At 70.7% G+C, this 57671-nt stretch carries 43 protein-coding genes, 1 tRNA gene and 2 pseudogenes (2 of these 46 cut by a window edge); 21 read left to right on the plus strand and 25 right to left on the minus strand.

The annotated features are described in order from the left end of the window. The 3 genes in view from brxD to ABZ464_RS07985 are tightly spaced (each overlapping or abutting the next) and all read right to left on the minus strand, a layout consistent with a single transcriptional unit that may run on beyond the window. Positions 1 to 514, minus strand: the beginning of a protein-coding gene (gene brxD / locus ABZ464_RS07975) for a BREX system ATP-binding protein BrxD (protein ID WP_359272538.1). The gene continues 824 nt to the left of window position 1, outside the view; the window shows 514 of its 1338 coding nt (coding positions 1-514); the start codon lies at positions 512 to 514; its stop codon lies off the left edge, out of view. Continuing rightward, positions 511 to 3249, minus strand: a complete 2739-nt coding sequence (gene pglZ, locus ABZ464_RS07980) for a BREX-2 system phosphatase PglZ (protein WP_359272541.1) — start codon at positions 3247 to 3249, stop codon at positions 511 to 513. The genes brxD and pglZ overlap by 4 nt, the downstream gene beginning before the upstream one ends. Next, the gene (locus ABZ464_RS07985) at positions 3246 to 7178 is read right to left on the minus strand and encodes a hypothetical protein (RefSeq protein WP_359272544.1); all 3933 of its coding nucleotides are present in this window, start codon (positions 7176 to 7178) and stop codon (positions 3246 to 3248) included. The genes pglZ and ABZ464_RS07985 overlap by 4 nt, the downstream gene beginning before the upstream one ends. Positions 7179 to 7882: 704 nt before the next feature. On the opposite strand from ABZ464_RS07985, the pseudogene ABZ464_RS07990 reads away from it, so the two are divergent. Beyond that, positions 7883 to 8005 (plus strand): annotated as a pseudogene (locus ABZ464_RS07990) (hypothetical protein); the annotation flags it as partial. Between the two features lie 178 nt (positions 8006 to 8183). Here the strand turns inward: ABZ464_RS07990 and pglX are convergent. From pglX to pglW, 5 genes are all read right to left on the minus strand, one after another. Beyond that, entirely contained in the window at positions 8184 to 11996 is a 3813-nt protein-coding gene (pglX, locus tag ABZ464_RS07995; RefSeq protein WP_359272547.1) for a BREX-2 system adenine-specific DNA-methyltransferase PglX, read from the minus strand. Positions 11997 to 12130: 134 nt separating this feature from the next. Next, positions 12131 to 13615: a hypothetical protein gene (locus ABZ464_RS08000; protein WP_359272550.1), complete on the minus strand. Its 1485-nt coding sequence runs from the start codon at positions 13613 to 13615 to the stop codon at positions 12131 to 12133. Beyond that, positions 13612 to 15027 carry an AAA family ATPase gene (locus ABZ464_RS08005; protein WP_359272553.1) on the minus strand — a complete coding sequence of 472 codons (1416 nt, stop codon included), beginning with the start codon at positions 15025 to 15027 and terminating at the stop codon, positions 13612 to 13614. Before ABZ464_RS08005 ends, ABZ464_RS08000 begins: the two co-directional genes overlap by 4 nt. After that, positions 15024 to 15488 carry a hypothetical protein gene (locus tag ABZ464_RS08010; protein WP_359272556.1) on the minus strand — a complete coding sequence of 155 codons (465 nt, stop codon included), beginning with the start codon at positions 15486 to 15488 and terminating at the stop codon, positions 15024 to 15026. The genes ABZ464_RS08005 and ABZ464_RS08010 overlap by 4 nt, the downstream gene beginning before the upstream one ends. Before the next feature lie 94 nt (positions 15489 to 15582). Next, positions 15583 to 19983 carry a BREX system serine/threonine kinase PglW gene (pglW, locus tag ABZ464_RS08015; RefSeq protein ID WP_359272559.1) on the minus strand — a complete coding sequence of 1467 codons (4401 nt, stop codon included), beginning with the start codon at positions 19981 to 19983 and terminating at the stop codon, positions 15583 to 15585. Positions 19984 to 20248: 265 nt separating this feature from the next. Between pglW and ABZ464_RS08020 the strand changes: the two genes are divergently transcribed. From ABZ464_RS08020 to ABZ464_RS08040, 5 genes are all read left to right on the plus strand, one after another. After that, positions 20249 to 21763, plus strand: a complete 1515-nt coding sequence (locus ABZ464_RS08020) for a gamma-glutamyltransferase (RefSeq protein ID WP_359272562.1) — start codon at positions 20249 to 20251, stop codon at positions 21761 to 21763. A 496-nt stretch (positions 21764 to 22259) separates the two neighbouring features. Continuing rightward, positions 22260 to 22337: transfer RNA gene (locus ABZ464_RS08025), tRNA-OTHER, on the plus strand. A gap of 213 nt (positions 22338 to 22550) precedes the next feature. Next, a complete protein-coding gene (locus ABZ464_RS08030; protein WP_359272565.1) occupies positions 22551 to 23009 on the plus strand; it encodes an IS5 family transposase in 459 nt (152 codons plus the stop codon). Positions 23010 to 23051: 42 nt separating this feature from the next. Continuing rightward, a complete protein-coding gene (locus ABZ464_RS08035; protein ID WP_359272993.1) occupies positions 23052 to 23588 on the plus strand; it encodes a transposase in 537 nt (178 codons plus the stop codon). A 221-nt stretch (positions 23589 to 23809) separates the two neighbouring features. Continuing rightward, complete coding sequence (locus ABZ464_RS08040) at positions 23810 to 24349, plus strand: hypothetical protein (RefSeq protein ID WP_359272568.1); 540 nt, start codon at positions 23810 to 23812, stop codon at positions 24347 to 24349. A gap of 35 nt (positions 24350 to 24384) precedes the next feature. On the opposite strand, the gene ABZ464_RS08045 is transcribed toward ABZ464_RS08040, so the two are convergent. Next, positions 24385 to 24669: a hypothetical protein gene (locus ABZ464_RS08045; RefSeq protein ID WP_359272571.1), complete on the minus strand. Its 285-nt coding sequence runs from the start codon at positions 24667 to 24669 to the stop codon at positions 24385 to 24387. A 334-nt stretch (positions 24670 to 25003) separates the two neighbouring features. On the opposite strand from ABZ464_RS08045, the gene ABZ464_RS08050 reads away from it, so the two are divergent. Continuing rightward, a complete protein-coding gene (locus ABZ464_RS08050) occupies positions 25004 to 25753 on the plus strand; it encodes a hypothetical protein (RefSeq protein ID WP_359272574.1) in 750 nt (249 codons plus the stop codon). Positions 25754 to 25760: 7 nt separating this feature from the next. Here ABZ464_RS08050 and ABZ464_RS08055 read toward each other — a convergent pair whose 3' ends face one another. Next, positions 25761 to 27431: a VCBS repeat-containing protein gene (locus tag ABZ464_RS08055; RefSeq protein ID WP_359272577.1), complete on the minus strand. Its 1671-nt coding sequence runs from the start codon at positions 27429 to 27431 to the stop codon at positions 25761 to 25763. 16 nt (positions 27432 to 27447) lie between these two features. Continuing rightward, positions 27448 to 29259 carry an alkaline phosphatase D family protein gene (locus ABZ464_RS08060; RefSeq protein ID WP_359272579.1) on the minus strand — a complete coding sequence of 604 codons (1812 nt, stop codon included), beginning with the start codon at positions 29257 to 29259 and terminating at the stop codon, positions 27448 to 27450. 174 nt (positions 29260 to 29433) lie between these two features. Here ABZ464_RS08060 and ABZ464_RS08065 point away from each other — a divergent pair, with 174 nt between their 5' ends. Continuing rightward, complete coding sequence (locus ABZ464_RS08065; protein WP_359272996.1) at positions 29434 to 30168, plus strand: DUF4232 domain-containing protein; 735 nt, start codon at positions 29434 to 29436, stop codon at positions 30166 to 30168. 16 nt (positions 30169 to 30184) lie between these two features. On the opposite strand, the gene ABZ464_RS08070 is transcribed toward ABZ464_RS08065, so the two are convergent. The 6 genes from ABZ464_RS08070 to ABZ464_RS08095 all read right to left on the minus strand — a co-directional run bounded on the left by ABZ464_RS08070 (position 30185) and on the right by ABZ464_RS08095 (position 38272). Beyond that, positions 30185 to 31255: a LacI family DNA-binding transcriptional regulator gene (locus tag ABZ464_RS08070; protein ID WP_359272582.1), complete on the minus strand. Its 1071-nt coding sequence runs from the start codon at positions 31253 to 31255 to the stop codon at positions 30185 to 30187. A 126-nt stretch (positions 31256 to 31381) separates the two neighbouring features. Beyond that, positions 31382 to 33973, minus strand: a complete 2592-nt coding sequence (locus ABZ464_RS08075; protein ID WP_359272585.1) for a beta-galactosidase — start codon at positions 33971 to 33973, stop codon at positions 31382 to 31384. Between the two features lie 28 nt (positions 33974 to 34001). Further along, positions 34002 to 35759, minus strand: a complete 1758-nt coding sequence (locus ABZ464_RS08080; protein WP_359272588.1) for a beta-galactosidase — start codon at positions 35757 to 35759, stop codon at positions 34002 to 34004. Positions 35760 to 35825: 66 nt separating this feature from the next. Next, positions 35826 to 36995, minus strand: a complete 1170-nt coding sequence (locus ABZ464_RS08085; RefSeq protein WP_359272999.1) for an MFS transporter — start codon at positions 36993 to 36995, stop codon at positions 35826 to 35828. Positions 36996 to 37226: 231 nt separating this feature from the next. Then, positions 37227 to 37421, minus strand: coding sequence for a DUF397 domain-containing protein (locus tag ABZ464_RS08090; protein ID WP_359272591.1), 195 nt, complete (start codon positions 37419 to 37421; stop codon positions 37227 to 37229). Then, positions 37418 to 38272, minus strand: a complete 855-nt coding sequence (locus tag ABZ464_RS08095) for a helix-turn-helix transcriptional regulator (protein WP_359272594.1) — start codon at positions 38270 to 38272, stop codon at positions 37418 to 37420. Before ABZ464_RS08095 ends, ABZ464_RS08090 begins: the two co-directional genes overlap by 4 nt. A 177-nt stretch (positions 38273 to 38449) precedes the next feature. On the opposite strand from ABZ464_RS08095, the gene ABZ464_RS08100 reads away from it, so the two are divergent. Beyond that, positions 38450 to 39790, plus strand: coding sequence for an acyltransferase (locus ABZ464_RS08100; RefSeq protein ID WP_359272596.1), 1341 nt, complete (start codon positions 38450 to 38452; stop codon positions 39788 to 39790). Between the two features lie 185 nt (positions 39791 to 39975). Here ABZ464_RS08100 and ABZ464_RS08105 read toward each other — a convergent pair whose 3' ends face one another. Both ABZ464_RS08105 and ABZ464_RS08110 read right to left on the minus strand, forming a co-directional pair. Next, positions 39976 to 41520 carry a hypothetical protein gene (locus tag ABZ464_RS08105; RefSeq protein WP_359272599.1) on the minus strand — a complete coding sequence of 515 codons (1545 nt, stop codon included), beginning with the start codon at positions 41518 to 41520 and terminating at the stop codon, positions 39976 to 39978. 108 nt (positions 41521 to 41628) lie between these two features. After that, the gene (locus tag ABZ464_RS08110; RefSeq protein ID WP_359272602.1) at positions 41629 to 42681 is read right to left on the minus strand and encodes a Ku protein; all 1053 of its coding nucleotides are present in this window, start codon (positions 42679 to 42681) and stop codon (positions 41629 to 41631) included. Between the two features lie 61 nt (positions 42682 to 42742). On the opposite strand from ABZ464_RS08110, the gene ligD reads away from it, so the two are divergent. Further along, positions 42743 to 43633, plus strand: coding sequence for a non-homologous end-joining DNA ligase (ligD, locus tag ABZ464_RS08115; protein WP_359272605.1), 891 nt, complete (start codon positions 42743 to 42745; stop codon positions 43631 to 43633). A 25-nt stretch (positions 43634 to 43658) separates the two neighbouring features. Here ligD and ABZ464_RS08120 read toward each other — a convergent pair. The 3 genes and pseudogenes from ABZ464_RS08120 to ABZ464_RS08130 form a co-directional block, all read right to left on the minus strand. Beyond that, positions 43659 to 43919: pseudogene (locus tag ABZ464_RS08120) on the minus strand (DNA-binding protein); the annotation flags it as partial. A 27-nt stretch (positions 43920 to 43946) separates the two neighbouring features. Further along, a complete protein-coding gene (locus tag ABZ464_RS08125) occupies positions 43947 to 44210 on the minus strand; it encodes a CopG family transcriptional regulator (protein ID WP_359272608.1) in 264 nt (87 codons plus the stop codon). 50 nt (positions 44211 to 44260) lie between these two features. Then, on the minus strand, positions 44261 to 45064 hold the full coding sequence (locus ABZ464_RS08130; protein ID WP_359272611.1) for a nuclease-related domain-containing protein: 804 nt from the start codon (positions 45062 to 45064) through the stop codon (positions 44261 to 44263). Between the two features lie 126 nt (positions 45065 to 45190). On the opposite strand from ABZ464_RS08130, the gene ABZ464_RS08135 reads away from it, so the two are divergent. The 11 genes from ABZ464_RS08135 (at position 45191) to ABZ464_RS08185 (ending at position 55369) form a co-directional block, all read left to right on the plus strand. Further along, positions 45191 to 45700, plus strand: a complete 510-nt coding sequence (locus tag ABZ464_RS08135; protein ID WP_359272613.1) for a dual specificity protein phosphatase family protein — start codon at positions 45191 to 45193, stop codon at positions 45698 to 45700. Between the two features lie 195 nt (positions 45701 to 45895). Beyond that, positions 45896 to 46624: a hypothetical protein gene (locus ABZ464_RS08140; protein WP_359273002.1), complete on the plus strand. Its 729-nt coding sequence runs from the start codon at positions 45896 to 45898 to the stop codon at positions 46622 to 46624. Continuing rightward, positions 46621 to 47886, plus strand: a complete 1266-nt coding sequence (locus ABZ464_RS08145) for an ATP-binding protein (protein ID WP_359272616.1) — start codon at positions 46621 to 46623, stop codon at positions 47884 to 47886. The genes ABZ464_RS08140 and ABZ464_RS08145 overlap by 4 nt, the downstream gene beginning before the upstream one ends. 82 nt (positions 47887 to 47968) lie before the next feature. Continuing rightward, complete coding sequence (locus ABZ464_RS08150; protein WP_359272618.1) at positions 47969 to 48583, plus strand: SH3 domain-containing protein; 615 nt, start codon at positions 47969 to 47971, stop codon at positions 48581 to 48583. A 62-nt stretch (positions 48584 to 48645) separates the two neighbouring features. Further along, the gene (locus ABZ464_RS08155) at positions 48646 to 50025 is read left to right on the plus strand and encodes an FtsW/RodA/SpoVE family cell cycle protein (protein WP_359272620.1); all 1380 of its coding nucleotides are present in this window, start codon (positions 48646 to 48648) and stop codon (positions 50023 to 50025) included. A gap of 16 nt (positions 50026 to 50041) precedes the next feature. Beyond that, positions 50042 to 51499: a penicillin-binding transpeptidase domain-containing protein gene (locus tag ABZ464_RS08160; RefSeq protein WP_359272623.1), complete on the plus strand. Its 1458-nt coding sequence runs from the start codon at positions 50042 to 50044 to the stop codon at positions 51497 to 51499. A 45-nt stretch (positions 51500 to 51544) separates the two neighbouring features. Then, a complete protein-coding gene (locus tag ABZ464_RS08165; protein ID WP_359272626.1) occupies positions 51545 to 52081 on the plus strand; it encodes a DUF3291 domain-containing protein in 537 nt (178 codons plus the stop codon). Between the two features lie 76 nt (positions 52082 to 52157). After that, positions 52158 to 53096: a diiron oxygenase gene (locus tag ABZ464_RS08170; protein WP_359272629.1), complete on the plus strand. Its 939-nt coding sequence runs from the start codon at positions 52158 to 52160 to the stop codon at positions 53094 to 53096. Positions 53097 to 53191: 95 nt separating this feature from the next. Beyond that, complete coding sequence (locus ABZ464_RS08175; protein ID WP_359272631.1) at positions 53192 to 53839, plus strand: helix-turn-helix domain-containing protein; 648 nt, start codon at positions 53192 to 53194, stop codon at positions 53837 to 53839. Positions 53840 to 53853: 14 nt separating this feature from the next. Continuing rightward, entirely contained in the window at positions 53854 to 54159 is a 306-nt protein-coding gene (locus tag ABZ464_RS08180) for a hypothetical protein (RefSeq protein ID WP_359272633.1), read from the plus strand. Between the two features lie 115 nt (positions 54160 to 54274). After that, positions 54275 to 55369, plus strand: a complete 1095-nt coding sequence (locus ABZ464_RS08185; protein ID WP_359272636.1) for a C40 family peptidase — start codon at positions 54275 to 54277, stop codon at positions 55367 to 55369. On the opposite strand, the gene ABZ464_RS08190 is transcribed toward ABZ464_RS08185, so the two are convergent. The 3 genes from ABZ464_RS08190 to ABZ464_RS08200 form a co-directional block, all read right to left on the minus strand. Beyond that, positions 55366 to 56619, minus strand: a complete 1254-nt coding sequence (locus ABZ464_RS08190; protein WP_359272639.1) for a styrene monooxygenase/indole monooxygenase family protein — start codon at positions 56617 to 56619, stop codon at positions 55366 to 55368. The two genes, ABZ464_RS08185 and ABZ464_RS08190, sit on opposite strands and share 4 nt — an antisense overlap. A 66-nt stretch (positions 56620 to 56685) precedes the next feature. Continuing rightward, positions 56686 to 57336 carry an ATP/GTP-binding protein gene (locus tag ABZ464_RS08195; protein WP_358997885.1) on the minus strand — a complete coding sequence of 217 codons (651 nt, stop codon included), beginning with the start codon at positions 57334 to 57336 and terminating at the stop codon, positions 56686 to 56688. Next, positions 57317 to 57671, minus strand: the 3' portion of a protein-coding gene (locus ABZ464_RS08200; protein WP_359272642.1) for a DUF742 domain-containing protein. The gene runs 65 nt beyond the window's last position; the window shows 355 of its 420 coding nt (coding positions 66-420); its start codon lies off the right edge, out of view; it ends in the stop codon at positions 57317 to 57319. Before ABZ464_RS08200 ends, ABZ464_RS08195 begins: the two co-directional genes overlap by 20 nt.

The following is a 57671-nucleotide window of genomic DNA, read 5'->3' on the forward strand; positions in this document are numbered from 1 at the left end:
GGGTGGTGCGGGCGACGTCTGCGAGGCGGCGCTCCAGCAGCTCGTCGACGGCCTTCGCGAGTGCGTCCTCGTTGTCGTCGGCGATGTCGCCGCCGTCGAGGACCTCCTCCTCCAGGGCGTAGAACCAGGAGTCAACGACGGCCCGGAGCGCGGAGGGCGGGTGGGTGGCGGTGGTGAGGCGTTCGACGAGTCTGCGGTAGACGGTCTCCAGGCGGTGCAGCGGGGTTTCGGTCTCGGAGATCTGCACCTCGCTCACAGCAAGCCCTTGCCGCTTGGCCCGTTCGGCGAGCCAGCGCGCGAAGAACGTCTTGCCGGATCCGTACTCGCCACGCAGCGCATGGAAGGCCGCGCCGCCACGGGCCACGGTGACGAGGTGGTCATCGAGGGCGGCTTCGAAGCGTTCGAGTCCGACGGCGAACAGGCCAAGTCCGGCCTGGGGTACGGTGCCGCGTCTTAGGGCGTCGATGACGTCCCGTCGGCGGGCGAGGCTGATATCTGGTCCGGGTGCGGTCATGCAGTGTCTCCGAGGAACTGCTGGATGAGCAGCGCCTTGTCGAGCTGGACGGTGCGCCCCGACTCGACGAGCTGGAGTACGGGATAGCCATCGATGTTGAGCAGGCGTTCCAGCACGGTGGCGAACCGCTCGGGATTGCGCTGCGACTTGCCGGTAGCCGTCTGGGCCGCTGCGGCCACCGCACCGGGCGACAGTTTTCCGCCCGCGGCGAGCAGGGCGTCGAGGACAGCGGCGACCGCCTTGTCGGCCGGGGCGAGCCGGACGAACTCGCGCTGCGCCTTGTACGGGGCCGACTGCACGGTCCGTTCACCGAGTCCGGCCGGGTCCGGCGCCGTGGCACGGTCCGCGGTCCGCGGTTCCGGCAGCGGCCGGGGTGTCCGGTCGGCGGCGGGAGCAGCCTCGGATCCGGAGGCGGCGGGCGTCCCTTCATCGTCCCCGTGCCACCAGCCGGGCGCGATGCGTTCGGTGGGAAGCAGGGTCCATCCGGCGGGGATCCGGTCGGCGGAGGGTACGAGGGTGATGACGGGCACGGTGATCTCGGCGAGGGAGGCCCCGCCGTGGTAGCCGGCCTGCCGCGGGGTGTAGCGCAGGTCCTCGCGCCACAGCAGGACGGCTCGCCCGCCGTCGGTCCGCACCCTCGGCCCGGCCACCGCGATCTCACCGTCACCGGGAGTTCCGGTGCGCCATCGGGCGCCCTGGACACCGTCAGCGGCGGGCGTCTGCTGCCCGCGCGGTGTGCGGTCGAGTACATGGCCGTGATCGGAGACGAGGACGACGGGCCGGCCGTAGTCGCGAGCGGCGTTCAGCAGGTCGGGTAGTTTGGCGATGTCGCCGAGCGACCACCGGCCGCGGGCGCCTTCCCGGCCGTCGGCCAGCGCGTCGTCAATAGTGTTGAGCACGACCGCGACGATGTCCTCGCCGGCCAGGACCTGGAGGAGCTCCGGAGCCAGTCGGTGGCCAGGTGGTCCTTCGTAGCCTCCCTTGTGGAAGAGGTGGGCGCCCCGGTGGCGCTTCTTCCAGAACGTGGTGAAGCCCGCGCGTTCCTTGTCCTGCCCGCCATCGGCGGGCTGTCCGCACAACAAGGAGACGCGGCTGGTGCGGGTGACGGACGGCAGCATCGACACCGCCGCCTGCCGGGCGGCCTCGGTGCCCGGCCGTGGTTTGGGGACGACCTCGGTCCACACCCGTCGGTCGAGTTCAGCGGCGAGCTGGACGGCGACGTCGGCGCTCATACCGTCCAGGACCAGGATGAGCGGCCTGCCGCCGTCACGGGCGAGGGGTGCGGCGGCCTCCGCGAGGACGTCCTCGATCAGTAGGGCGCCACCGGGCGCCTGCTGGGAGGCGGCCTCAGCCCACAGGGCGAGCCGTCGGGCGAACGCCTCGTCGAGCCGCGTGCGGCGGGCGCGCACGGCCTCTATGAGCCGCTGGTAGGCGTCCGCGACGGCGGGGTCCCGTGACGTCTCCCCTTCGGCGAGGACGCCCACGGCGAGGTCGACCCAGCCGGAGGAGGCCAGGTGGGAGCGAACGCCCTGGGCCACCGACTCGACCGGTGGCAGGGGGGACTGCGTCCAGCGCACCAGCCGGACGGCGGTGCGGGCCGTCTCGGTACGTTCGGGGTAGAGGCCGCTGAGGTGGTGTTCCGTCAGGTCGTGCAGGGCGGCTTCGGCGGGCGCGGCCGGTCCGTCGAGGAGGCTGGCCAGCCGGCGCAGCCGGGCCTGAAAGCCGGAGGGGAGCAGCCGGTCTGCTCCGAGCAGCGGGCTCAGTCGGGCCTCGGCGGCGAGCCGGTCGGCTCGGTGGAGGACGTCGAGGACCCTGTCGCGGGCCTCGGTGCGCTGGGGCCCGCTGCCCTCGGCCTGGGCGATCCAGCGGCTGAGGACGCCGGTCGCGGCGATGGCGAAGGGCCGCAGCGCGTCGAATGAGGGCAGGGCGGGGCCGAAGAGGGAGCCGAGGGCGAATCCGGCGGCTTCCGCCGATGGGGAGGACAGCGCCGCCGACGCAAGCGCCCCGAGCGGCAGGGCGTCCGTGCCGCGGCCGTCAGCGGCGAGAGCCAGCAGGGTGGGTGCGGCGAACCCGACGGTCTGGGCGAGCCATTCGCCGATCCCCTCGCGTTCTGCGGAGGGCAGGGCGGCGAAGCGTTCCGGTCCGGCCGGGGCGCGGGTCCAGGTGAACAGGGTGTCGGGGTCGAGGTCGAGGGTGTCGGCGGTGGTGTCGCCGAGGCCGAGCCGTGCGGCGATGAGGGCCCGTACCGCGCGGTCGCGGGTGAGGACGGTGCCGGCGCGGGGCCAGCCGTCGACTGGTTCGGCCTCCAGGAGGGCGTCGAGGAGCCAGCGTTCCCCGGCCATGCGGCTGTCAAGGTCAGTGGCACCGAAGAGCTGCTTGACGATGTCAGCGCGGTCGACGGCGAGAGGATGGCGGCGCACGGCGTGGGCGCGCAGGTCCCAGCCGAGTTGGTCGGCGGGGACGTTTCCGGTGACGACCAGCACGCCGGTGCCGTCCGGGTCGGTTTCGGCGCGATGGCGCCGCCAAGCATCCACGATGCCGAGCACGGAGTCCTGGTCGCTGATGCGGATCCGGCAGGTCCGGCCGTCGACGCGCAGGCTGAACTCGCTCTCCTGGCCACGGCCTTCATAGGCGGCGTCGACCAGGACGAGCCGCTGTCCTGCGGCGTTCGGGAGTTCGGCCTGCAGCAACACCTCGATGGCGCGCCGCCCGACGACGGGACGCGAAGGCGTCAACGCGTACCTCCGGTGTCCGTGCCGCCGGTCTCCCGGCCGGTGCCGTCGGCCGTCCGCCAGATGATCTCCACCTCGGTGTCCGGGTGCCCGGCGCGGAACTGCTCGATCTCGCTCCGTACGGCGGCCAGTTCGGTCAGCAGGCTCTCCAGACCGGTGGTCCCGGCGCCGATGACCCGGCGACCCCCCCGGCCGGAGGTGGTCGCTCCGGCCGCACCCCCAGGGACGGCCGTACCGGCCTCGGCTCCCGCGGGCGGCACGGCGAGCTCTCCGTCGGCGGGACGCGGCAGGACCGGCTGCGAGGGCACGGGCGGGTTTCCGTGCTCGGTCAGCGGCACCTGCTCCGGACCGGGCGCGGGCGGAGTGGGGGCGACCGGCGGCAGCGGCGCGGTCCGCTCCACCCTGAGGGCCGCGTCCACGATCGCCATCGCCGTGTCACGGACGCCGCCAAGCACCGGCACCAGGGGCCGCTCGTACTCCGGAGCGCGGGCGGCCTCGGTGATCTGGTCGAGGAGCCGTCCGGCCCGGTCGCCGACGCTGTCGTCCCGGCTGGCGAGGTCTCGGACGCTGGTCAGCAGCCGCCAGTCGGTGGCGTCCAGGGCGGCCAGGACGCCGGCGGCACTCTCCATGGCGTGCGCCAGATCGCGGGCGGGGGTCCCGTAGGAGACCGCGGCCAGCTCCTCGACCAGGGCGGTCGCGTCAGTCGTGTGCCGGCCGAGCCGGGCGAGCAGTCCGACGGCTTCGCGCAGCACGACCGCGCGCGGGGCGGGGTCGGCTCCGTCGAGTCTGAGCAGGGCCGCGTGCCGCTCCAGCGTGGCGCGTACGGCTACCACATCCTCCTCGAATTTCCCGGCCTTGGAGCGGACGTCCTCGGCGAGCTGGTTGACGTGGCGGGCGTACGGGTTGGGTTTGGAGGGGACGCCGAACAGGCGGGCGGCCTGGTCCCGGGCAGTCTCGTACGCCTCCTTGGAGGGCAGCGGCTGGGCACGCAGAGCCCAGCCGGGTCCGATGGACATCAGGTCCGGCGCGGCGGTCTCCGGGCCGGAGTGGTACACCCAGGCCCGGTCGTCAAGCAGCGCGTACACGGCGATGAGCAGATTCTCCACACCCCGGTCGAGGCCGGTGTGGCCGAGGTCGTCAGCGATCCAGCGGCGGATGTCCTCGGCCTTCAGCAGCTCGCGTTCCCCGTGCTTGGCGGCCACTTGGTTAATGCGGGTGCGCCACTCCGCACGCAGCACGAGTGGGCCGTCGTGAACGGTGCCGAGTTCCAGCGGCTCCACGATGCGCTTGACGGTGGCCAGTTCGCTGTTGTTGTGGATCTCGACGCGGCCCTCCTCGTCCATGGCCCTCGTGATCCATTCCAGGGTGGTGCGCAGCTCTCCCGCGGTGACGGCCTTGCGCTGCCCTCGGGCATCGGGGCCGAAGTCGGGGTGCTTGTCGTGGAGCGCGCCGAACAGGCCGTCCGCGAGGTGGAGCACGTTGTCGGCGAACGTCTTGCCGCCCTCGGGCTCCGGTCGCGGGAACTTCGGCCACAGCGACAGCACGTGCCGGCCGTCGACGACCTCGGCGCCCTTGGTGCCCTCCCTGGGCGCTGAGATGCCGTAGACCTCGCCGAGCGACTGCACCAGCGTGCCAGTGAGGTTGTCGCGGCCCATCTCCAGCTGGCGCCGGACCTTGACGCGGTCGTCCGGGGCGAGGGTACGGGTGTGCTCGTCGAGCCGGTTGCGCTCCAGCAGGAAGGAGATGCGCATCAGCCGGCCTAGCTGGGCCTTGCGCTGCTCGGAGAAGAAGTCCGGCAGCCACACCAGGGTGGGCTCCTCGACGCTGTTGTCCTTCAGCTCCATGACCCGCTGATAGTCGTAGGACGGGCGGCGACTGTCGTCCTCGTCCCACGGGTAGTCGACGACGATGCGGACGTGGCCCCTGGTGCCGGGGCCGAACTGCTCGTCGGGCATCCTGCGGGAGTCACAGACGTTGCCAAAGACGAACTCGACCGTGCGCTTGGTGCCGCGCCAGACGATGTCCTTGTGGTCGAAGATCTCGCCCTGCCGGACGCCGAGGAGCTCCCACAGCCGGTCGCGCACCCACACCCGGCGCACACCGTCCCGATCCTCGCCAGCGACGGCGTCAAGGATGGGTTCGACGTCCAGGTCGGACAGGTGCAGCGAGAAGACGGGGTCGTTCTCCCCCTCACTGCGGATCTCGGTGATGAACTTGCCCTGCAGCGAGGCCATCCGCTCGGCGACCTTGTCGCCCACGGGCACGGTCCGCGAGTGCACAGAGCCGTGGTTGAGGGCCGCGAGTCGGGCGCCGGTGAGCCGGCGCAGAGCGGGCACCTCAGGCGCGAGGGCGGCGAGCAGCAGCGTCTTGACGAAGCGGTCGTCGGCGAGGAACTCGGGATGGTCGGCGCTGCCATACTTGCCAAGCAGGTACTCCCGGGCCTTGCCGTGAAACTTCCGCGCCACGCCGACCTCGTGCGCGAGCCGGTCGGTGAAGGCGGCTCCGGTCTCGTCGTCGAGGACGTCCCACAGGTCGCCGAGCGGGATGAGCCGGCCGAGGGGGGCGTCGGCGTTCTTCTCCAGTAGCTGCTGGACGAGCTGCAGACCGCTGCGCTCGCGCTGGAGCGCGCCGGACAGCGCGACGAGCACGTTCAGCAGCGCGGGCGACAGCGGGTAGACGGCCCGGAAGTCCTCCCAGTTGGCGCGAGTGGTGCCCTCCTCGTCCAGCAGGACGTCCTTGACCTGCTGGTTGGACTTGTCGATGCCGCGGAAGGCGGCCTGCATAACCTCTTCCTGGCCCGGCCGGGGCTTGAGCACCCGCTCCTTGATGATCTCCGGCAGGTTGCGGTCCTCCAGGTCAATCACGGTGAAGCGCTTCCTGAGGTATTCGAGCGCGCTCTCCATGTTCTGCACGTCGGAGCCGAGGATGTCCTTGCCGACGAGCTGGGACAGGTCCCGCTGACGGGAGATGAAGGAAACGATCGGCACGGGCCGGTCCGGGTTGTCCGACTCGATCAGTTTGACGAGCTTCTGGATCTCCTCGTTGACCCAGGTCCGCTCCCGCATACGGGCCTGGAGCCACAGGATCAGCTCGTCCAGGAACAGCACCACGCCGTCGTAGCCGAGTGAGCGGGCGTGCTTGCTGATCTCGCTGAGGCCGTCGTCGAGCGAGACGAACATGTCGGCGCCGCCGGCCGCGCTGGCCGCGTACGACTTCATGGGCCCGTTGATCAAGGCCGACACCAGGCGCTTGCGGCCCGGGTCACCGGCCGGTGCGGCGAAGGCTGCGTCCAGCTCGGCGCCTGTCCATGGTGTGAGGGCGACGGCACCGATGGGGGCGAGGCCGTCCATGGCGACGGGAGCGGCGGCGCCCGCACTGGGCAGCAGCCGCACGAACGCTTCGTCGCCGAGCGAGTCCCGCAGGGTGCGGGCGTCCTCCAGCAACGCGTCAGACCGGTACACCGTGGGCACGGGCACCTCGGGGTGGAGAGACCTTACGGTCTTGACGTAGCCGCCCAGCAGGGCCGACTCCAGGTTGACGGCGCCGATCAGGTGGTACGGCACCATGAGGAACTTCCGGCCCGACAGCCAGTCGCCGTGCTCCGCGACCACCTCGCGCAGCCGGGGCTTGGTACGGGCGGACGGGTCGCCGTTGAGCACGGCGTGCAGCACGGTCAGGAAGTGGCTCTTACCGGAACCGAACGATCCATGCAGGTAGGCGGCGTACGAGGTGTTCCTCCGCACAGCGCCGCGCACCATCCGCAGCGCCTTGTCGAACTCCTTGGCCAACTGTTCAGTGACGACGTAATCCGCCACCGAACCGGCCGAGGAACCGCCGAATCCCTGGGAGAGCTCGACCTTGAAATCGCCCGCCTGGGCGTCTTCCCTGATGTCGAGGACGTCCTTCAGTACGACGTTTCCGCCCCTGGCCATCAACCGCCCCTGCTTCCCAAAACGTCTCCCCCGGCCGCCACCCGGCCGGGCTTTGTCCGGCGGGGCCCAGCGGTCCCCCGCACCCCGCACACACCCCTACATCCTGCCAGCTCGGCGGGACGGGGGTGGGTGGTGTGCGGGAGCGGGGTGGTGGGAGTGCCGGTCAGAGGGACTGCCGGGGCGGGGGCGGCCTCGGAGCGGACGGGCCGGGACGGTGTCTCGGGGTCGTCGCCGGGCGCGGTGTCGTGGTGGTCGTCGCCTTCGCCGTCGGGCTGAGGGGGCAGGCGTCGGCCGCGGTACTTCGCGGTACGCAGGGCATCGGCGAGGCACTCGGTGAGGCGGATGGCGCCGTACCACACGTCGACGTGCGGGGCCGGCGGGTCCTCCAGCACCCGCCGGGCGCGTTCAAGCACGTCCAGGCCGTCGGCGAGCTGCTGGGCCTCCATCTTGTCGGCCAGCCGCGAGACGTATCCGTCCCCCTGCCGTTGGCGAGGAAGCAGGGGGTCCATCCGGCAAGGACCAGGGCAGGAGCCTGAGCAAGGGGTACGACTCCATCACGCGGCCACCTTCCCCGCGCCGAGGGTGTGCTGGTCGAGGTCGATCCCGAAGTCGGTGGCGAGGAGAGGGTGACCCGTCGGCGGCACCGCTGACGTGCACGTTCCTCGTCGTGGGAGGTTAGGTAGGGGCGGACGAGCTGGGAGTCGGTGCCGTCGAGGGGGAGGTGTAGGCAGCAGGGGGAGCAGCGGAGGGAAGGCATTGCCAAGAAGATCGAGTCAGGTGAGCTGGCACCAGACAGGCCGATCCCGTCGGAGAATCACCTCGCCGATGAGTACGGGGTCGCACGGCTCACCGCACGGCGAGCAGCGCAAGAACTCCGTGAGCGGGGAACTCATCGTGACCGTACGGGGCAAAGGATCCTTCATCGCGGAGCAGCCACTGACCGATGCTCCGGAGAAGGCAGACGGGACCGCAGACTGACGGCCCCGTCCCACTGCCATATCGCTGCTACTCGGCGGCCTTCGCCCGCCCGCCCCGTCGCTTCTCCGAACGCCAGTCGCGAAGGTCGGCCTCCGACAACCCACGGACGGTGCGGCCCTTGTTCAGTGCCGTCTGGAACTCGCGGGCGGGGCTGTCTCCCCACTCCTCGTCGTACTCGTCGTACCACTGGTGAACCCAGGGCATGACCTCCATCAGCCCGGCCAGCAACGGCACGAACCGCGGATCCTCAGGCTGCCAGCCTTCCTCAGTGCGGTCGTTGATGAGGTTGACGAGGGCCTCGGCCTGATCCTTGTGGTTCCAGCCGGCCCAGCCGAGCAACAGTGAGGGGTCACCGTCGATGGAGGCACCGGGGTAGGAGATGAACCGCTCTTTCGGCACGTCGAGCTTGCCGCGGTTCGACCAGTAGGAGTGCCGGAGGAAGTCGGCGCCGCTGTACTTCGGCGGGACCTTGATGTCCAGGCGCACGCCGTCGCGGTCCTCCTGGCGCTGCTGCTCCCAGACGTGTTCCCACTGGGCGCGCTTGCGCAGGCCGGACTCCTTGTAGCGGAGCGCGGCGAGGTAGGGCACGTGCTCGTTCTCGATGATGGCTTGGAGCACGGTCGCGAGTGACGCTTCGGGCTTCTTGAGGTGGTCGGCCGCGTAGAGAGCGGCGACGGACTGCACCTCGTCGTCATGCCGCAGGGCGTCGGCAAGCTGGTAGACGGTGAGGGTACGGGGCGAGGTGTAGTCCCCCCGCTCCTCAAACCACAGTTCCTCACGCTCGGCCGCGTCCAGCAACCAGCCCCGCAGGGCAGCGGCTTCCCGCTTGTCCCAGTCCTCGATGGACCAACGCCGCTTGTACTCGGGGCGTTCGAGCAGCCGGATATCCTTGTGAGAGGCGATGAGGTCGAGCCTGGCCCGCACGACCTTCTCATAAGCCTCGGGCCACCCCGCAGGGATGTCAGCGACAGCGTGCTCCTCGGACCTGTGTCGGTCGAACCAAGCGGTGTCGATCTCGCCAGCATCGACCTTCCGCTTCAGCGCCATCTCAAAAGCCCGCTGCCCGAGGCGGACTTGAGGAGCTTCATCATCGGTCAACTCGGCGGGGCCACCAGGCAGGGTGGTGGCCGCGACTTCCTTGGCTGTGAGCAATCCGTAGGCCCCGTAGACAGTCCAGTCCAGTTCCTCCTGGAGAAGGATCATCCGCGAACGAATACGGTCCTGAGCCTTGCTGGCTTCATCCAGGATGACACGAGTGGGGGTGACAGAAGTGACAATGGAAGACGGCTCATACTCGGCCAACTTATGAGCAAGTCCGTCGAGCTCACGGGACAAATCAAGAGGAAGAATCCCAGGAAGAGGGAACTCCTGCAGTTTTGTGCCGGTGAATTCGTAATGCGAGATCCACGCTTCTGGCGCCCACCGATTGCCACCACCACTGGAGTTATCGGCACCACCCTTGGCCTGACTGACCTGCTTCAGCCAGAAGCAAGCAGCCGAAGAGTTGAGCACCCCCATCAACTCCAGATGTCGCTCCTCACTCGCCCCCTCCGGCAGCTTGATCACCGGCGCGGACTGCTTGAAAACCTTTCCGCCGCGATCCAACACGAAATGGTTATGCGTGGCAACGAAAGCAAAGGTGATCGACAGAGGAGACTTATACCTTTCCAACACCCATCGATACCAAGTCCACCAGGGCTCACCCGCTTCAATCCGAGTAACACCACCAAATCCTGTAGTGGCCCCAAGAGGTTGGCGAAGAGCCCAAAGATGCCTCCCCCATTCAGTTCGAATGTCAAGCGGAATGGGGTGCAGGTCACGTCCGTATGGAACAAGCGCGGGAGTATCGCATTTCTCGCCCCAGTCCCGGACGACATCGCCCGTAATAAGCATTTTCTTGAGGCTGGCCGAATCAGGGCGGCCCCGGAACCACGCTTCCGAGAGAAAGAACGCCTCATCTTGGCCGGGAAAACTGGCAAATCCAATCGGCCGGTCCAACGTACTCCCGAGGCGACGCTTCCCGCGCTCAAGACGTTGGAAGGTATCCGATGCACCGCCCCCCGAAAGGCTCCACGGATACTTCGCGAAGCTCTCGCGCGGGCGGTCAACAACACTAACCCATTCCGACTCGCTACCAGGCTTCCCCACCTGCTCAGTGATCGCGATCCACACCGGCCCCAGCGTGTCCTCTTCAGGGATGCTGGCTTCGCCCCGTACTCCCAGTACAGCCCGAATGGGCTTAGCCTGTCGGGCTACCTGGTTACGCCCGACCAAAATAACCGTCGGCGTACCGTGCCCCGGAATATAAGCCCCGGACGTATCAATCACATGCGTCAGATCCACGCCACCGAAGTCACGCTTCCGCTTACTCTTCGGATCCTTGTAGGTACCCCCATGGAAGAACGACTCGATCAAAACCTTCCCGAACTCCCTCTTCATGAACGAGTTCGCCGTGATCTGCCCGGTAAAGCCACCGTCCTGGTGGCTTCCACCCGCTCGCAGTGCGAGCTCGAAAATCCTCTGCGCGAACGGCACCGACAGCGCGTATTTACCAGAACAGGCCCAGTACACATCCCGGTAGTTCTGATTCTCCTGCTTGTCCTTCACCGTGATGTACGGCGGATTCGCCACCACCACGTGGTACGACCCCCGCCCCAGCAGGTCCACTTCCCGCACGTACTCTTTGACGTCCTCCGTCCGGTACGTGAAGACCTCCTCGCGGGCCGCGTCGTCGAGCGTCCGGTCGGCCTCCTGGCCCGCCTCCCGCCCGTGCAGCAGCGAGTCGCCTACCGCGATCCGGATGGGCATGGCCGGCGCGCGCCGCAGCTCCCGTACGCCGCCCTCCTTCAGCGCGGCGACCAGCAACCGGAACCGCGCGATCGAGGCGGCGTACGGATTCTTGTCCGCGCCGTGGACGGACTCCAGGGCACGCCGGATGTGCACCCACCGGTCCACACCGGGCTCCAGCGCACGCCACTTCTTGTAGATCCGGTCGAACAGGCCGAGCAGGAAGTGCCCAGAGCCACACGCAGGGTCGATGCAGCGCAAGCCGTGCACCCGGCCGTCCTCGTCGATCTCCCCGCGCCAGCCCTCCGGCCGGTGCTTCCACACCGGGTCGAGGCTAAACTCCTCCACCGCCGGTTCCAGCGTCAGGTCGAGAATGAATGACTCGACGAAGGTCGGCGTCTGGAGCAGTGCGTAGGTCTTGCGGGCGTGCTCGGAGAGGTCCTGATAGAGGTCGCCGAGGAAGCGGGTGTTTAGCTCGGGGTCGGTGAAGTCGTGGCGGATGCGGCCCTCCGCGTCCCGTTCGCGCCAGAACCCCAGGAGCCGGGTGGCGGCCACATAGGAGGGGGTGATCTCCCACAGCGGGTTAAACCGCTTATCGAATAGGCCTGCGGCTGTGGGGTGGGCGTCGCGCAGCGCGCTGAACGCTTCCAGGAGCCAGTCGCGGTCGTTGCGCTCCGGATGGGCGCGGAAGTAGTCGTCGTGTCGGTCCTGCGCCTCGGACAACCGCTCACCGGGGCCCGACAGCCAGGCCTCCGGGATCAGCCCGTTGTCCTCGCTGAAGCGAACGAAGACGCAGGCCAGAACCCAGGCGGCGGCGATCTGCACCAGCCGGTCGTCGAGCCAAGTCTCGAACCCGACGCCTGTCCGGCCGCCCTCGCCACTCGCCCGCTCGTACTCGGCGAGGAGGGCCGGGGCGAACTCCTCGGTGGCCGCCCGCTGCCTGAGATCCTCCTCCAGCAGCACGACCTGCTTCTGCAGCTCCTTCAACAGCACGCCGTCGCGTGGCAGCGCACGCGCAGGCGCTTCCGCGGTACGGACTTCCTCAGACGACACCGGCGATTCTCTCCATCCCGACCAACCACCGTGTGGACTGTGGACACGGCATGTCAGCCCATCCTGCCAGGTCGACTTTGTAAGACGGCAGGGTCTTGGGTACACGAGGACTCGACGACGCCCGACAGCGTCGGCTACGCCTTCGGCACCCCTCCCATGCGTCCCAGCCCGAACGCGATCCGGTACACGTCGGGCAGGTCCAGCCGGCCGTCGCTGCGCCGCCTGGTCATCACGCCCAGTTCGATCAGCTCCTCGACCAGCCGGGGCAGGTCGTCCGGGTGTCGGGGGCCGGTACGGACCAGGGAGGGCCGGTCGGCCTGGGCATACTGGGCCGCGTCCTCGGCCAGCGCCACCGGCAGGTCGTTCTCCTTCCACAGGTCGAGCACCGCCGACTCCTTGATGGGCACCTGCCCACCGGCGAGCGGCTTTATCGCCAGCTTCACCCATGGAGTGTCCTCGCCGACCTCGTCGACCCGCCGCTTCGAAGCGGCCTGCACCCCGGCACGGATCGCCTCGTGGTGCAGGGCCCGGTCGTGGTCGTGGTGACCCGACCGGCTGGCCTCGGCGGCCGTCACCAGAGCCTGGAGGAAGCTGCGCGGACTGATCTTCCCGTTGCCGTCCTTGAGGTGGTTCGGCAGCCAGGTGTAGGGCTTCCCCTTGCGGTAGTTGCCGCCCATGAACGGGTCGGCGATCTCCGTGAAGAGCTTTTCCTGGACCTCCGCGACGTTGCGCAGTACCAGGGGCGGCTCGTGCCGCCCGACCGTCTCGTCGGTCGCCCAGCCGCCGGTGGACGCACGGAACCGCCGTGCCAGTTCGGCCTCTCCGTCGTCCTCGTTGCCCAGACTGTGGAATAGCAGTCCGTACAGGTCGGTATGGGTCCACTCCAGGCTCGACGCGTAACCGGAGGAGAGCTTCGAGGCGTCGGCGAAGGTGAGGGTCGCCGCCTGGAACATGTCGGGGCGGATGAACACCTTGAGCCGGATGTTGCGCGTGCCGAACCGCATCTGCAGGGCCAGCCGCAGAATACCGACGACCAGTCGGTCCGCCTGGGCCCGGTCGGCGTGCAGGTGCTCCAGTGCGTCGAAGAGCATCAGGTGGACGATGCCCGCCCCGTGCGCCTCCCGGTCCGCCCGTTCCACCGTGCGCTGGGCCTCGTCCGTGTGGGTGCGCACCCACACCACCCTGTCCCGCCACTCGGTCAGGCCGAGCAGTTCCTCCTGCCCGAGCGCCGTCAGCAGGACCGCGTACCAGATGTCGTACGGGTCCTCCTTGGCCTCGACCAGGCCCCGCAGGGTCGGCGGCCCAGGATAGTGGTCGTGGTCCAGGTTCATTCCGTGTCCGGGATGAACCCGCAGCCGGCGCAGCCGGTTGATGCGGTACTCGGCAGCTGCGACCTCGCGCAGTCGCTCGTCGAGCAGGGTCTGGTACCAGAATGTCTTGCCGACGCCCCGCCCGCCCGGCACCACCACGTTGTCGACGTACAGGGCGGTGCGGTGCGAGTCCGGCATGAACAGGGTGTGCGCGGTGGGCGTCCGGGTGTCGGCGTGAAGGGAATCCTCCAGGGCCGCCGACAGCAGGTCGCGGTACTCGTGCGCGGTGAGGGGGGCCTCGTTCGTCACGTGTCTCGCGTCCCTTCCTCGTCTCGGCCGGCTGCCAGTGCCGCCTCGATCAGCGTGCTGACTCCATCGAGGAAGTCACGGTACGCGGCCTGCACGAAGGCGCGTTCCTGCCAGCCCGGTGCGTTGCTCGCGTCCATGCCGACCAGCCCCGGTTCGAACAGGATCGGAATGGCGAAGTGTGGTGCCTGTTCGTCGTCCCGCGCCGTAGCGACCCCGTCCGCGGAGGCGTCCTCGGTTCCCACGTCGACCGGTGCGATCGAGTCGTACAGCACCTCGAAGCACTCGAACGCCCTCTCGCGGAAGGCTTCCAGGTAGGCCTCCATCGGATAGTGCACCGAGTCCGGCACCATTGAGGCCACCATGCGCAGTTTCTCCCGGATGTGCGGCGCCTGCCCCAGGGAGTGCCAGGCCGCGAACAGGTCGCCGTAGCCCATCCACGTTTGCTCGTTGTTCCCGCCGAACAGCAGGGCAAGGTCGCACAACCGGGAGATGGTCACGGCGGCGACGTCGTGGATGCCGGCCCGGCTGTCCAGGAGGACCACATCCGGACGGTGGCCGGTGTCGCTGTCCCGCTCCACCGCCTCCTCACAGGCGCACACGGCCTGCTCCAGCCGCTCCGCGAAGGACGCGTCGACGGTGTTCGCGTAGACGCGGTTCAGTTTCTCGGCATACGAGTAGGACGCGTCTCCGTAGCCACCTCCCCGGGCCGGGGCCACCCACAGCTCCCCGAACCGGCCGTCGTCCGCGCGGGGCGGGACGTAGGGGGTGCGAATCACCATTTCCAGGCCGTCGGCGCTGCCGACGGCGGCCTCCACGAGGTGGTCCACCAGTCCGTGCGGGGGTAGATCCTGTCCCATGAGGAGCGGGCCAGCGCCCGGAGACTCCAGATCCAGGTCGACGACCAGGACGACGTGCCCTGAGTCGGCCAGTCTGCGGGCCAGCACAGCCGTCGCAGTCGTACGGCCCACGCCGCCCTTGAACCCGTACAGCGCGGTGCGGTGGGCGCGGTTGCCGCTCGCTCCGTCGACGAGCGGGGACACCTTAGCCCAGTCCTCGCCGACCACAGTATTGTCGAGGAAGCGCACGGAGCCCTTTCCGGACGGGCCTTCGGGGTCCGCGACCGCGCGCGGGGACGCCAGCAGGGTGTCCGCCGAGAACATCTTCGAGGTCAGCAAAACCGGGTGACCCGTCCGGTACGGGCCCAACCGGTCGGCGAGCAGCCTCTCCCAGCCCTGCACAAGCTTGAGCACGGCCTCCTTCTGCTTCTCACTGTCGTCGACGACAAGGGAGAAGCGGCCGAGCACGTCCCGAACCAGTACGACATGGAAGCCCTGCCGGGCCACCTCGCGCGCGGTGTCGAACGCGCGCGTGCGTGCCTCGTCGAACCGGACGGGTTCCACCGGCGCCGTCACGGCAGCTTCCCGTTGAGCAGGGCCTGTTCGTGCAGGCAAAGTATGCGACGCGCCGCGCCCTGACGCCGCTCGACCATCTCGGCCTGGGCGTAACTCCCGTCGGAGTAGCGGGTGCTGACGTTCCACTTCCTGAACGCACGGAGGTCGCCGTCGAGTGCCGAGTACAGGGCTGCCCCGCCCCGTCCGTGCGCCCACAGCCTGACCTCACGGACCAACTGGTCGACATGGCCGAACTGCAGGGGCTTCTCGGGGTCCGCCGGATCCACGACCTCCGGCTTCTTGGATGGCCCGATCGCCACATCCGTGAACCGCAGCAGCAGGCTTTTTGTCGCACACTCCGCCGCGAAGCCGTACAGGTGGTCCGCGGACGGCAGGCGGCTGTCGGTGTGGAGGTAGTCCGCGTCGTGGAAGTGACGCGTCGCGGCCTTCGCGAACTGATCCTCTTGTAAGGTCTCCGGCACACAACGGATCTTAGCCGCAACTCCCCCTCCCCGACCTCGAACCGGCAGCGAGCGGGCGTGAGTGCAGTGCCGTCGACCAGGCACCGACACATCTTCAGGCCTTGAGGTCCTTCAGGAACAGTCCCGTGAGCGGCTCCCATTCGCTCGCCCGATCCACGATGTCCACCGTGCGGCCGTCCAGGGCCGGCGAGGCCTCTGGGTCCTCCATGGGAACCAGCAGCCATAGGCCGTGCGGGGCGCCACCAGCATGGCGGGCGGCTTCTTGCAGCGCCACCAGCAGCTCGCTCCCGCCCGCCAACCAGTAGCGGGCAGCGAGAGCAGCTTCGTGGACGAAGAGCACGGTACGCGGACCCGACTGCTCGGCCAGCGCCACCGCACGCGCTAGGACCCGCTCGCAGGCGGCTCGGGCATAAGACGCAAGGCCCGCGCCGAGCGTGCCCGAGGCGGCGAACGCGGCGTCTGCGCGCAGTAGCGCCGCCCACTCGACGCCCTGTTCCGCGGCCAGTTCCCGCATAGCCGCGAGGAACAGGTCATCCAACGAGACCTGCACCATATCCATGCGTTCCGCCAACCGCTCCGCCACACCAGGCAGTTCGGGTGCCTTGACGGTGAGCGCGAGGAAACCGCCGCGTCGGCGGGCCGTCTGGAGCCGTGCCGTCAGGACCCGGCGCGGGTCCCTGCCCAGTGCCAGCTCGCTCTGCGCGGCGGCGATCAGGGTGCCGGTGCTGGTCAGCATGGAGACCGACGGCTCGTACCGGCTGTCGGTCGACTCGTGTCCCCGGGGCATGAACCGTTTGCGCTGCCCGTCGTAGGCGAGCGGGAAATCGGTCTGAGCCAGTGCCTCCTCGAGCTCCACGTACGTGGTGTCGGCCAGTACGGCCAGGCCCGGGAAGCGTGCTCGGACGCGGGCCACCAAGTCCGCAGCGCCTATGCCGGTGTCGGCGCGCACCCCCGCGGGCGCCTGGGAGATGCGCAGCGCACGGACCAGGTCCATGTCCAGCGGGAAAAGCTCCAGACGGGGGGAAACGGCGACGCCGCCCGCCATAGCCGCCGCCAGGTCGACCAGGCGGGTGTCTGCCATGGACGCCATGCCCTCCGGAGCGGTCACCGCGCGCAGCTCCCGCAGCACCGCCGCCCGGCCCGGGAGCGGGTCGCGGCCCGCGACCCCCACCGCCGTCTCGCCCAGGGCGGCGGCGTAGTCGGCGAGCTCGGCCGGCGTCGGGTCGTCGCTGCCCGGCTGATCCTCCAGAGCCAGGACCACGCGCCCGCCACGCCGCAGCACGGCCAGCCGGACCGGCGGTTCGCCGTCGGGGCCGGAGTCCTCGTCCCGTTTACGGGACTCCGCCTCCGCCGCTGCCCGGAGCACGCCCAGAGCCAGAGCCAAGGTGTCGGCGGGGTCTCCGTCTCCCGCACCGTGCCGGGCGCGCAGCTCGGCGGCGAGTTCCTCGGCGGTGGCGACTCTGCCCTGCTCGGACAGGATCGCCACCACTTCGTCCCGGACACGACGCAGCCACGGCAGCGCCGCCCACAGCTCGATCGCAGCCTGCTGGTGCTGGGAGACCGTGGGCTGGCTGATGCCGAGCGTCTTGGCGATGGCAGGCTGCGCGGGCCACGGCTCCAGCCGCTCACCGCCGGGCAATTGGAGCGTGGTGAGGACGACGTCCGGACGCGGCTTGGTGCGGCGCTTGCCGTCTGGGGGGGTGAGCCGCGCCGCCAGTGTCTCCACCGGCTCCAGCACGTCCTCGGCGGCGTCCACCGGCACGGCCACGGGCGGGCGCGAGGCGGGACGTCTGCGCAGGGCGTGCGTCCACTGGCGGTGCCGGCGGTTGAGTTCCTTGCGGATCACGTTGCCCGCGCCACGGGCGCGGGAAATCGTGTGTGGGGGGATGTCGAGCAGGGCCTCCACGGTCGACGCGCCTAGAGCCGCGGCAACGGACACGGCACGGGGGGACAGTCCCGCCGCGTCCAGCGGGGTTTTAGGGTCGGCGGCGGCAGCGGCCTGGTCCCGGGCGTCCTCGATGTCCTCGGTCGTCATGCCGACCGTGGCGGGGGTGGTGGCCGGACGCGCCTTGTCCGCCGTATGAAACAGCCGGCGCCACGCCTCCTGCATCTCGCGCAGGCTGTCGAAGCGCTCTTCGACGTCACGGTGCAGGGCCCGCTGGAAGAACGCGGTCAGTCCCTCACGCAAGGCCTGGTCGAACAGCTCGTCCGCGATGTGCAGTTCGGCGTCCGGCACGGTGAGCGGGTTGCCCTGGCCGTCGCCCCACACCGGCCGCTCGCCCGTGGCCATCTCGTGCAGGGTCACCGCCGCCGCATACCACTCGGCGTGGTCGTCGTAGCGTTCGCGTCGGCTGCCCCCTAGGAACGGGTCAAGATAACCGCGCGTGCCCGCATGCAGGTCCTGGTCGGGCGCGTCGGCCAGAGAGAAGTCGAACAGCATGAGCTGCCAGGACCCGTCACTGCGCTTGAAGAGCCCCAGGTTGTCGGGCTTGATGTCGCGGTGCCGCACCCCGCGCGCGGAGAGGCTGTCCAGGGCCTCGAAGAGGTCGGTGCCGAAACGCTCCAACTGGTCGTAACCGAGCGCCCCCTCGCCGCGCAACCGCGACCCGAGGCTGACCGGCTCCCGGTCGCCGGGCGGGCGGAAACCGCCCGCGTACTCGATTTCCAGGACCATCCGTCCGCCGAGCTGGCGCGGCTGGGCGAGCAGCTTCACGATGCGGCCCCCGCCGACCTCCTTCAGCGCGGTGGCCTCTGCCTGCAGGCGGGCGTCCTTCTCGTGGTCCAGCGCGATCTTGAACACCCGCGGAGAGTCCGACTCGCCGCCCGGTTCGTTCTCGTGGCGACCCACCAGCAGGGCTCGGGCCGTGGCACCCGTGCCGAGGACGCGGGTCACGGTCCAGGTGTCGTCCAAGAGCTGGCCCGGCTGGACCGTCAAGGGGTCCGTGGCCGCCGCGCCCGAGGGCTCGGGCATCGCCGCGTCCGCCTCGGCCGCGTCCAGCAGCCGCAGGAACTCCTCCGCCGACGCCATCCGGTCCTGCACGTCGGCCGCGGTCGCCTGGAAGACCAGAAGGTCCAGTACCTCGGACACGCCGTCGGCGACGGCGTACGGGTGCAGGCCGCCCTCCTCCCGCAGCCGGTCCAGCAAGGCGCTGCGCCGGTCGGCGGGCGGGCGCCCGGTCAGCAGCAGGTACGCGAGGCTGCCCAGCCCGAACACGTCGAGGTCGACCGGATCGGCGAACTCCAGGTCGGTCTCCGGGGCCAGGTACACCTGCGCGACGTCCGCGATCAGGTTGGCGTCCAGCGGGGTGTCCCCGAGCGTGCGGTGCAGGGTGGTCTCGAAGTCCCGGGCGGCGGTCTGCCAGTCCGCGATGCGCAGTACCGGGTCACTGCCGTCCTCGTCCGCCGACACGTACACCGACCGGGCGGACAGGGCACGGTGGTACAGGGAGCGGTTGTGGGCGTAGCGCACGGCTTCGGCGAGCTGGCGCACCATGTGCAGCCGGGCCTCGGGCGTGAGCCGCCCCCCGTACGCGTCGAGGAAGGCGTCCAGCCGCAGGTCCGACGTCCGGTGCCGGAACAAGATCGCCGGACCGCTCATGTGCTCGCGTATCTGGACCGCCTGCACGATGCCGCGATGGTTGATGCCCTGCAGCACCTGGTACTCGCGGCGGGCCGCCCGGTCCACCTGCTGCTTCTGCTGGGGCGAGGCCGCCTCACCGGCCAGGTAGATCCGCACCCGGCCGCTCTCCTGCACCAGGCCGTCGTCACGCTTCGCCAGCCGGTCCTCCCAGCCGGGGCCGGCGTCCAGTGCCCGCGGCTCCAGCCGCCAGTCGTCACCGAACCGCAGATGAGCGGTCGAGTGGCTAACCCCGATGCGCTTCATCAGCTCTTCGAGCAGCGCGCTGGTCTGCGGGGTGACCCGCCAGCTCTCCCGCTCGGGCGGCAGCCCGAGCAGACCGTCCCAGATACCGGGCAGCCCGTTCGCGCTGCCGTCGCGCCCGTACACCCCGGTCTGCTGGAACTCGTCGAGCTCACTCACCAGGCTGGGGTCGTGCAGGAAGACTGCCGGCTTGATAAAGGGCACCCTCCTGGGGTCCTCCTTCATAGCGCGCGCCGCCCGCGCCAGCTGCTCCTTGAGCTCCTTGGCCTTGAGATCGGTGAGGTGCAGTGGATTCTTGATAGTGCGCACCCGGTCGTCGTGGAACTGCCAGGTGTCCCCGTGGTTCACCAAGCGTCCGGGATGGCCCTTCAACTCCAGCAGGTAGACCCCGCCCGGTACGGCGATCAGCAGATCGCATTCGTTGACGCGGCCGGAGGGACCAGTGAACTGGAACATCGCCCATGCCCGGTATGGCTCGGCCTTGGGCATCAACTGCCGGACGTGCTCCAAGCCTTCCTGCTCCCACGCGTAGCCGGAGCGCCTCGGCTGGAACCACCGCTCACGGCTCGGAGGAGGACCAGGCTTTGGCACAGACCGCCCCGCCGGTGGCGTCACCGAGACCTCCTTGCATGATCAATGTCGGCACGGAGGGCGAAGCGATGTGAGCTCGCACTGTCGGCCCAGCGCAGACAGGTCTCGATCGACGCCTTCCCCGTGGTCGGTCGTGCCCTATCCTGGCCCAGCCCTAGGATGGCATCCTAATCGGTCTGTTCTCCGGGCCAGAATGATGGGGAGCAGGGGCGATCACCGACGGCGGTCAATGGCAAGAGTCTTACCTGACCGCACCAGTCAGCGATCAAACCGTGGCACTCTTCTCAGGGTGGACAAGCAGCCACCGGAAGGTGCCCAGGATCACGCTTTTCAGATATCCGACCGCCTGGACATCCCAGTCCTTGTCCGCGATGGACCGCAACGTCGCCCCAGCAAGAGGCCGTGGGAGAGGGTCGAACACGCCTGGCCAGGGGTGACCGGCATACCCGCGAACGGCTGGTACCTCGCAACGACGACCTGGCGGCAGATCCTCAAAGCGGCGACGGAGGTCGGCCGGGACATCGGCCCCTGGCTGGCGCTCACACCGAACCTGGCGATCAGCGAGCTGGTGTCACGCATCTCTCCTCTGCACGCGTACCTGTGTCTGAAGAAGGTCGAAACCGCGGTCTCCGGGTCTGCCGGACGCTGCCTTTTCGTCAACGCCATCCACCGGCACGGCACCGAGCGCAGCGCGCGATCCGCCTTCGGCTATCACCTCGGCATGACCATGGCCCAGTGGGCGTGCGCAGGCATGATGGGGCTGGGGCCGACGCAGCACATTGAGGCCGGTGGCCCCAACGGCCACCCCGGCTTCCTCGATGTCTCCCTACCGCTGCCCGACCTGTGGGGCAGCCATCCTGCCGGGCCACTGCCCTGGCTCATCGAAGCCAAGGCGCACCGCTGCATAGGCCTCCCCGCCCTCAGGGAGGGGATGGAGCAGCTTCGTGGCGGAAGCGCTCTCATGCACGGACAACCCCATATGCAGGTCCTCTGTGGCACCTCGCTGCCCGCGCTTCAGAGCTGGGAGGATGACCGTCTGTTCATGACCGTGGATGCCATGCATGTCCCGGGAGGGCCCACGCGGCCTGACCGAACCGCCCCCGTTCCCCTGGACCCGGCCAACAGCGGTTCCGAAGCGCACATTGCGGAGGACGATGACGCGCTGCTCCTTACCGCACAGTCGCAGATGCTGGTCTACCGTGCCCTTGCACGCGGAGTGGTGGAGGACCTGCGCATCGTCCCCCTCAGTTCCTCCCGCGGGACACATCAACGCAGTGACACTGGTTCCCTTTTTTGCATCGAAGAAGACGAAAGAACCCAGTTCATCCGTCAACGGCTCGGCGAAGACCCTCCCGCAACCGAACAGCAACTGCGCAGCCGACGAGGCGTGGCTGACTTCATCGCCGGCCGCATCCCAGGCTCCGGAACGCACGTGGGCATGTCCCGTCGCCTGTTCTCTGCATGCCGGTGGTTGGACGAGCTACAAGTCGAAGTGGCACGGGAGGAAGAGTCCAGACGAGATCCACAGCCTGACAGGCCAGACTTGTCCTGGGAGGACGAGGCTATGGAAGCGGAAACGCGCGCTGTACGCATGAGTTACCACGAGCAACTGCGGCACAGGAATCTGAGTGGAACCGTCCGTGAGGGCTTCAAGCAGGCGCAGAGCTTGTCCTGGAGGGAACTGTTGGGAGACCGCGAGCCTGCCGTCAACTGGCGTCGTGTAAGACTGCTGGAGGGGGCCACTCCGGAGACTTACATCGCCGTCGAGGCAAGTGATCCCGTTCTCCTCAGTGTTAGCGACTGAAGGACCTCTGGGACCAGGTGGATGAAACGACCGGCAGTGGCTTCTTCATCCTGTCGCCCGCAGCCGGGCGGGCGGGCGTCGGGTAGCTGCAGTTCCGCAAGAATCCCGTTCGCCATGTCGAAGGGCCGGTTGCGAGGACCGTGCGGCATGGAGACGGCAGACCAGAAGCTTTGCTGCGCCGCCAGGGCCCTAAAGTGACCGGGCGAGGCTGACGTCCAGGCCGTCGATTACGCGAACAGCGCCGAACAGTAACGATCCGCCGTTGCTGCGCGTGCGTGTGGGCTTCAGCGGTGCTGCGCGCAGCGGGCTGACCAGCCCCGCCTATTCAGCCGAATAGCGAGGGTCTGATTCGTCAGACTGTCCTTTCAACAGGGCAAAACCTGAACGGCGTTTGAGCTGCTTCGGGATCCTTGCGACCGCCCCAGTGCGCGCAGGTTCATCACTTCGAACCTGTGGACCACTTGTGGACGAGGCGAAGGACCAGGCCGGGCGAACTGCCCCTGACCTGCGTCTTCCTGCCGTCATGAAGCGGCCTCCGGAGCCGTGTGCGCAGGTTCGAATCCTGCCGGGGGCACCTTGGATTAGGTGCCCAAAGACCCCGCCACCAGCGAGAACGCTGAGGACGGGGTCTTCGCGTATGTGCAGGCAAGTGCCACGCAGAGCGGCCACATGTCGGGGCTGTGGACTATGCGTGGGCTGGCCGCAGGGTAGGAATCCGCAGGTCAGCGCAGCAAAGCGGCTTGGACTTGTCCGCCCGATCATGTGACTGTCTGACTGTTGGCTCGTTATGTCAGGCGTGGGGCGGGGTGATTTGACGGGCGCCGAGTGGGAACGGCTGCGGTCATTCCTGCCGGTCAGTAATGGACGTTGTGGCCGGTGGCGGGATCACCGGCAGGTGATCGACGACATTCTGCACCGCGTGCGGACCGGGGTGCAGTGGCGGGATCTGTCGGAGCGCTTCGGTCCCTGGAAGACCGTCCGTGAAGGCCATCGGCTGTGGTCGGCGGGCGGCACGTGGGAGCGTCTGCTGCAGCAAGTCCAGGCCGCTGCCGACGCCGCGAGCGAGATCGACTGGGACATCTCAGTGGACTCCACCATCGTGCGGGCCCATCAGCATGCGGCCGGTACCCGCACCGATCCGCCGCCGACACCCGCGGCAAGGAGGGGCCGAAGCGGTAGAACATCAGGGCGAAACGCCCTGGCAGAGCCTGCTCGCCCGCCTGGTGGAGGTTGGTGCGGGAGGTGAAGGCCTGGGCCGCTCGCGGGGCGGATTCCCAGCAAGCTCCACCTGAGCGCGGACGGCCGCTGCAGCCCGCTGTCCCTGGTCGTCAGCGGCGGACAGCGGGCGGACTGCACCCAGTTCCAGACGGTGCTGGCAAAGATCCGTGTTCCGAGGACCGGTTCGGGCCGGCCCCGCACGAAGCCCGACAGCATCGCGGCCGACAAGGGATACAGCAACGGGCCCTGCCGTGAGTACCTCCGTCGTCGAGGCATCCGGCACACGATCCCGGAGAAGAGCGACAGCGGGGCTGCCCGCTTACGCAAAGGCTCTCGCGGCGGACGGCCACCCGGCGAGAGCGCGGCGTGCCGCAGGTCGTACGGTCGAGCGGCGAGCGGGGACGCCACCTGTTCCGGTGGGAGTGCCACGTGCCGGGCTTCGTCCCACACAGGCCAATACGTCGTCGAGGCGACCACTCCCCCGCGTCGGTTGGCGAACAGGCGTCCATCCTTGGCGGTGCCGAACTCCTCGATGTGTGCGAGGAACATGCGGACGAGGCGGGGCGAGATAGGAACAATACGGGCTCGTTCGCCAGCCGGTTCTTGAGGCCGCGGTTGTGTGCACATGCCCCGTTCCGATCCAACGCTTACCGCCGGTGGGACGGCCCTTCTAGCGGGTTGACGACTGCCGTGGACCGACGACCCTTCAATTGTCCAGAGGGGCTGGTCGCGGTGGACAGAATCCGGTGAACAGCGGCCGCATCGGCCAGATATGACTATCTGCAATAGACCCGGCGGGCTCTAAACTGCACGACCCGGGGGTGTGGGATGCGACATGCGGTCGGCGCGATGTGCGTGGTGGTGGGGCTCGGGCTGCTGAGTGGTTGCAGTCCGGCGGATCTGCCACTCGTCGCGGTATGGATGGGCACGGACGGGAAGCCGGCCGCGGAGGTGCGGCTGTGCGAGGGAGACCAGGCCTCGGACGTGACGCTTCACAGTTGGGTCGAGGACGAGTACGACCATGCTGACGTCGGAGATGGAGAACCCTCCGCCACCCCTTCCAGCACCGTGGGAAGCGGCGTCGAGGACAGCGGCTGGATGGCGCGGGTGTCGGTTCGCGGCAGCACGTCGTTCCCGCTCTTCTCCCCACCGCCCTCCTGGCACGTGGAAACCGCAGGGCCGCAGGCACTGCTGCCCGGCCGCACCTACGCCCTGACGTTCACAGGCCCCCGTGACTCGGACACCTACGACGGTCACGTCTATTTCACCGCGAACGATCTCGCCTCGCTGGGCCCCGACCAGGTCTGGGCCGACGGTCGGGCTATGAACCGGAACGCCTTTGACGAACTCGTCGACGACAAGTGCTGATCGCCAACCCATCTGCTGGAGCAGGTGCGCACCGGCTATGACTCCGGCCGGACGCGCACGAACCCCTCAGTCCACTGGTCCTCGTCGATCGTGTGTTCCTCTACGACGAAGCAGTCCGGCTCATCGGAGAAGCCGGACAGGAGCCGTGCCCTGCTCATACGTGCCTCCGCCTTGCCATGGGTGGAGTAGACGCCGAGCAACTTGACGTCGTCGCCGTCCTGCTCGTCGACGTACATCGTCTCGCCGTCGACGTGCAGGGTGGCACCGTCAGCACCGGCTTCGTTCTGGTGCCCGATGTGCCACAGCAGATAGACCGTCATGCGCTGGAGGCTACGGCAGCGCCCAGTGCAGGACGGTGGCGGCATCCCCGTACTTTGCCCCGTGGCCGGCGCCGACCGTCTGGGTCGCCCGTGGGATCCCCGTCCCCGCGCTCGCGCAGGAACACGCGCGGCTGCTGATCCTGCAGGAGAGGTCGCACGAAGCGATCACCGAGATCGGGGGGGGAGGCGACCGGCTGCGACCGCCGGGATGCCGGATGCCTCGTGCTCGCCCTGAAGGTGCGGCGGGTCGGGCGTACCGTCGGAAGGGGACGTCCGCCCCCGTAGAGGAGTGAGGTAGATGTCGCGGCCCAGGTACCCGGGGGCCTCCACCGACATGAAGGCGTACGCGGCCACGGGGCTCTGCCCCCACTGCGGTCGAAGGGTTCTGGACGAACCCCTGCCCGGTGCGGTGCTGGATGCCCTGCGCCACGACCAGTTTCTCCCCGATTCGCTGGCGCCGTTCGGGGCACAGGTCTCGCTGAGTCGGTGGCGGGCTCGGATGACCTGCCGGTTGTGTGGGGAGCACTGGCCCGTCCGGCAGCCGTTCTTCGGTGACGCGGCGGCACACCGAAGGCGCGAGCGGCGTACCGGGGGTATCGACGTGTCCGGCTCCAGGATTCTGGGGATCGAGGAGACCGGTGGCCAGGAGGAACAGGTCATCGAGGTCGAGCGGCACCCGTTCACCAACAGCAGCCGTACCGCGCCCGCGACGCGGCAGCTCGAGATCTCGAACTCCATCGAACGGACCGTGCAGATCGAATCGGGCAGTGCCGCCAGACGGGGCGGCGGTGCGACCGTCTCGGTGTTGGGGCTCGGCTCTGTCATGGGACAACTGGAACAGGAGGTCAGTCAGCGGTACGCGCTCAGCTCTCGCAGCAGCCTCACCGTACGGGAATCCGTCAGCGTGGAGGTGGCCCCCCGGACTGCCGTCGAACTCGTCGTCGAGTGGAAAACGGTGTGCGCGCGAGGAGACATCCGGTTGGGCACAGGCCGACGGGGCGAAGACGCGCTGATCCCCTACCGTGTGCCCATCAGGCTCACCTTCGAGGCCGAGGTCAGGGATCTGCCTTACCGTGAGGTCTGAGCCCGCCTCAGAGCAGGTCCGCCCAACTGCTCCACCCGCTGCTCGCCTTGCTCACCCGTGCCTTGAAGCCTCCCGTGCCCGTGCCCGCGTAGAAGTACAGGGCGCCGGTGGAGGTGGTGGCCATGAGGTCGGGTTTGCCGTCGCCGTTGGCGTCGCCCGGGGAGAAGAGTTTCTTGTAGGTCTGCCAGCCCGCGCTCATCTTCGTGCGGGAGGAGAAGGGGGTGGCGGCCGTGCCGGTGCCGTTGTAGCGCCACACGGTGCCGGCGGAGTCGCGGGCCAGGAGGTCGGGGCGGCCGTCGCCGGTGACGTCGCCCGCGCCGATCAGTGTGTTGTAGCTCTGCCATCCCGAGCTGATTTTGACGCGGGAGGCGACCGAGGTGCCGGTGCCGTCGCCCGGGTAGAGGTAGAGGGTGCCGGTGGTGGTGAAGGCCAGCAGATCGCCCTTGCCGTCGCCCGTCACATCGCCGGGGCCCACGATCCGGTTGTAGGAGGTGGAGCCCGTGGCGAGGGTGGGGTCGGAGAGGGCGTAGTACGCCGGGTTGGTCAGTTTGCCCGTGCTGATGGACTGGACGACCAGGTCGGCCAGGCCGTTCTGGCGGAGGGAGGGGGCGTAGGCCAGGCGGGTGGTGGAGGACGGCCAGGACGTGCCGACCAGGAGTTTGCTGGTGAGGCTGCCGGTGCCGGTCACCTGGTAGCTGTAGACCGCTCCCGCCGAGGTACGGGCCAGGGTGCCGTACTTGCCGTAGTGCGGGTTGTTGCCCGCCCCCGCGAACTGCGTCACCTTGCCCCAGCCCTTGCTGCGGGCCGACTTGGTGCCGAAGGTGCCCTTGCCGTTGCCGGCGTAGAACCACAACTGGCCGGAGAAGTCCCGGGCCAGCAGGTCCGTCTTGCCGTTGCCGTCCCAGTCGCCGCCGCCGATGATCTGGCCGTACGACGCCCAGTCGGTCTTCGGGTCCTTGACCCGGGCGTTGAAGGTGCCGCCCTTCTTGCCCGTGTAGCGGTAGAGGACCCCGCCCGGGGTGCGGGCCAGGAGGTCGCCGATGCCGTCGCCGGTGAGGTCGCCGGCGCCGATCAGCTCGTCGTACTGCTGCCAGCCGGTGCCGACCGTCACGCGGCTGCCGAAGGCGCCGGTGCCCTTGCCCGGGTAGAAGTAGAGGGTGCCGGCCGGGGTGCGGGCCAGCAGGTCGGCCCTGCCGTCGCCGTTCAGGTCCCCGGGGGCGACGACCTTGTTGTAGATCTGCCAGCCGGACGCGACCGTACGGTACGAGCCCAGGCCGCCGGGGTTGCGGGCGTAGACGCCCGAGTGGAAGAAGAGCACTCCGGCCGGGCTCAGCGTCAGCACGTCCTGGACGCCGTCCGAGTCGAGGTCGCCCGGGGTCAGCACGTCCTTGACCTTGGCGACGTCCGTGTCCAGGGCCATCGTCTCGGCCGCGCCGGTGTTGACGTACAGCTGGCCCGCCACATTGCGGTAGACCAGGTCGGACGTACCGTCGCCGTCGAAGTCGCCGCGCGCCGGGGCGATCGCGCCCGCGTCGCCGGGCGACAGGACGAAGACGCCCGCCGCCAGCACGGCCACCGTGCCGGCCAGCGCCCATGCCTTCGTGGGAGTGGTGCGGGGGCGGCGGCGGCCGGTGCGGCCGGTGCCTTCTTCTCGCTGCCGGGATCGGGTGGTGAACACGTTCTCTCCCGGAGGGTCAGGGGGTGGTGGAGGGGGCGGCGGCAGACGCGTCGGCGGACGTTCCCGCGGTCGCTTCGCTCGTGGCGGCTGTCGCAGAGGGTGTCGTGGAGACGGTCGGCGTCGCGTCGTCCGTCGGCTCGTCCGTCCCGGTCGGTGTCTCCTCCGGGGCCGTCGTCGCGCTCTCCTGCGGGGAGGGCGACTGCTCGGCGCTCGCCGTCGTCGTCTCCCGCTCGACCCCGACCTGGTACACGCCCGGTACGCCGTCCTCCACCCGGAAGGTCGCGGCCGTCGTGGTCGTGCCGTTCTTCGTGAGCACCGTGGAGACCGTCCGCAGCCGGGCGTCGATGCCGTCGGCGGTGATGTCGAAGAGGAGATAGCCGCGCCGGGCGTCGATCATCTTCCAGTGCGGGTTGTCCGCCAGCTTGGGCGCCCACTCGGCGGCGAACGCCACCAGGTCCTCGTCGCCGCTGCTGGAGATGGACGTCCCGACGAACTCCGCGCCGACCACGGCCGAGTCCGCGTCGTCGAAGTCCAGCTTGAGGTCGCTGACGATGGTGCGGTGGCGGTCGCCGGACAGGACGACCGGGTTGCGGATGTCCTGGAACTCGGCGAGCAGGGCGGCGCGTTCCTTCTGGTAGCCGTCCCAGGCGTCGTACGACCAGTCCTTGCCGACCCCGGCGAGGAAGTCGGTCTCGGCCATCATCACCTGGGAGGCGACCAGGTTCCAGCGTGCGCCGGAGGTGGTCATGCTGTTCACCAGCCAGTTCCGCTGGGTGTCGCCCATGATGACGCGGCCGTCCTTCAGGGCGTCGGCGTCGGTGGTCGCCTGGTCGTCGCGGTACTGCCGGGTGTCCAGGACGTGCAGCCGGGCCAGGGTGCCGAAGTCGAGGGAGCGGTACATCTGGACGTCCGGGCCGCTGGGCTTCTGCGCGGTCCGGATCGGCATGTGCTCGTAGAAGGCCTGGAAGGCGGCGGCGCGGCGGGCCAGGAACTTGGCGGTGGGCCAGGCCACCGGGTCGTTCGCCACGTCACCCGCCCAGTCCTGCTCCACCTCGTGGTCGTCGAAGACGACGACGAACGGGGCGGCGGCGCGCATCGCCTGGAGGTCCGGGTCGGTGTTGTACTGCTCGTGGCGGGCGCGGTACTGGGCGAGGGTGACGGGCTGTCCGGTGCCCTCGTGGCGGCGTACGCGGTACGAGTACGCGGAGCTCTCGTAGATGTAGTCGCCGACGAACAGCACCAGGTCCGGCTTCTGTTCGCGCATGTCCCGGTAGGCGGTGAAGTAGCCGTGCTGCCAGTTCTGGCAGGAGGCGAGCGCGATCCGCATGTTCTCGGGGGTGCTGCCGGCGGCGGGCGCGGTGCGGGTGCGGCCGGTGATGGAGGTACGGTCCAGCGCCTTGAACCGGTACCAGTAGTCGGTGGCCGGCGTCAGGCCCGTGACGTCCACGTGGACGCTGTGGCCGAGGCTGCTGCTCGCCGTCGCCGTACCGCTCCTGACGATGGTGGTGAAGCCGCTGTCCGAGGCGAGTTCCCAGGTCACGGCCACGGACGGGGGCAGGATGCCGGAGCTGCCCTGGGTCGCGGGCACCACCCTCGTCCACAGCACGATCGCGGTGGGCAGGGGGTCTCCGGAGGCGACGCCCAGCTTGAAGACCGTGCCGCTCACCTCCGCGCCCGCGCCGGCCGCGGCGGTCGCCCCGCTCACCGAGGCCGAGGCGCTGCCCGGCAGCAACTGTCCGGCGGCCGCGGCCCCCGCGGCTCCCAGCGTGACGGCTCCGGCGCCCAGGAACCTCCGCCGACGTATGCCGTCGGGTCCGCTCGCGGGCATGGAATGGTCGCTCGACTGCACCCGTGTGCCTTTCCCCCAAAGGCGGCGCGCTGCGCAGCGCCGGTGAACGTGATCGCCGTGGATTCTATGCAATACCCTCGCAGCGGGTGGCCCTGGGGCCGTAATCCATCCGTCTGTCCGTTCGACGAACCAGCAGGAGACATGCGCCGACCCATGAGTTACGCCGCCGCCGTCCTGCTTCTCGTGGGGGTGGCGGGCTGCTCGTCCGGCCCCGACTCGGCGTCCGGTGCCGGCTCCTCCTCGGCGTCCGAGGCCGGGTACGTTCCGAGGAGCGGGTCCGGCGCGAAGGCTTCGGACGCGAACCCGGCCGCAACCTCGGCCGCAACCTCGGACGCAGACTCAGACTCAGACGCAGACTCAGACACGGGCACGGGCACGGACGCCGGCACAGTTTCCGGCGCGGGTGGCGAGACCCGTGACGGCAGCGACGCTTCCACCCCGTCCGCCGGCGTGCTCTACGGCGCCGATTCCCTGCCCAGTCCCGCCGCGGACCACTGCCGTACGCAGAACCTGACGGCCGTGGCCCGCAGCACCGGGGCGGGCCGGGCCTCCGTCGTGCTCACCAACAAGGGTGACGATTCCTGTACGGTACGCGGCTTCCCGTCGCTGCTCTTCGAGGGCGGGACCGGGCGGACCGAACTGCCGGTGGACTGGGCCGGGTCGGCCGGCGAGGCCGCGAAGGTCGCCCTCGGGCCCGGTGATTCAGCCGTCGCCGCGGTCACCTTCACCAGCCTCGACGAGTGCGACGCCGTCACCGGGCTGGATGTGGTCCCGCCCGGCGAATCGCGGCCGCTCACCCCGGCGTTCACCACCTCGGACGGGACGAAGAAGGCGGTGCGCATCTGCGACACCGGCGTGCGGGTGCGCGCGTTCGCGCCCTCGGGGTGAGGGCGTTCGCCGACGGTCAGCCGGCCCGGCGCGTGCTGTCGCGGACGCGCAGTTCCACGGGGATCAGGGTCAGGGGCGGAACCGGTGTCTCCGGGCCGGAGGAGGCGTCGATGCGGTCCAGCAGGATGCGCAGCGAGATGGTGCCGATGTCCGTGAAGTCCGTACGAATGGTGGTCAGCGGGGGCAGGAAGTGCGCGGCCTCGGGGATGTCGTCGTAGCCGACGAGACTGATGTCCCCGGGGACGCGGCGGCCGGCCTCGTGCAGGGCGCGCAGGACGCCGAGGGCCATCTGGTCGTTCGAGGCGAAGATCGCGGTGACGGACGGGTCCTTGGCGAGTTCGCGGCCCAGGTCGTAGCCGGAGTCGGCGCTCCAGTCGCCGATGAGCGGGGCGTGGATCTCGGCGCCGGCCGCCTTCAGGGTGTCCCGCCAGCTGTCGGCGCGGCGGTCGGCCGAGGTCCAGCCGGTCGGGCCCGCCACATGCCGGACGGTGGGGTGGCCGAGGGACAGGAGGTGCTCGGTGGCCTTGCGGGCGCCGGTGCGGGCGTCGGAGGTGACCATGGGGGTGCCGTCGCCCAGGTCGTTGTCCATGACCACCAAGGGGGTGTCCAGATGGGCCTCGGCGAGGGCCCGGGCGACCCAGAGCTGGGGGGCGATCGCGATCACGCCGTCCGCGCCCTCGGCGGAGAGCCGGTCCGCCGCGCGGACGACGGTGTCCTTGTCGGCCGTGTCCAGGGCGATCGAGCTCACCAGGTAACCGGCCTCCTGCGCGGCCGTGTTGATGGCCGTGAGGGTGGAGGCGGGGCCGTAGCGGGCGGCGTCGAAGGAGATCACGCCGAGCATGCGGGTACGGCCGCTGGCCAGGGAGCGGGCGCTGCGGCTCGGGCGGTAGCCGAGGGTGCGCATCGCCGCCTGGACCGCCTCGCGGGTCTCGGCGCGTACGGCCGGGTTGTCGTTGAGCACCCGGGAGACCGTCTGCTTGGAGACGCCGGCGAGTTTCGCGACGTCGTCCATCACGGGGCGCGCGCCGGCGAAGTTGCGGCGGCTGCGTCCCTTGGTCGCCGGGCCGTCGGCGGCGCCTGCGGTCATGGTGGGTGCTCTGCTTCCTTCGGCCTGGGCTGCTCCGCGGGCGGCCTGGCGCCGACCGCGGATCCACCGGGCCTGCCCCGCCCGGCTGACCCACAGGATAGGCCGGGCGGGGTGCGAGAGCCGGGGTCAGGTCCGGCGAAGGGTCCACCTACGGCGCGTCACCCACTCCGCGCGCCGCACCTCCGCCACGCCCGGGGGCGCCTCCACCGGTGTGTACACCTTCGCCCCCGCGGCCGGCGGGAGCAGTTTCAGGAGGACGGGTTCGCCGGGCGGTACCAGGTCCGTGGCCAGCTCCCAGGGGCGCCCCGTCCAGAACTGGTCCGCCACCAGCCGCCCCGCCCGCGTGTACGCCCGTGCCGTGTCGCCCGTCCAGTGCAGGCGCAGCAGGGTTCCCCCGGGGACGTCCGCCGGGATGTCCACCCGGTACACGGCCGCCACGGCGTCGTAGTGCGCGTCGGCCGGGGCGCTCGCGCGGTGGAGGACACCGGTGGCGGGGGTGGGCGGCGGGCCCGGCGGACGGAGGAGGGTGAGGCACGGCTCGGGGAGGGGGGCCCGGCAGGTTTCCGGGTCCGGGACGAGGGTGTAGCGGGTCAGGGGGCCGTCCTGGGTCTCCTTGAGGGTGGCCCCGGCGACCGTCGGGGGGTGGGGCGGGGCGGGGAGGACCGCCAGGGTCGATCCCTCGGCAGGCCACTCGTCCGGGCGCTCGACAGGCCACTCGTCCACCCCCTCGGCAGACCGCTCGTCCGGACGCTCGCCAGGCCACTCGTCCATCCCGTCGGCAGACCACTCGTCCGGGCGCTCGACAGGCCACTCGTCCACCCCCTCGGCAGACCGCTCCTCCGGACGCTCGACAGGCCACTCGTCCGGGCGCCCGGCGAGGCGCACGTCCGGGCGGGTGTGGAGGCGTACCTCGTCCCGTTCCTCGTCGAAGACCACCCCGTCCGGGGACAGGATCAGGCGCGGGGCTCCCCATGCCCGGCCCTTGTAGGCCGTACGGGCCGTGGTCGCGTCCAGGATCAGCAGGGCCACCCGGGTGCCGTCGGCGGTCTCCGTCTCCACGAGGGCGTCGGTGCCGGGGCACAGGGCGGTGATCAGGATCCGGTCGGCTTCCCGCCGTACGGTTCCCGGCCCGGTCACCTTCGCCACCGTCCTTGCGTCCAGGGCCAGTTCGGGTGCGATGCCGTCCGTCGCCGCGAGCACCAGCACCGTACGGCCGTCGTCGTCGGCGACCGTGCAGACCGGCTGGGCCGTGGCCCAGTCGAGGCGGAGGCCGGCCACGTCCAGGCGCAGGGGCCAGCAGAAGCAGGCTCCGGAGGGGACGGTGACGGGGGTGCTGGGGAGGGTGAGGGATGACTCGGCGCCCGGGAACGCGACCGTGAAGGTGGTGTTCTCGTGGTCCGGCAGCGGCTCGTGCGGCTGGTGGTTGGTGACGAAGAGGAAGCCGGAGGCGCGGCCGTCGGTGCGGACCGCCCAGCGCAGGGTCACGCTGTCGTACTGGCCGTCGGGGCCGTCGGCGGGCAGCGCGGACTCCATGGGGGCGATCCGTTCGCCGAACTCGGCCAACAGCAGGTGCTGGAGGCGGAGTTCGTCGTACGACGGGCGGTACTGGCCGTATTCGCCGAGCGGGGCCTGGAAGTCGTACGTCAGGACGGGCAGGTCGTTGGGGTAGGCGGTGGCGTGGGACTCCTGGAGGGTGGTGAGGCGGCCGAGGGGGTTCGTGCCGCCGTGGAACATGTAGTAGCCCTGCCAGACCGAGCCGCAGCCGATCTTGGTGAGGCCGAGGGCGCCGATGTCGGCGGCGTCGACGCGCGGGCGGCGGTGGTAGGAGACCGCCATGCCGCCGCCCAACTCGCAGGTGGCCCAGGGGAATCGGTCCGCGTGGGCCGCCGGGTCGGTGCCGCGTACGGTCGTCGGGCGCAGGTCGGCGCCGATGCCCTCGTCGTCGCGCTGGTGGGTGAAGAAGAAGTGCTTGCGGCAGGTGTCGGGCCAGCCGCCGTCGTGCTCGGTCCAGAAGGTTTCCGGGTAGCCGCCGTAGAGCGGGAGCAGTTCGTCGCCGGGGAGCTGGACTCCGCCCCAGGCGGTCGAGGTCCACAGGGGTGCGTCGAGGCCGGCCTCGCGGGCCATGCGCTTGAGGGTCAGCAGGTGGCCGGGCCGGTCGTACAGTTCGTTCTCGATCTGGAGGGCGATGATCGGGCCGCCGGACGCGCGGTCCAGGCCGGTGAGCTGCGCCGCGATGGCGGCGAACCAGGGTTGTACGGCGGTGAGGTACGACGGGTCGTCGGTGCGGGGTGCGGTGGTGCGGGCCAGGACCCAGTCGGGGAGGCCGCCGCCTCGGACCTCCGCGTGGGACCAGGGGCCGATGCGGGGGATGAAGTCGAGGCCGTGGCGGGCGCAGAGGCGGGCGAACCGGCGGAGGTCGCGGTCGCCGTCGAAGCGGATCTCGCCCTCGGTCTCCTCGTGATGGATCCAGATGAGGTAGGAGGCGACCGCCGTCACGCCGCCCGCCTTCATCTTGAGGAGCTCCTCCTCCCAGTGGGCGGCCGGGTGGCGGGAGTAGTGGAACTCGCCGGAGACCGGGAACCAGGGGCGGCCGGCGCGGGTGAGCCAGCGGCTCGTCACCTCGATGGGGTCGGGGGCGGACGGGGCGTCGGAGAAGGGGAGGTGGCCCCGGAGGGGCGGGGCGGACGGCGCGGGGACCTGGAGGTGGTGGTGCGGCATCGGGTGGGCTCCGGGGTCGGGGTCGGCGTCAGGGGGTCTTCGGGCCCAGGTCCGGGGTGTCCACGAGGTGGGCCGTGGGGGTGGTGGTGCCGTGGAGTTCGAGCAGGACCAGGTCATTGGTGCCGGGGCGCAGGACCGGGGCCGGGACGTAGAGGGTGTGCTGGGGGCCCCGGTTCCAGTAGCGGCCCAGGTGGAAGCCGTTGATCCAGGCCTGGCCCTTGGTCCAGCCGGGGAGGGAGAGGAAGGTGTCGGCGGGTTCGCCGACCTCGAACGTGCCCTGGTGGAAGGCGGGTTCGGCGGAGGTGGGCGTGGCCGCCGGGGCGAAGGCGTCGGCGGGCGGTACGTCGTCCACGGGCAGCGGATGGCAGTCCCAGCCCCGCAGGGCCTCGCCGTTGAAGGTGACCGGGCCGAGGAGGCCCTTGGGGACGCCGATCCGGGGGCCGTAGTTGACCCGGCCCATGTTCTCCACCAGGACGTCCAGGCGGGCGCCGGGGCGCGGGATGTGGAGGGGGAGCGTCTCGTCGTAGCGCTCGCGTTCGAGGATGCCGGCGGGGGCGCCGTCGACGAAGACCTGGGCGCGGTCGCCGACTCCGCCCTCGAAGTGGAGCAGGCCGGGTCCCGTGGTGGACACGGTGGTCCGGTAGAGGACGTATCCGGCGCGCCGGCCCAGTGCGTCGGCGGTGACGGGGTCGACGGAGTGCACGCCGTCGTGGCCGAGCCGCCGGAAGAGGGGAAGCCGGTCGGTCAACTCGACTTCGGTGCGGGGCAGTTTGGGGGACGGGGACGGCACCGGCTCGTCCGGGACTGCGGCATGACGGGCGATCACCTCGCGGAAGGCGTGGTACTTCGGGCCCGGGTCGCCGCTCTCGGTGAGGGGGGCGTCGTAGTCGTACGAGGTGATGGTGGGCGCGTAGGCGTGGTGGTGGTTGGCGCCGTTGGTGTAACCGAAGTTGGTGCCGCCGTGGAACATGTAGATGTTGACGGAGGCGCCCGCGGCGAGGAGGCGGTCCAGGTCGGCGGCGGCGTCCGCGGCGTCCCGGCCGTGGTGCGGGCCGCCCCAGTGGTCGAACCAGCCGATCCAGAACTCCGAGCACATCAGCGGGCCTTCGGGCTGGTGCTCGCGCAGGCGGGCGAGGGAGGTGTCGACCCGGCTGCCGAAGGTGCCGGTGGCGAGGACGCCGGGCAGGGTGCCGCGGGTGAGGTGGTCGCCGTCGGTCTGGTCGCAGGTGAAGAGGAGTTCCTCGACGCCGCGGGAGCGGAGGCTGCTCTCCACGTGCTTGAGGTAGGCGGTGTCGTCGCCGTACGCGCCGTATTCGTTCTCCACCTGTACGGCGATGACCGGGCCGCCCGACGCGGCCATGTACGGCAGGAGGGCGGGGAGGAGCAGGTCGAGGTAGCGGTCGAAGGCGTCGGTGAAGCGGGGGTCGCTGGTGCGCAGGCGGATGTCGGGGTCGGAGGTCAGCCAGAAGGGGAGGCCGCCGCCGTCCCACTCGGCGCAGATGAAGGGGCCGGGTCGGAGGAGGACGTGGAGGCCCTCCTGCTGGGCGAGGCGCAGGAAACGGGGGAGGTCGAGGAGGCCGTCGAGGTCGAGGGTGCCGGGGGTGGGTTCGTGGAGGTTCCAGGGGAGGTAGGTCTCCACCGTGTTCAGGCCCATGAGGCGGGCTTTGCGCAGGCGGTCGGGCCATTGGTCGGGGTGGACGCGGAAGTAGTGGAGGGCGCCGGAGAGGATGCGGAACGGGGCGCCGTGGAGGAGGAAGCCGTCGGTGGTGGTGGTCAGGGCGGGCATGAGGGTTCCCCTTCGGTACGGATGTCGATGCGGATGCCGATACGGAGGTGACGTGGTGGCGGGCGGTCAGGGGGAGGTGCGGGTCGCACGGGTGGCGCGGGCCAGCCACAGCGTCGCGGCGAGACACACGGCCGACACCGCGGCGAGCAGCAGTGGTACGGCGCGGACGCCCGACCACTCGATGACCTTGCCGAGCGAGGGGCCCGCGGCGACACCGCCCGCCAGGGAGGCGGCGATGACCAGGGCGCCGGCGCGGCGGGCGTGGGGCGCGGCCCGGTGGAGCCAGGGCAGGCCGGTCGGGAAGATCGGCGCGATGAAGAGGCCGACGCCCGCGTAGGCGTACGGCGCGAGGTCCGGTACGGCGGCCAGCAGCAGGCAGACCGTCATCCCCGCGCAGGAGACCGTGATGATCGCCTGGGCGGAGAAGCGCAGGGCGAGCGGGGCGGCGAGGAAGCGCCCGGCCGTCATCATCAGCCAGTACACGGAGGTGGCGGTGGCGGCGAGGCCGGCGCCGTAGCCGACGGTCTCCAGGTGGGTGGGCTCCCAGCCGCCGACGCCGGCTTCGATGCCGACGTGCAGGACGTAGAGGGCGACGAAGACGGCCAGGACGGAGCGCAGGGCGCGGCGGGCGGGGGCGGGTGCGTCGGGGGTGTCACCGAGGCGCGGCGGGACGTGGTCGCGTACGCCGCGCAGGCACAGCAGCAGGGGCAGCGTGACGAGGGCGAAGGCGAGGAAGACGGCCGGGTAGCGGTCGGCGCCGACCGCGCCGATCAGGGCGGGGCCGAGGATCGCGCCGATGCCGAAGTGGGCGTTGAGGATGTTGAGCATCGCGGTGGAACGGTTGCCGAAGCCGACGGCGAAGAGCTGGTTGAGGCCGTAGTCGACCCCGCCGGAGCCGAGGCCGCCGAGCAGGGCGGCGGCAAGGGCCGTGGCCCAGTCCGGCGCGAGCGCGAAGCCCGCCGCGCCGCTCGCCATCAGCAGGTACGAGGCGCCGAGCAGCCGCCGGTTGCCGATACGGCCGTACAACCGGTCGAAGAGGAGGACTCCCGCGACTCCCCCGACGAAGTGGGCGCTCAGGGCCAGCCCCGTGGCGGAGGGCGAGAGGCCGAACTCCTCGCGCAGGGCCGGGATGGCGGGGCCGTAGAAGGCCTGGAGCGCGCCCATCAGGGCGAAGGCGGCACAGGCGGCCGCGATGGCGGCGGTGCGGAAGACGGGGATGTCCGGCGGTCCCGGCACCGGCGGGGTAAGCCGTTGCCGCGTGGGCTGGTCGGTCACGCGGGCTCCATGGGCGGACGGCCCACGGCGGTGTGGGCAGGGGTGTGAGACGCCGACGTTCGTCGATGTTACCGGTAACATCGATGGCGTCAAGATGCCCTGCGGAAGGTCGTACGGGGGGCGGGACGCCGATGGGCCGCGACCCCGGCGGTGGCCGGGGCCGCGGCCCATCGAGAGGGTCGGGCCGTACGGTCAGGCGTGCGTCACGTACCCGACGAAGGCGACCCACTCCGCGACGGGGAAGGCCAGCCGGGCGCGGGCGGGGGCCTTGGAGTCACGGATGTGGATGACGCCGGGGGTATGGGCGGCTTCCAGACAGGCTCCGCCCTCGTTGCCGCTGTAGCTGCTCTTGCACCAAGCGAGACGTGCGGGTTCCGAAGTGCTCATCGTTCTCCCAGCATGCTCTTGATCAGGTCGAGGGACTCCTGCATGGTGAGCGCCTGCGCCCTGATGCTTCCGTACCGTGCGGCCAGGATACGTACCTCCTCGGGGTCCGTTGTCAGGTGCGCGGAGTCCTGCGCCTCCGTGTAGCCGACCTGCCTTTTCCCTTTGGGAGTCAGCAGGATGAAGGCGCCGCCCATCCCGGCATGCTCGGTCCGGTCCATCGGCATCACCTGCAACTCCACATTGCGCAGGGCCGCGAGTTGGATCAGCTGATGCAGCTGGTCCTGATGGATCTCCAACCCGCCGAGGGGACGCCGCAGTACGGACTCGTCGATGACCGCGCTGATCATGGTCGGGGGCCATTGGGTCAAGATCTCCTGCCTCGCCAACCGCGATGTCACCCGGTGCTCGATCGTCTCCTCATCCAGCAACGGCCTCCGCATCTCGTACAGCGCCCGGATACGGCGGGCCGTCTGGAACAGCCCGGGGATGTCATGGCAGCTGTAGTCGTTGATCTCAACCGCACTCTTCTCCAGCCGGGCGTAGTCCTTGAACCACGCCGGATGGCGGACCCGCGCCTTCTCCTTGGCCCGCTCCACGTCCTCGATCAGCGCCCGCAACAACCCACCGGCGTCGAGGAGTTCGTCCGCCGCTTCCAGGAACTCCCGTTGTGGGGTCCGTACGCCCCGCTCCAGCGCGGAGATCAGATCCGGGCCGTACCCGATCCGGTCCCCCACGTCCCGCTGTATGAGTCCCGCCCGCTCCCGGAGCAGTCTCAACTGCTTGCCGACGGCCCGGTTCAGGTCGTTGAACTGCTCGACCTCGTCGTAGGCCTCCTGCTCGGACACCGTCATCCGCGACCCCACATTCCGCCCGAAGGATCCCCATGCCGGATACAGACTAGAACCACTCGAACACTCTCCGTGACACGGAGTCGGAAATCCTCACCCCGGGGTGAAGAGCCGGGCACGGGTTGGTTGCGACAAGGGGCTTTCGGTGTGCGGGAGTTGGACGGGCGGAAGCATGCCGGCATGGACCGGGACCGATACGTCGACTTTCTGCGGGCATGGGCGATCACGCTCGTCGTGGTGGGGCACTGGGTGATCACGGGGCTGGTCCGGCACCCGGACGGGGAGATCACCGCACCGGAGCTACTGGCGACCGTCCCCTGGACGCAGTGGCTGACGCTGGGCTTCCAGATCATGCCGCTGTTCTTCCTCGCCGGCGGGTACGCGGCGAGCGGGTCGTGGGAGCGGGCCCGGGCGGACGGGGCGACGGCCGCGGGGTGGGTGGGCGGCCGGGCGGTACGGCTGCTGCTGCCGGTGGCCGTGTACAGCGGACTGGCGCTGGCCGCCGTCGCGGTCTGCGTGGCGCTCGGCGTGGATCCGGCCACGCTCGCCCTGGTGGGGTGGGCGATGGCGATGCAGTTCTGGTTCCTGCCGGTGTATCTGCTGCTCAGCGGACTGACCCCGGCGCTGTACGCGCTGCACCGGCGCTGGGGGATGCGGGTCCCGGTGGCGATGGGGGCGGCCGGTCTCGGGGTCGGCACGCTGGTCGCGACGGTCGACGGCCGGTACGCGGAGGCCGTGGGTGCGCTGGGCGCGGTCAACTATCTGCTCGTGTGGGGTGTCGTCTACCAGCTCGGCTTCTGCTGGCGGGACGGACTGCTGGGCGGGGGACGGGCGGTTCCGGCGGTCATGGCCGTGGGCGGCGGGGCCGGGTTCGCGCTTCTCGTCGGGCTCGGGTCGTTTCCCGTCAGTCTGATCCTGGTGACCGGGCAGGACCCCAGCAACACCAACCCGCCCTCCGTGGCCATGCTGGCGTGGGCCGTGGCGCAGGTCGGGGTGGCTCTCCTCGTCGCGCCGGGCGTGCGGCGGGTGTTGAAGCGGGGGACGGTGTGGCGGGCCGTGCGGGGGCTGGGGGCCGCAAGTATGACGCTGTATCTGTGGCACATGCTGCCGGTGCTGGTGGTCGCCGGTGCCTTCTATCTGACCGACCTCGCGCCCCAGCCGGCGTACGGCTCGATGGGGTGGTGGGGGCTGCGGGTGCCGTGGCTGCTGGTGCTCGGGGGTGTTCTGGGGTGCGTCCTGGCCGCGCTGCGGCCGCTGGAGCGGGGGCTGGCGGTGCTGGGCGCGCGGGTGCGGCCCGAGGCCGGGCTCCGGGGAGTGGCCGCGGGGCGGCTGTGGGCCGGGATCGGGGTCAGTGTCTGGGCGTTGACGTACTTCGCCGGGCACGGCTTCGCCTACGGCGGCCGTTTTCCGCTCGCCGCGGCGGTGGGGCTGGCGGTGGGGACGGGGCTGGTGCTCTTTCCGGGGAGGGCGGGTGCGCGCGGGACGGTGACGGTGGGGGGTGCCTTGGAGGAGGCCGCGTGAGGTCCGGGGGTTCGGGGGCTCGGGGGCTCGGGGGTCCGGGGGTCCGGGGTTCCGGGGTTCCGGGGTCCGGGGGGCCGGAAGGCCGGAAGGCCGGAAGGCCGGAAGGCCGGAAGGCCGGAAGGCCGGAAGGCCGGAAGGCCGGAAGGCCGGAAGGCCGGAAGGCCGGAAGGCCGGGGGGCCGGGGTTCACTGCGGGGCGTCGGTCGGGCAGGGGGCGTTCGGGGAGTCGTCCGGTACCAGGCGGACCTGGGACGCGCGGAGTGTGAGGGGCTCGTGGGTGTCCGGGTTCCACAGGACGGCGGTGTCCCCGGACACCCCGAAGGACAGGTAGGGGCGGGCCGGGTCCAGGGGTGGGCCCTCGCCCGAGAGCCGGGCCGGCGGGACGACCGGCTGGACGCAGGTCCACTCCGGTTCCACCCCGAAGTAGGCGGGCGGCGTCTCGTGGCGCTCCGCGGCCAGGACGGTCCTGTCCACCGCGGTCCGGGCCGACTGCAGGGCCAGCACGGCACCGCCGATCAGCACGAGGAGGAAGACGCAGACGTTCAGGACGACGTTCATCCGCTCGGCCGGCATCGCGTAGAAGTGATGGCGGTGGCGGGCGATGCCCCACCAGGCGGGTACGGCCAGGACGGGGCTGAGCAGGGTGAGGAGCTTGAGCGCCGCCAGTACCTGCCAGATCGCGGGCACCTCGAAGTCGCCCGGTGTGAAGGACAGTCCGTCGGCGTAGAGCGCGTGCAGCACCGATCCCGCGGCGAGGAAGGAGGACAGGGCCAGCGTCACGACCAGGGGGACCGCCCAGGCCGCCCACTCGCCCCAGGTCCACTGCCGTACGAGCAGCCAGAGGCCCGTCACCACCCCGCCGACCAGCGCGGTCATGACCACTTGGCCACGGGTCCATCCTCCGCCGTCACCGTCCCCGTCACCGACGCCGTCGAAGAGGCCGAGGCCGAGCGCGGAGAGGAAGGCGCACAGCCCCACGGCGACCACGATGCCGTGCCCGCGGCCCGACCTGACCAGGCGCGCGCCCGCCGCCACCACGCCCACCGTGCCGAGCAGCGCCGCGGTGATCCAGAGCCAACGGGCTGAGCCGGTCCTGCCGTGCGCGAAGACGAGGGTGGCCGCGGTGAGCAGGGACCAGGCCACGACATGGGTCAGCCTGCGTTCCGTCTCCTCCTCCGGCCAATAGCTCGCCGGGACCCGCCAGCGTCCGTCGAGCGGCCGGATGCCGGCTCGTGGGACTCCGGGCGTGTGCGCACGGGTGATCCGCAGGGCCTCTCCCGGCCGGCCGGACACGACACCGCCGGCGTCGTGGCGGCCCCACCGCGTGAGCAGCCGGGCGGTGCGGCGGCGCCAGGAGTGGGGCGGGGCGGAGTGCCGGGCGGTGTCGTCGGTGATCCGCCACTGCGTGAACATCTCGCGGTCGCGCCGGATGGGCTCGGCGAGACGTACGTACGCCTCCAGGCCGGCGCCGCGCAGCGTCTTGCGCACCCGGGCGGCGGCGCCGCGTTCGCAGTCCCTGGCCATGCCGAACAGCCGTACCTCGACGTCGTAGACGCGGGCCTCGGGATCCGGGTCCAGGCCGGTGCCGTACGGGTCCTGCCCGGCCGGTGAGGAGCCGCGCACCGGCCAGCCGTGCGCCTGGAAGCGCTGCTCGGCCTCCGCCCGGTCGTCGGGGCCGCCGCGGACCTCGACCAGGGTGCGGACTCTTCGGTCGAAGCGGGCCTGCGCCATCAACCACCTCTCGGGTGCCGTCAGTTCATGACGTCGAGAGGCTCGGGGTGGGCGGGGCGGGATGTCAAGTGAGGGTGTTTTCCAGGTGGTCGGCGGGTGGTGGCGGGATCAGGCTGTGCGTTTGCGGGATGCCGTCTTCTTCGCCGGGGTCTTCTTGGCCGCCGCCTTCTTCGTGGTGGCCTTCTTCGCCGTGCTCTTCGTCGTCGACGTGGTCTTCTTCGTGGTCTGGGCCGACTTGGCGGTCTTCGCCGTCTTCGCCGTCCTGGCCGTCGACTTCCGTGCGGAGGGCTCCGTCGTCTTCCCGGCCGTGGACGTGGACTTCTTTCCGGCCGGCTGCTTGGGGCGTGGGAGGGATCTGAGTTCGGCCTTGGCCGGGGGCTCCTCGCCGCGCGACTCCTGGGCGGCGCGCACGCTCTTCTCCAGGGCCGCCATCAGGTCCAGGACCTTGCCGCCGGACGGTGCGGAGGGGGCCTCGGGGGGTGTCTCGCCGGCCGCCTTCGCCGCGATGACCTCCTCCACGGCCTCGCGGTACTCGTCGTGCAGATCGTCGAGGTCGACCTCGCCGAGGGTGTCCATCAGGGCGTCCGCGAGGTCGAGTTCCTTGTCGCGGACGGTGACGTCGGTGTCGGGGGCGACGCCCTCGGGGGCGCGGACCTCGTCCGGCCAGAGCAGGCCGTGCATGGCGATCGCGTCGCCGACCACGCGGAGCATGCCGAGGCGTTCGCGGCCGCGCAGGGCGTACTTGGCGATCGCCACCTTGTTGCTGCGTTTCAGGGCTTCCCGCAGGAGGGTGTACGGCTTCGCGGCGGGGGCGCCGCCGGCCTGGAGGTAGTACGCCGCGTCCATCTGGAGGGGGTCGATCCGCTCGCCCGGGACGAAGGCCACGATCTCGATCGTCTTCGCGGTGGGGAGGGGGAGGTGGGACAGGTCCTCGTCGGTGATCGGGATGATCGTGCCGTCCGCGTCCTCGTAGCCCTTGCCGATCTCCGCGGCGCTCACCTCGCGGTCGTCCACTTCGCAGACCTTGCGGTAGCGGATGCGGCCGCCGTCCTCGGTGTGGATCTGGCGGAAGGAGATCGAGTGGCTCTCGGTGGCGTTCACCAGCTTGATCGGGATGCTGACGAGGCCGAAGGAGATGGCGCCGTTCCAGATGGATCGCACGGGCAGCGGCCTCCTGACGCACATGGCGCGTTATATGGCGGTTTCATGTGATTCTCATCGTATGACGCCGATCACAGAGGTGGAGGGGCGGAGGCTCGCTCTCAGCAATCTGGAGAAGGTGCTGTATCCGGCGACCGGGTTCACCAAGGGCGAGGTGCTGCACTACTACGTCTCGGTCGCCGAGGTCCTGCTCCCCCATCTGCGGGACCGGGCGTTGTCCTTCCTGCGGTATCCGGACGGGCCGGGCGGGCAGGTGTTCTTCGCCAAGAACGTGCCGCCGGGGACGCCCGAGTGGGTGACCACGGCCGAGGTGCCGCGGTCGGAGGGGCCGGCTCGGATGGTGGTCGTACAGGATCTGGCGAGCCTGGTGTGGGCGGCGAACCTGGTGACCGAGTTCCATACGCCCCAGTGGGTGATCCAGGATCCCGAGCAGGCCGACCGACTGGTCTTCGACCTCGATCCGGGGGCGCCGGCGGGGGTGGTGGAGTGCTGTGAGGTCGCGCTGTGGCTGCGGGAGCGGCTCGCGGAGGACGGGATCGAGGCGTACGCGAAGACGTCCGGGTCGAAGGGCTTGCATCTGGTGGCGGCGGTGCGGGGGGCGTCGTCGGAGCGGGTGACGGAGTACGCGAAGAGGCTGGCGGTGGAGGCGGAGCGGGCGATGCCTTCACTGGTGCTGCACCGGATGACGCGGAGTCTGCGGCCGGGGAAGGTGTTCGTGGACTGGAGTCAGAACGCGGCCCGCAAGACGACGGCCGCGGCGTACACCTTGCGGGCGCGGGAGGTGCCGTTGGTGTCGGCGCCGGTGCGCTGGGAGGAGGTGGCGGAGGTCGTGGAGTCGGGGGAGGCCGAGCGGGTGGCGCTGGGGGCGGGGGAGGTGGTGGAGCGGGTGCGGGAGTGGGGGGACCTGTTGGCGCCGGTGCTCGACCCCGGTCACGCGGGCAGGGTGCCCTGACCTGGCTGAACGGAGGGCAGCGGGGTCAGACTTCGATGACGGTGATGCGCGAGCCGCACAGGGCTGTCAGATCCTCGGGGTCCGAGGTGAGGACCGTGGCCGGGCCGGGGGCGGCGAGGGCTGTGGCGTCGGGCATGGCGTCGATGGCGTACTCGTGGCCGTGCAGGCCCGCGTCGGCGAGGAGGGTGGCGGCGTGCCGGGCGACGGGTTCGGTGACCGGTTCGACGACGAGCCGGGAGAGGGTCCTTTCCAGGGCCGGGCTATCGATCCGTGGATGGATCACTTCCGCGAGGGGCACCCTCGGGGGATCGGGTCACTCGGCGTTCGCCCCGCCCTGGGACTGTGGCTCCCGGGCTTGGTGAAGCCGGTCGCGCAGGCCCTGGATCTCCTCGTCGGCGATCGGGCCGTGTTCGGCCTCCGCGACCGCGATGAGTTCGTTGAGCTTGTCCCGCTCGATCTGACGGGCGACGGCTGCGGGGACGTAGGCGGACAGCCCGGAGGAACCGCCGCGGGCTGTGGCGGCTTCGGCGATGTCCCGCGGCATGGTGATCGAGTACTTGCCGGTGGGCTCGTTCATGCCACGCATCCTATTGCGGATCCTCCCACCGGCGGGGTGGGCCGGCGGTGTCAGAGGTGGGTCCAGGTGTTGCGGTCGCGGGCCATCGCGTGGAGTGCCTCCACGTCCGCCGGTTTCAGGACTCCGCCGAGGCGGGTGAAGTTCTCGATCTCGGGGGCCGTGAGGACGCGGACCTCGCGGGGGGCCGTGGCGAAGGTGACCTCCGTGGGGGCCACCAGGGCCAGGACGGAGTGGACCTCGGCGGTGAGGGCGTGGGAGGCGCGGGCGGCGTCGGCGCGCAGGCGGCGCAGGAGGGGGTCGGGGTCGCGGCGGCCCAGGGTGATGTGGGGGTCGGAGATGCGGACGCGTTGCTTGCGGGCGTAGAGGGAGTGGATCAGGAAGAGGCCGGCGGGGCCGATCGCCAGGTGGTGGAGGCGGTCGCCGCCGGGGAGGGGGATCGAGTGCAGGGTGTGCCAGCCGGCGCCGTCCAGGCGGTCCAGGGCCTCGCCGACGGTCTGCTCGGCGGTCAGGGCGTGACGGCGCGGGTCGGGCCGTAGGCGGTGTGCGGGGGCCGGGTCGCGGTCCAGGGCGACCAGGAGGGCCTCGCCGGGGCGGTTGGGGGCGAGGTCGTCGTCCGGGTGGAGGGCGAGGCGGGCCAGTTCGGCGGGGGTGGGCACCGGGGGTGGGCCGATGGTGACCGAGCCGGTCAGGAAGGGGCCGAGGGCCTCCAGGACGTCCTCTCGGCGGTCGTCGGCCAGCAGATTGACCCGGGCCGCCTCACGGTCGTACCAGGCGATGTTCCTGCCGTCGGTGAGACAGACGTAGAGCCGCTCCTGGCCATGCCGCCAGGTCGGTACGACGCGTAGTCCGGTCATGCGTCATCACCCCATGACCATGGGAACAGGCGGGGTGCTGCGAGGGCAAGAAGGCGGTTACCTTGGAGAGGAGTTGGGCAGGTCATAGGGCTCAGGCTCTCAGGGAGCGCGCGTGGGGAGGCGCCGTTGCGGACCCGCAGGAAGCAACCCGACGTACCGGCTCCGGACCGTCCGTGGGACGAGATCGTGCCGGGGCTGTGGATGGGGTGCCACGAGTACCGGGGGCCCGCCGGGCAGCCGGCCCTCGCCGTGGTGCGGGACGAGTTCGATCTCGTCCAGACGCTGACCCGGGCCCGGTCCGGGCACGGACCCGACCCGGGGGTGGTCCATCATGTGTGGGCGATCCCGGACGGGCCGCTGGACGGCACCCAGCTCGCGGGCGTGATCCGGCTGGCGCAGGCCGCCGGCGAGGCCCTGGAGCAGGGGCGAAGCGTCCTGGTGCGGTGTTACAGCGGGTACAACCGGTCGGGGCTGGTCGTCGCCCATACGCTGATGCGGCGGGGCCACCCGGCCGACGAGGCGATCCGGCTGATACGGTCGCGGCGCTCGCCGTGGGCCCTGCACAACGAGCTGTTCGTGGAGTACCTGCGGGCGGGACTGCCGACGGCCAGGCTGCTGGAGGAGCTGGCTGAATGACCATGCACAATCGTTTCCTCTCCGCCCACAGGCCCTGATACCACCCGGTACCACCCGGTACCGGGTGGCGCCACCCGGTACACCACCCGGCGTACCAGGCGGTACGCAAAAAGGACTTCCCTACGAATAAGGTGTACGGGGCCTCGCATCGCCATGCACCTCAGGAGTCCCGTGCCGCTCAGCCGCCCCACCCGCATCGCCCTCGCCGTGGCCGCAGCCGCCCTGCTGGCCTCGGCGACCGCGGCCTGCGGTGACGCGGGCGGGCTGCAGGGCGCGGGCGCCACACCGACCGCGATCAGCCCGGACCGGCTCTGGCCCGATCTGACCCCCGCCGCCAGCCCCGCCTTCGAGATCGGCGAGGTGGAGACCGAGGTGGTGAAGGGCGTCACCGTACCCGGCGGGGACATCCACGAGGTGGACCCGGTCGCCGTCGTCCGCGCGGAGATCGCCGCCCACCCGGGCGACTACGGCCCGGGGGCGTACGAGGAGACCGCCCGGCGGATGAGCGACTGCGGGAAGAGCGGCACGGCCGGGCGCGCGTGCCCCGTCCTCAAGGCGTACTACCGCGATCTGACCGGCGACGGGCGCGACGACATGACGCTCGGCATCCGGCAGCTCCCCGGCAACCTCACCGCCGTCCGCGTGTACACCGTCCGCGGCCACCGGCTCGTCCAGGTCATGGCCTACGAGGACGCGGTGACCGGCGTCGAACTGGCCGGCCGCGCGGTGATCATCCGGGCCCCCTCGGAGGTCGCCGGGTACGAGTACCGCCTGCAGTGGACCTGGGACCAGCAGCAGCACGCCATGCTGCTCACCCACGACGAGATGCTGCGCACCGGCAATCCCAGGAGATCCCCCACCCCGCACCCCTCCGCCTCCGCCTCCCCCAGCACCACCCCCTCCGCCTCGGTGAGCGGCCGATGAGGCTCGCGCTCCCCCGGTGGGCCGGCACGCTCGCGCTGAAGGCCGCCGTGTTCATCACGGTGATGTGCTGTGCGCTCGCCGCCCTGCTCGGCGTCCTCGTGCATGTGTCGGTGACGAACCAGACCGTCGGCCAGGCCCGAGACCTCGCGCTGTCCCGGCTGGAGGACGCGACGACGGCGTTCGAGGCCGGGGACAGCCTCGGCTGGGGCGCGGACGTCGACCCGCCGGGGCTGCCCACCTCGCTGCGCACGCTGGCGCTGGCCGGGGAGCGCGGCACGATGGTCGCCGACACCGACGGGCGCCCCACGATGTGGGCGGCCGGACCGGCCGACGGCAAACGGGCCCTCGCCGTACGGGTCGACTACGCGCAGAGCGCCCGCACCATCGAGGCGCTCGACTCCGCGATCCTGTGGTCCGCGGGGCTGGCCATCGGCGCCACGCTCCTCGTGGGCGCGTTCGCGGTGACCCGGGTGACCCGACGGCTGCACACCACCGCGCGGGTGGCCCGGCGGATCAGCGCCGGCGATCTGGACGCGCGGGTGGACGACCCCCGGGCCAAGCAGCGCGGACGGCCGCAGGACGAGGTGGGCGCGGTCGCCGTCGCGCTCGACACCATGGCGGCCACCCTGCAGAGCAAGCTGCTGATCGAGCAGCGCTTCACCGCCGACGTCGCCCATGAGCTGCGCACCCCGCTGACCGGGCTGCACGCGGCGGCCGAGCTGCTGCCGCCGGGCCGGCCGACGGAGCTGGTGCGCGACCGGGTCGCCGCGCTGCGCACGCTCACCGAGGACCTGCTCGAGATCTCCCGGCTCGACACCGGGCGGGAGCGGCTGGAACTGGACAGCGAGGAGCTGGGCGCGCTGGCCCGTCGGGTCGTACGGGCGTCGGGAGCCGACACGGAGTTCAGGGTCGTACGGGACGCACGGGTCGAGACCGACCGGCGGCGCCTCGAACGGGTGCTCGGCAACCTGGTGGCCAACGCGCACCGGCACGGGCGGGCGCCCGTCGTCCTCACGGTGGACGGGCCGGTGGTCACCGTACGGGATCACGGGGACGGCTATCCGGAGTACCTCGTCGCGCACGGGCCGCAGCGGTTCCGTACGGAGGGCGGGGCGAAGGGGCACGGACTCGGGCTGACCATCGCGGTCGGCCAGGCGGAGGTGCTGGGGGCCGCGCTGGCCTTCGCCAACGCGCCGGAGGGAGGGGCCGTGGCCACGCTGACGCTGTCTCAGGCGACGAACCTCCCCGATGGCGCAGCGTGACGGGCGACACGCGCGGGCCGCTCCTAATCTGGCGTCAAGTCAGCTTCTGAGCCGGTTTCACCCTCTTCATGGAGGTATCGCCATGTCCATGCGCCGCTCCGCCCTCACCCGCCTCGCCCTGGCGACCGCCGTCGGCGCACTGGTCACCGCGGCCGTCGTCACCCCCGCCACCGCCGACGACGACTGGAACGGCTCCGGCGGCGACCCCGGCTCCAGCGCCTGGGACGAGGAGGGCCAGGGCGGGGGCGGTGACGGGGACGGCGGCTGGAACACCGGCGGCAACGGCAACAGCAATGGCAACAGCTGGAACGGCAACTCCAACGGCAACGGCAATTCCAATGGCAACAGCTGGCAGAACCAAGGCGGCGGCCAAGGCGGCGACGGCGGTGACGGCGGCTGGAACCAAGGCGGCGGCCAAGGCGGTGACGGCGGCTGGGACCAGAACAGCCACCACGACACCCAGCGTCTGTTCCGCGGTCGTGTCACCGCGAACACCCTGCTCCTGCGCAGCCGGCCCACCCGGGCCAGCCAGGTGATCCGGTCCGTCCACCGCGGTGAGATCGTGTCGATCTTCTGCAAGACCCCCGGCCAGAACGTCGACGGCAACCCCCTCTGGTACCTCCTCACCGACGGCACCTGGGCCTGGGGCGCGGCCCGCTACATCGACAACATCGGCGAGGCGCCGCGCTGGTGCTGACACACCCTCACTCCCACGGCTCATAAGGCTCACAAGGGGCATCATTTGGGTAGGTTCCGGACATGACGAGTGCCGGAGCCGGAGCCGAAACCGCGACCACGTTCGCCGCGGCCGGCGCACCCTCCCCCGCCGTACGCCTCCCCCGGCGCCGCGGCATCGAGCTCGCCCTCATCGTCGTGGCCGTCCTGCTGTCCGTGTACGGCTACTGCGCGGTCGGCGTCGCACGGCACGGCACCCTCCCGCCCGGCGCCGCCGGCTACGGCGCCGGGCTCGGCGTGCTCGCGCTGGTCGCACATCTCGCCGTGCGCCTGCGCGCTCCGTACGCCGATCCACTCCCCCTCCCGATCGGCGTCCTGCTCAACGGCATCGGGCTGGTGCTGATCTACCGCCTGGACCTGGAGACACCGGGCGACCGGGCGGCGCCCACCCAGCTGGTGTGGTCCACCCTGGGCATCACGCTCTTCATCCTGGTCGTGGCGGCCCTGCGCGACCACCGGGTGCTCCAGCGGTACGCGTACGTCAGCGTGGTCGCCGCGCTCGCCCTGCTCACGCTGCCGATCCTCTTCCCGGCCGTGAACGGCGCCCGGATCTGGATCCGGATCGCCGGGTTCTCCATCCAGCCGGGCGAGTTCGCGAAGGTGCTGCTCGCGGTGTTCTTCGCCGCGTACCTGGCGGCGAACCGCACGGCGCTGACGTACGCGGGCCGGAAGATCTGGTTCATGCAGCTGCCGACCGGCCGGGTGCTCGGTCCGATCGTCGCGATCTGGCTGCTGAGCGTGGGGGTGCTGGTCCTGGAGCGGGATCTGGGCACCTCCCTGCTCTTCTTCGGGCTCTTCGTGGTCATGCTGTACGTCGCGACCGGCCGCACCGGCTGGATCGCGGTCGGTCTGCTGCTCGCGGCGCTCGGCGCGGTGGCCGTCGGCCGGCTCGAACCGCATGTGCACGGCAGGATCCAGGACTGGCTGCACCCGTTCGCGTCGATCGAGGCGGGCCTCGGGCCCAATCAGCTCGCCCAGTCCCTGTTCGCCTTCTCCGCGGGCGGGGTGCTCGGCACCGGGCTGGGGCTCGGCCACTCCGTCCTCATCGGGTTCGCCGTGAAGTCGGACTTCATCCTGGCGACCGCGGGCGAGGAACTGGGTCTCGCCGGCCTCTCGGCGCTCTTCCTGCTCTACGGCCTGCTGGTGGAGCGCGGCTACCGGGCCGGCCTCGCCCTGCGCGACCCGTTCGGCCGGCTCCTCGCCGTCGGGCTCGCCTCGATCGTGGCGCTCCAGGTGTTCGTCATCGCGGGCGGGGTGACCGGGCTGATCCCGCTGACCGGCATGGCGATGCCCTTCCTCGCCCAGGGCGGCTCGTCGGTCGTCACCAACTGGGCGATCGTGGCGCTGCTGATCCGGGTGAGCGACTCGGCACGACGGCAGTACGACGGCAGCACCGCCCCATGAAAGGGAAAGCACCGAAGTGACCCGGCACATCCGGCACGCCGCCATGTTCTGCGCCCTGCTCCTGCTGGCGCTGCTGGTCAACGCCCTGCGCGTGCAGGTCGTCCGGTCCGCCGTCTACGACGGCAACCCGGCCAACCGCCGTGAGTCCATCGCCCGTTACGGCCAGCCGCGCGGCGACATCCTGGTCGGCGGCGCCCCGGTCACCGGCTCCCGGGACACCGGCGAGCAGCTGCGCTACGAACGGACGTACCGCGAGGGGCCGTTGTACGCGCCGGTGACCGGCTTCGCCTCGCAGGAGTACGGGACGACGTTCCTGGAGCACGCCGAGGACGACCTCCTCTCCGGTGTGGACCCGATGCTCGCGCCGCTCCCCCTCTGGAACGACGTGACGCGCGGCCGCCCGCCCGGCGGGAACGTCGTCACGACCCTCGACCGCCGCGCCCAGCGGGCGGCCTACGCGGGGCTGGACGGCCGCAAGGGCGCGGTCGCCGCGGTGGACCCGGCGACGGGGCGGGTGCTGGCGCTGGTGTCCAGTCCGTCGTACGACCCCGCGCTGCTGTCCGGGAACGATCCGGGCGCCGAGGCCGCCTGGGAGCGGCTGAACGCCGATCCCGACCGGCCGATGCTGAACCGGGCGGTGCGGCAGACGTATCCGCCGGGGTCCACCTTCAAGGTGGTGACCGCGGCGGCGGCGCTGGACGCGGGCGTGATCACGGATCTGGACGAGCCGACCGACTCGCCCGTGCCGTACCGGCTGCCGGGCACGACGACCCTGCTGACGAACTCGGGCGACGGCTGCGCCGACGCCCCGGTGCGGGAGGCCTTCGAGTGGTCGTGCAACACCGTGTTCGCCAAGCTCGGTGTGCGGGTGGGGCTGGCCCGGATGTCGCGCACGGCGCAGGCGTTCGGCTTCAACGACACGGACGTGCGGATCCCGTTCTCGGTGGCCACCAGCACCTTCGACACCTCGCTGGACCGGGCGCAGCTCGCGCTGTCGTCGATCGGGCAGTACAACACCCGGGCCACTCCCCTGCAGATGGCGATGGTGGCGGCGGCGGTGGCCAACGGGGGCCAGGTGCGCGAGCCGTATCTGGTGGAGCGGACCACACGGCGGGGCGGCGCCACGGTGGGCACGGCCGGTTCCCGTTCCGCGCGGCAGGCGATGTACCCGTCGACCGCCGTCCGGCTGCGGGAGCTGATGGAGGACGTGGTGCGCGAGGGCACGGGGACGAGGGCGGCCATCCGCGGCGCCCGGGTCGGCGCCAAGACCGGCACCGCGCAGCACGGCATCGGCAACGCCGGTACGCCGTACGCCTGGTGCGTCTCCTGGGCGCAGGGGCGGCGGGACATCGAGCCGAGTGTCGCGGTGGCGGTGGTGGTGGAGGACGGCTCGGCGAACCGCGGGGAGATCACCGGGGGCGGGGTGGCGGCGCCGATCGCGCGGGCGGTGATGGCGGCGGTGCTCGGTACGTGAGACGGGGGGTTTCCGGAGCGGACAGGTCCGTCCTACGGTTCGCGCATGACTGACGCCACGAGGACAGAGACCACGGAACCCGCCGCCTTCGAACTCGCCCAGGTCAACATCGCCCGCCTCAAGTTCCCCTTGGACTCACCGGAGTTGAAGGACTTCGTCGACGCACTCGACCCGGTCAACGCGGACGCGGACGCCGCGGACGGGTTCGTCTGGCGGCTCCAGTCGGAGGAGGGCGACGCCACCGGCATCGAGGTCTTCGGCGACGCGTGGCTGATCGTCAACATGTCGGTGTGGCGGGACACGAACGCGCTGACCGCGTACATGTACCAGGGGCAGCACCGGGAGATGCTCGCGCGTCGGCGGGAGTGGTTCGAGCGGGTGCGGGAGGCGATGGCCACCCTGTGGTGGGTGCCGGCGGGCCACCGGCCCACGGTCGCGGAGGCGGAGGCCCGTCTGCTGCATCTGCGGACCAACGGCCCGACACCGTACGCCTTCACGCTGCGCACCTCGTTCCCGCCCCAGGGCGCGGAGCCGATGAGCTTCGAGGTGCCCGAGGGCCTCGGCTGCGGGGCGACGCCGTAGGCGTCGGTACGGCAGCACCGTACTCCCCGCGCACAAGGGATTGACGTCCTTGCTGACAAGCAGTCTCATAAGAGCCATGACACCCCTCACGGAAGCCGACGCGCCGACCGGTCCGCGCGACGCGCTCGGCCTGCTCAAGGACCGCGAACAGGTGGCCGAGCGGCTCCTCGCCTCCTCCGCCAGGCACTCCTTCGACCCCGACGAGGAGCTGGACTGGGACGCGCCCTTCGAGGAGGGCAAGTGGTTCTGGCCGCCGGAGCTGGTGTCGCTGTACGACACTCCGCTGTGGAAGCGGATGGGCGAGGAGCAGCGGATGCTGCTGGCGCAGCACGAGGCGGCGGCGCTGGCCTCCCTGGGGATCTGGTTCGAGATCATCCTGATGCAGCTGCTCGTCCGGCACATCTACGACAAGGCGGCGACGAGCGCGCATGTGCGGTACGCGCTCACCGAGATCGAGGACGAGTGCCGGCACTCGAAGATGTTCGCCCGGCTGATCGCCCGGGGCGGCACTCCCTGGTACCCGGTGAGCCGGGTCCACCAGAACATGGGCCGTCTGTTCAAGACGGTCTCCACCACCCCCGGCTCCTTCACGGCGACCCTGCTCGGCGAGGAGGTCCTCGACTGGATGCAGCGCCTGACCTTCCCTGACGAGCGCGTACAGCCCCTGATCCGGGGCGTCACCCGCATCCACGTGGTGGAGGAGGCCCGGCACGTCCGGTACGCCCGCGAGGAACTCCGCCGCCAGATGGTGACCGCGCCCCGATGGTCCCAGGAGTTCACCCGCGTCACATCCGGCGAGTTCGCCCGCATCTTCTCGGTCGCCTTCGTGAACCCGGACGTCTACCCGAACGTCGGCCTGGACAAGCGCGAGGCAATGGCCCAGGTGAAGGCGAGCGCCCACCGCCGCGAGATCATGCAGACGGGGGCGAAACGTCTGACGGACTTCCTGGACGACATAGGGGTCCTACGGGGCGTGGGGCGGCGCTTGTGGAGGTCGTCGGGCTTGCTGGCATAGGACGAGCTACGCAAGTCAGGGGCGCGGGGAACTGCGCGACCAGCCCCCACACAGCCGCACCCGAGCGACGACCCCAAAGAACTACCCTGCACAACATGACCCCCGCCCCCGCCTACCGCCGCCTGAGCGTCGAAGAGCGCCGCACCCAACTCCTCGACGCGGCGCTCTCCCTCTTCGCCCACCGCCTCCCCGAGGATGTCTCGCTGGACGACGTGGCGGAGGCCGCCGGGGTGTCCCGCCCACTGGTCTACCGCTACTTCCCGGGCGGAAAGCAGCAGCTCTACGAGGCCGCGCTCCGCTCCGCCGCCGAAGAACTCCGACACTGCTTCGACGAGCCCCAGGACGGCCCCCTCCTCCCCCGCCTCGCCCGCGCCCTGGACCGCTACCTCGGCTTCGTCGCCCGCCACGACGCCGGTTTCAGCGCCCTGCTCCAGGGCGGCAGCGTGGTGGAGACCTCTCGTACGACGGCCATAGTGGACGGCGTACGACGCTCCGCGGCCGAGCACATCTACAGCCATCTCGGTGTCGCCGATCCGGGCCCCCGGCTGCGGATGACCGTGCGGATGTGGATCACCGCGGTCGAGGCGGCCTCGCTGATCTGGCTGGACGAGGGCAAGGAGCCGCCCGCCGAGGAGCTGCGGGACTGGCTGATGGAGCAGTTCGTGGCGGTCCTCACGGTGACCGCGGGCCGGGATCCGCAGACGGCCGCGCTGGTCCGGGACGCGCTGAGCGCGGCGGACTGACCGACACTGGTGCCGTGAAGAGCGAAGACACCCCCTTCGAGGGCGGCCCGATGGACGGCCGGGTGCTGCCGGTCCTGCTGGGCATGACCGGGCAACCGCCGAAGACGTACCGCATCCCGGTCCCCGACGCGGCGGGCGGCCCGCCTACGGTCCTGGTGTACCGGCGGGTGCCTCGCGGGCACAGCAAGCGGCTGGGGCTCCAGCAGGGGTGGAAGTACACGTACGACCCCGCGGGCGGGGCGGGCGGCGGCCCGAGGTGGCCGTGGTCGAAACCGGAACCCACCACGCCGGAGAAGCGCCGGGACGACACCGAAGGGTGACGCGGCTGGGCCGAACCGAGCAACCCGGCGAGCGATCTCGACGCATATGTCTCATTATCACCCTGCGGGATCGAGGGGCCACCCGGGTCACCTCCCCCGCAGCGGAGGTGATGACGTGTCAGGAAGGCTGCTGCGTCTGGCCTGTGCGGTCGTTACGGCGGCGCTGGCCGCGCAGACCGCTGTGGCGGGCGGTGTCGCCGTCGCCGTACCGGAACCGTCGGTCCCGGCCCCGGCTCCGGCCCCGACCCCGGCTCCGGCCCCGCCAGGCGGGCAGACCGTGGCCGAGCTGCTGACGGACCTTCAGCGGCTGTACCGGGAGGCCGAGAAGGCGACCGAGGTCTACAACGCCACCGAGGAAGCCCTCCGGCAGCGGCGGTCCGAGACCGACCGCCTGGACGCCGATCTGGCCGAGGCCCGGCTGACCCTGTACGAGAGCCGGGGCGCGGCCGGGCGGCTGGCCCGCCAGCAGTATCAGAACAGCGCCGACATCTCCCCGTACGTCCGGCTGCTGCTGGCCCGCGACCCGCAGCAGGCCCTGGACCAGGGGCATGTCATCCGTCGGTTGGCACGGGAGCGGGCGAAGACGGTGGGCCGGCTGGAGGGCAGCGAGCGCAGGGCCGACGGGCTGGCCCGCGAGGCGCGCACCGCCCTCGACCGCCAACTCACGCTCACCGAGCGGAAGAAGAAGGAGCGTGACGACGTCCGCCGTCGCCTGGACGACGTCGAGAGACTCCTCGCCTCCCTCACCGCGGCCCAGCTGGCGGCGATCGCCGAACTGGAGAAGGACGGGGTGGCTCAGGCCCAGCGGAAGCTGATCGCGTCCGGCGCGCTCAAGGACGACCAGAAGCCCTCGCGGGAGGGCGACGAGGCGCTGCGCTACGCCGTCCGTCAGATCGGCAAGCCGTACGCATGGGGCGCGGAGGGCCCGAAGTCGTACGACTGCTCGGGGCTGACCTCACAGGCGTGGATCCAGGCGGGCACCCCCATCCCCCGCACCAGCCAGGAGCAGTGGGCCCACCTCCCGCGGATCCCCCTCAAGGACCTGCGCCCCGGAGACCTGGTCCTCTACTTCCCCGAGGCGACCCATGTGGCGATGTACATGGGCGAGGGAATGGTGGTCCAGGCCCCCAGAACAGGCGAGAAGATCAAGATCTCCCCGATCGCATCGAACCCGATCCTGGGAGCAGTACGCCCGGATGCGAGGCTCTAGCCCCCCGTGACCTCTGCCAGATACGCGGTCGTCTTCTCGGGCTCGTAGAAGAAGTTCTCGAAATCGGCCGGATCGTTGAAGGCATTGGCGAAACGATCAGCCACGACCGGCAGCTGCCCCGCCGCCCCCAGCAGGTTCACGATGTGCTCCGGCGGCGGCGCCAGCATCGCGTTGGTCCACTTGGTGACGTGCCGGGCCGTCTCCCAGTAACGGTCGAAGGTGGCCTGCATCCACTCCTCGTCGAACTCCTTCTCCCCGTGCTCGAGGATCGACGCGAGGTAGGCGGCCGCGCACTTGGAGGCGGAGTTGGAGCCCTGACCGGTGATCGGGTCGTTGGCGACCACGACGTCGGCGACGCCCAGCACCAGACCGCCGCCGGGCAGCCGGCCGACGGGGTTGCGCACGGTCGGCGCATACCGTCCGGCCAACGTGCCACCGGCATCCGTGAGTTCGACCTTCGTCGCTCGCGCGTACTCCCAGGGCGTGAACTTCTCCATGAGTTCCAGGGTCAGGGAGAGGTGCTCCGCCGGGTCCTTGACGCCGTTGAAGACGTCGAGCGGGCCGCCGGGTACGCCCTCCCAGAACAGGATGTCGGCGCGGCCGGAGGTGGTGAACGTCGGCATGACGAACAGTTCGCCGACACCGGGGACCAGGTTGCAGCGGACCGCTTCCATGTCCGGGTGCTCGGGGCGGGGGCCCATGCCGTGGACGTACGACACCGCGAGCGCGCGCTGCGGCTCGGTGTACGGGGAGCGCTCGGGGTCGCGGGCGAACATCGACACCAGCTCGCCCTTGCCCGCCGAGACCAGGACGAGGTCGTAGGCGCGGGAGAAGTAGTCGAGGTCGGAGACGGCCGCGCCGTGGATGACGAGCTGGCCGCCGCGCTGGGCGAAGGTCTCCATCCAGCCTGCCATCTTCACCCGCTGGTCGACGGACTGCGCGAACCCGTCGAGGGTGCCCACCCAGTCGATCGCACGCTGCGTCGGGCCCGGGTCGTGCGAGCCGGGGGCCGCGACCGAGACGCCAAGTCCGGCGATCTTCGGGGCCTGGGACTCCCAGAAGTTCAGCTGGAGATCGCGCTCGTGCTGGAGGGCGGTGTGGAACATGCACTGCGTCGACATGACCCGGCCGGAGCGGATCTCGTCCGCCGTCCGGTTGGACATCAGGGTGACCTCGTACCCGTGCGACTGGAGGCCGAGGGCGAGCTGGAGACCGGACTGGCCGGCTCCTACGACGAGTATCTTCCGCATGCGGGGAGGGCTCCTAAAGGGGACTGCTCAGGGGGGATTGCTCAAGGAGGGATTGCTCAAGGGGGACTACTCGGGGGTTTCGTCCAGCGCGTGGCCCACCAGGGCCAGGAGGGTCTCGATCACGGAGATGCGGCGCCGCGCGTCCATGATCATGACAGGTATGTGCGCGGGGATCGTGAGCGCCTCCCGCACGTCCGCGGGCTCGAACAGCTCGCTGCCGTCGAAGTGGTTCACCGCGACGACGTACGGCAGCCCGCAGCTCTCGAAGTAGTCCAGCGCGGGGAAGGAGTCCTTCAGCCGGCGGGTGTCGGCGAGGACGACCGCGCCGATCGCGCCGCGCACCAGGTCGTCCCACATGAACCAGAACCGCTGCTGGCCGGGCGTGCCGAACAGGTAGAGCACCAGGTCGTCGTCGAGCGTGATGCGGCCGTAGTCCATGGCGACCGTGGTGGTCGTCTTCTCGGGCGTGCCCGAGAGGTCGTCGGTCTCCGCGCTCGCCTCGGTCATCAGCGCCTCCGTCTGGAGGGGCTCGATCTCGGAGACGGTGCCGACGAGGGTGGTCTTGCCGACGCCGAAGCCGCCCGCCACCACGATCTTGGTGGCTATGGGGGCTCGGGTGCGGTCCGTCTGCCAGGGCTGCAGGGGCTCGTCGGGTTCGGGGGCGACGAGGGGGGTGACGCCAAAGGAGGAGGCGGCGTCAGAGACGACGGAGTCCACTCAGCACCCTTTCCAGCAGAGCGCGGTCGGGACGGCCCGTACCGTGAGCGGTACCGGTGCCGTACACACGGATCTTTCCCTGGTCCGCGAGGTCGCTGAGCAGCACGCGGACCACACCGAGCGGCATCTTCAGCAGCGCGGCGATCTCGGCCACCGTGCGCATGCGGCGGCACAGTTCGACGATGGCCCGAAGTTCCGGCATGACCGTGGACTTGAGGGAACCATTCGTCAGTTCCCTGCGGTCCTCGGGGGCTTCGAGGGCCGCGACGAACGTCTCCACGAGGAGGACGTGACCGAAGCGGGTGCGGCCCCCGGTGAGCGAGTAGGGGCGGACG

The sequence above is a fragment of the Streptomyces sp. NPDC005820 genome, from assembly GCF_040630255.1.
GTDB lineage: Bacteria > Actinomycetota > Actinomycetes > Streptomycetales > Streptomycetaceae > Streptomyces.

Excerpts from the sequence above, each read along its gene's own strand:
- ABZ464_RS07985 (WP_359272544.1), bottom strand. The coding sequence starts at position 7,178 with ATGGCCAGGGGCGGAAACGTCGTACTGAAGGACGTCCTCGACATCAGG.
- ABZ464_RS08030 (WP_359272565.1), top strand. The coding sequence starts at position 22,551 with ATGTCAGGCGTGGGGCGGGGTGATTTGACGGGCGCCGAGTGGGAACGG.
- ABZ464_RS08040 (WP_359272568.1), top strand. The coding sequence starts at position 23,810 with ATGCGACATGCGGTCGGCGCGATGTGCGTGGTGGTGGGGCTCGGGCTG.
- ABZ464_RS08045 (WP_359272571.1), bottom strand. The coding sequence starts at position 24,669 with ATGACGGTCTATCTGCTGTGGCACATCGGGCACCAGAACGAAGCCGGT.
- ABZ464_RS08050 (WP_359272574.1), top strand. The coding sequence starts at position 25,004 with ATGAAGGCGTACGCGGCCACGGGGCTCTGCCCCCACTGCGGTCGAAGG.
- ABZ464_RS08060 (WP_359272579.1), bottom strand. The coding sequence starts at position 29,259 with ATGCCCGCGAGCGGACCCGACGGCATACGTCGGCGGAGGTTCCTGGGC.
- ABZ464_RS08065 (WP_359272996.1), top strand. The coding sequence starts at position 29,434 with ATGAGTTACGCCGCCGCCGTCCTGCTTCTCGTGGGGGTGGCGGGCTGC.
- ABZ464_RS08070 (WP_359272582.1), bottom strand. The coding sequence starts at position 31,255 with ATGACCGCAGGCGCCGCCGACGGCCCGGCGACCAAGGGACGCAGCCGC.
- ABZ464_RS08075 (WP_359272585.1), bottom strand. The coding sequence starts at position 33,973 with ATGCCGCACCACCACCTCCAGGTCCCCGCGCCGTCCGCCCCGCCCCTC.
- ABZ464_RS08080 (WP_359272588.1), bottom strand. The coding sequence starts at position 35,759 with ATGCCCGCCCTGACCACCACCACCGACGGCTTCCTCCTCCACGGCGCC.
- ABZ464_RS08090 (WP_359272591.1), bottom strand. The coding sequence starts at position 37,421 with ATGAGCACTTCGGAACCCGCACGTCTCGCTTGGTGCAAGAGCAGCTAC.
- ABZ464_RS08095 (WP_359272594.1), bottom strand. The coding sequence starts at position 38,272 with ATGACGGTGTCCGAGCAGGAGGCCTACGACGAGGTCGAGCAGTTCAAC.
- ABZ464_RS08100 (WP_359272596.1), top strand. The coding sequence starts at position 38,450 with ATGGACCGGGACCGATACGTCGACTTTCTGCGGGCATGGGCGATCACG.
- ABZ464_RS08105 (WP_359272599.1), bottom strand. The coding sequence starts at position 41,520 with ATGGCGCAGGCCCGCTTCGACCGAAGAGTCCGCACCCTGGTCGAGGTC.
- ligD (WP_359272605.1), top strand. The coding sequence starts at position 42,743 with ATGACGCCGATCACAGAGGTGGAGGGGCGGAGGCTCGCTCTCAGCAAT.
- ABZ464_RS08125 (WP_359272608.1), bottom strand. The coding sequence starts at position 44,210 with ATGAACGAGCCCACCGGCAAGTACTCGATCACCATGCCGCGGGACATC.
- ABZ464_RS08130 (WP_359272611.1), bottom strand. The coding sequence starts at position 45,064 with ATGACCGGACTACGCGTCGTACCGACCTGGCGGCATGGCCAGGAGCGG.
- ABZ464_RS08145 (WP_359272616.1), top strand. The coding sequence starts at position 46,621 with ATGAGGCTCGCGCTCCCCCGGTGGGCCGGCACGCTCGCGCTGAAGGCC.
- ABZ464_RS08150 (WP_359272618.1), top strand. The coding sequence starts at position 47,969 with ATGTCCATGCGCCGCTCCGCCCTCACCCGCCTCGCCCTGGCGACCGCC.
- ABZ464_RS08155 (WP_359272620.1), top strand. The coding sequence starts at position 48,646 with ATGACGAGTGCCGGAGCCGGAGCCGAAACCGCGACCACGTTCGCCGCG.
- ABZ464_RS08165 (WP_359272626.1), top strand. The coding sequence starts at position 51,545 with ATGACTGACGCCACGAGGACAGAGACCACGGAACCCGCCGCCTTCGAA.
- ABZ464_RS08170 (WP_359272629.1), top strand. The coding sequence starts at position 52,158 with ATGACACCCCTCACGGAAGCCGACGCGCCGACCGGTCCGCGCGACGCG.
- ABZ464_RS08175 (WP_359272631.1), top strand. The coding sequence starts at position 53,192 with ATGACCCCCGCCCCCGCCTACCGCCGCCTGAGCGTCGAAGAGCGCCGC.
- ABZ464_RS08190 (WP_359272639.1), bottom strand. The coding sequence starts at position 56,619 with ATGCGGAAGATACTCGTCGTAGGAGCCGGCCAGTCCGGTCTCCAGCTC.